We start from the raw sequence: 57,671 nt of genomic DNA, 5'->3' as shown, positions 1-57,671 counted from the left end.
CACAGGTAACACGTACACTTTTTCCAGGTCTTAAAAGCTTATCGCGAGCAGAAACTAATCCCTCGAGAACTTGGACGTAAGTATTTTCGATGGCACGCGCCCCAGCACATTGCTTATTTTTGCGCTTAGCATTTGCCTTCGCAGAACGAGTTGCATCAACACGAATATGGGTTCCAAGAATAGCTAGAGAGACAATAGGAGTTTTTAATGTTTCTTTAATTTTCCCATTATTTTGAATTTCTAATTTTCCATGAGCTAACTCTGCGTCAATTTGTACGCCCGATTGTTTTGGAGCATAAGCATGAATCTTATATGATGAGTTTGAACCAATATTCACTAAAGCACCATTTGAATACTGAAGATGTACTGCAGCGTCTGCCGCTGTAACAATTTCATCACCTGCCTCCAAAGCAGAACCACGTGAAAGCGCCCGCATACTACCACCATGAGAGGCCGTAACCTTATTCTGTGTAAACAAAACCTTAGCGGCAGACTCAGCGAAAACCTGGGTCGTGATGGATAAAAGTCCTATTAAAATTATTCTCTTCATATTTTTCCCTGTACAATAAACAAAACATTAATTATTTATGTAGATGAACATAAATACCACTCCAATCTTCAGCAGGTGGTTCCACCTGAAATCCTTTAATGCGCTCAAGATACATTTGATACAAATAAATTTCCGGTGATTTATTTTTGAGAATATCAAATTTCTTTTCCGCGGACGACCAGTTACGCGCATAATAATCATCTAAGGCTGCCTGGTATTCCTCCAATTCAACCACAACGGCATCATCAACCTCTGTACCCAAGCCAACTGGTTGATAAATTACCAATCCTGTTTTCCGTCCTTTAACCCTTATTTTATCTACAGGCCGCCAAACAAAGCGATCATCGGCTGCATGAGTCCCATCGCTCACTAAAATATTCACGTGATAAAATTTGGTTAAATCTTGCAATCGCGAAGCAAGATTTACCGTATCCCCAAGCACCGTATAGGCTCGGCGGAATTCAGATCCCATATCTCCTACGTTCATTAAGCCGGTTGCCAAACCCACCCCAATATTTACGGCAGGAAGTCCCATTGCTACCATTTTTTCATTAATTCCGGGCAAGCTATTTATCATAGTTAACGAAGCCATGACCGCGTGATAAGCATGGTCCTCATCGACCATAGGGGCCCCCCAAAATGCAACAATCATATCGCCAACATATTTGTCGATAGTGCCGCGGAAACTGAAAATTATTTCCGTAATCGGGGTAAAAAAGGTATTTAATAAGCGTTTAACATTCGAAGCCTCTAAGGACTCGCTGATTGAAGTAAAATTGCGAATATCACTAAACTGCACCGTCATATTCCGCTCTTCACCATCCATGCTGTATTGTTCTGGAGAATCAATTAATTCTTTAACATATTGCTCAGGAACATATTGACCAAATAGCTGATTGATTTTTCTCTTTTGTCGCCGCTCCATAATAAATAAATAACCATAGTTAGCCACTGTCTGTAGAGTAATCAGTACCAGAATGAAGGCTAAGGGAACATATAAATTTTTAGCGACAAAAAGATAAACGGAAATAGCTAAGGTTGCTAATATGCCGATAAAGGCCAGTATTAACATGCCTGTAACGCCAACAAAGGCAAAGACGCAAGAAAAAAAGAACCCTAATAATAATAGGTACAGTCGAGCACTGGTGGTATGCCAATTATACTGGGTAACAAGCTGTTGCCCCACAATGCCTTGCACCATATTGCCAACCATTTCCACCCCAGGAAATGATTGAGCTACGGGTGACTGATGTAAATCGGCAAGCAAAATCATGGTTGAGCCAATCACTGCAATGGCACCTTGTAGCTCCTCGGGATTAAAGTTGCCTTGCATAATATCGGTAGCTGAATAATAAGGTAATGTCCCTGGAAGCCCCCAGAAAGGAATAAGAATTTGGCCCCGAGAATTCGTTGGTATAAACACCGCCCCAATTTGGATGCCACTTAACTCACCATCGGTAGTAGTCAAAATGGGGTGCTCAACCATCAGATAATTCATTGCAATTGCTAAAGATAAGGTGGCATAGAGCTTGTTATCATAGCTCGCGATCATCAATCCATGACGCACCGAGCCATCTGAGTCTGGAAGATTCGCTACCGAACCCGCTTGCGTAGCAGCCTCCAGAAACAAAGGCAAACAACCGTTATAACCAGCAAACTGATAAAGAGGCATATCACCTCGATAGATAAGTGCATTGTTTGGCGTAGTTAGTGGTGAAGGCAAAGCACCTTTTTTAACTACTTGATCATTATGAAACAAAAAACCCAAAACAACATTATGCTCCAATAAAGAGTGAGCAAAAATACGATCATTATCTACGTGTGGTGCAATCGACTCTAATAAAGCTGGGAGCTGCTGTTGATTTGGGGGAAGTTTAGCCACCAATGGCAATAACTCATTCTTTAAGCCTATGGCATAATTTACTTCGGGTTCAGCCATAACCATATCCATACCAATAGTTACAACCCCTGCCCCCTTTAATTTGTTAATTAATTCGGCCAGCTTATTGCGTGGCCAAGGCCATCGCCCTTCCTTTTGTACCGAGCGATCATCGATATCAATGATAACCACTTTGGGGTTAGGTAAATGTGGTCGCCGATTTAATTGAACAATTTGGTCATAAACTCGATCATCTAGCTGATCGATAAGGAAACTGACTAGAGGAAGATGAATTACGTCCGCGAGAAAAATGAATGCCGTACAAAAAAGACCAAGAGAAAATTGAGCCAATTTGGATTTCAGTATTTTGGGCAAAAACTGAGGAGCATTCATTGCAAAAATTCGTCCTTTCTATTGAATCTAACCGTTTCACTCTGTTGAAAGTAAAGGCTACGTGCTGAGAAATCCTCTCATGTTTTACCCTAGCCCCAACGAACCAAGGACTAGCCGCAGCAGGTTGGAGATTTTCGTATTACTTCAGATAGCTAAAAATGCCTAAGAAAACTGGTATTCTATAGCGGCCAAGGTTTGGAAACTATGGAATGTACTGCTCGCATTGTAATATTTTTCCTCAACACGCATCGTAACATTCTTATGCGTGTAGGAAATTCCCCCACCTAAACGAAAACCGTCTTTATTCATGTTTAATTGAGGTAGAGTACCATTAACGGTAATAGCAGAATTCACAATAGGACGGCTATTTGAGAACTGAACTACTTGGAATAAACCGCCATTAATAAAAGGCATTAACTTAGGGTTAATAAAATAACCAAGCTCCGCGTGTTCCATTAACAAGGTTACTTTATTTCTTAATGCTTGAATCGGCACCATAGTTTCTAGCGCGGGGAATTTATAAGTATAAGGGCCTGTGTCAATTTGGCTATATAAAACACCCAAATTCGTTCTTAGCAAAAACTTTTGCCAGCTTTTCCTATAAATCCCATTAGCACTAACAAACCAGTTATTACTGCCATTACGAGCATAAGCATGCGACTCGTCAAGAGAGCCGGGTGCAACAGTCAAGTAACTATTGATTTGGTTATGTCCGTAACCTGCTGCTAAATCCAAATAGATTTGCGGCGTAAAAATCTTTAATACGTGACCAAAAATCGTATCATTTTTTACATTTTGTGAGGTCGTAGTTACTGGGCTTGGAGATAACAGAAAAGCAGAGTTTAACGAAGTATCTACGCGAAAATAGTAAACACCAGCCATTACGCCAGGGCCGAAAGAAAGGTGATCCGCTCCGGCTGAATAAAGATTTGAGTGCCCGTTGTAACGATTCAAATTCCCCGAAGAAGATGACTTAAAATGAAAATCAGTATATCCATAAAGGAATTCCGGAGTTATCTTTTTCAGAAAACCTGTTACATTACTAGTGGTTTTATTAGCCATTTCCGTTCGTGTTCTGGACAAAGCGTCAGCACAAACTATTTGCCCACTGCCTAATAAAAATAATGACAGAATTACCGCTTGCTTTTTCATCACATCCAAATTCCTTTTCTAGAAGATATTATCATCATCCTGCATCATAAACAAAAAATAGGGTACTAGACAAGATAAAGGTTGGAAAAAAGCTGGTAAATCAATACGTTCAAAAGATCCACCTGAAACATTCAGTGCTTGATTGGTGCATTGTTATGCAGGAAAATCCGCCTGTGTTTATCAATCTGTCGGTATGCCGCGATTTGTCCACGGCATCCGAAATTGAAATGTTCAGAGTCTAGCGCAATCAGCACCACAGTCCATTAACAACCATTTGGAGCTAAATAATGATTAGGTGCTGGCGAGGAATTTTTTTCCTCTATAAGAGCATTCACTACCTCGGTTATCGCACGGAGTGCCCAAACGACCACAGGCAGAAGCATTAGACATGCTAAAGTAGGTCCAATGGGGCTACCAACTAAGGCGGCCGAAGCCGCTACTGAAGCAAAACCATAAGCCAATTCTGAACTAGCCTTGATAATTGATTGCAGATGAGGATGCTCGTGTAAAAAGGCATTGTTTTCTATATATCTATCTGTTAATACTTCAGGCAGCCATTTTAAAAGTGCAGCTAACGCCCCTACTCCTGCAAAAGCAATAAAGCCACCAGCGCCGCTTACTAATCCAGGAGCAAAGAATGAGCCCGTAAATTTACCAAGAACGCCGACAACACCGCCACCTATTGCTCCATCGATAGCTTGCGAGCCAGCCGTTAAGAGAACATCCTTAGCACTGACAGGCCCGATTGCATTAGCGATTATATTATTCGGCATAAATAAGCTCCTATGAATTAATAAAGAAACCACATTGTACACAAAAAAAACACAATACTCAATAAAAATCTATCCTTCCCATAAAAACCCCGTTTATTGCACTCATTCATAGGATTCAAAAAACAGGTTTATTCCAGCAAATTTTGGTCGAATTGGAAGTAATGTAAGAAGTGACGCATACTGAAAGCACTTCATTTAAGCAAATAAGTACCCAGTTAATTGCGGGTACCAGCATCATACACGCTACTGTAGGTCCAACAGGGCTACCTATTAGAGCAGCCGAAGCAGCTACTGCAGCAAAACTATAGGCCAAATTCAAGCTGTTTTCTATAAACGACTTCAGATGAGGATGAGCAGCTAAATAATCGTTATCATTCAAGTAATCTTTGGTTAATAGTTGAGGGAGCCACTTTAAAAGTGCAGCGAGAGCACCGACACCAGCAAAAGAAAGAACATCGCCGGCATGACTTACCAGTTCAGGACTAAAAAATGAATACGCATACTGACTAACAACACCCGCCAAACCACCAAAGACAGCCCCTACTCCCGCTTCAGTAACGGTTCGAGCAAAAACCTCAGAAAACTCCTGGGATGCTAATTCCTCAAAACCATTATCGTCATCTAAACGAATACTTTTCCATGAAGACCCCGAGCGATTATTAGGCATAAAGAAAAATTCCAAACAAATTAAGTTGCAAAATTGTACTATTTGCTGTTGAAAATTTCAACATACTCCTAATTTAGAATCTAATGAAATTACATCAAGGCTATTTACGATTAAAACCTAATGCTCGCAACCGTTGTTCTATTGAAGGGTGGGTATCAAAGGCGCTACTTAAGGATTTAATAGGCGTTATATCTGATGGGTCAAAAAGGTAGGATGCCTGGCGAACTTGTTCATGAGCAGTATTCCCATATTCTTCTGAATAATAATCAGCATGTTGTTCATGATCAGAACTAATCTTCAATAAAGCTCGAGCCATAGGCTCATTATCTCGCATTAATTCAACACAGCCAGCATCAGCCATATATTCACGAGTACGGCTTAAAAACAAAGTTAATAAAACAGTAATTATGGGTAAGACATAGCGCAGAATCATAATCACCATAACCAATTGATTATTATCACGTCGATCGTTGCCGTTGCGTCTAAATAAAACAGAATAGAATAAAATATCGATCACGATAAGCAAAATATTACTCAAAACAGCCACGGTTAAGGTCAGTTTAATATCGCCATGGCGAATATGACTTAATTCATGTGCCATAACGGCTTGTAATTCCGCACGGTTCAATTTATCAATTAATCCGCGGGTAATCGCGACCATTGCCGACTTTTCACTATACCCGCTGGCAAAAGCATTCATATAATCGGCTTCAATAATAAAAACCTTGGGAACAGACTGTAAGCCTGCAGCAACTGTCATTTCCTCTACCACATTATATAATTGCTGTTCTTGCACATTTTGAGCGTTCTGCGGAGTAATCTCTCGATACTCGGTACCTAAAAGCATAATGCGATCGTAAAGCGAATAAGTAATTAATAAAGAAATCGCAGCAAAACCAACCATGAGCAATGTGGCGTAGGGAATCACTCGAAAATGAAGCAAGGCATTCATACTTTGTTGCACAGTAAGACTCGGATACATTGCTTGTAAAACCACTACATCCGCAATCAAACCGACAACAAAGTAAACACCAACAAATAATCCAATTACCATACGCGTCTTACGCTGGTTTTTTCTTATTTGTTCGCGCCAGTCACCTGCACTGCCATGATAGTCAGCAAGACTCATAGTCTATCTCAAAATTTTACAGTGTAGTCTTCTCTAACCTGAACTTGTTCTTCAGGAAGACCCCAGTAAACAAAATCTTTATTCAACGCAGCAGAGAAATAATTCACCACCATTGATTCAAAGAAAGACTTTTTCTTTGCATTATAACGCTCAATCGCATCGTTATATGCTTGTTTAGCATATGCTAATTTGTTTTCGGTATTCACAATTTCTTCCTGCAATTGCAGCACGTTTTGGTTTGCTTTCAAATCAGGATATTGTTCAAAAACCACATTAAGGCCCGATGCAATTTGAGAAATTCCATTCTCTGCCGCAATCCGCCCTTGCTCATCACCTGCAGCTTTAGCAGCTTGTGCTTGATTACGTAAGGCAACAACATCTTTCAAAGTGGTTTGCTCGTAATCCATGTATTTTTTAACGGTATCAATCAGGGATTCGAATACCTTAAATCGGCGATCTAATTGAATATCAATTTGCTTTTTGTCGTTATTAATTGTCTCTATTAACTGGATTAAGACGTTATAAATACCAATAGCCCATATCACTAGCAGAGCAATGATAACTAAAAGCGCAAGAAAGAAAGTACCCATGTTGTTATCCTATAAAAAATATCCTGTTTAAGTTATAGCTTGAAAATAGTAAAAATAACAGGGAAAGATGGCAGACATACCGCATTACGACTTCGTCTAATACGGGCTACACATTGCTCACGAACAAAGAAGGTAGCCATATTAGCGCAGCGTAATAGGGGTTTTGTACTATTTGGAGTACAGAAGAGGCTTCAAGAATTGCCCGGTATAAGATTGGGGACTTTCGGCAACTTGCTCCGGAGTTCCTGTGGCAACAATAAGGCCACCTTTGTTCCCCCCTTCAGGGCCTAGGTCAATAATCCAATCCGCTGTTTTGATTACATCCAGATTATGCTCAATAATTACAATCGTATTCCCCTGCTCCCGCAAACGGAATAATACAGAGAGCAATTGCCGAGTATCATGAAAATGAAGACCCGTAGTTGGTTCATCCAAAATATATAAGGTACTCCCAGTACCACGTTTTGATAATTCACGGGCCAGTTTAATTCGTTGAGCCTCCCCTCCAGATAAGGTTGTGGCGCTTTGACCTAATTTAATATAAGACAAGCCTACATCCACTAAAGTTTGGCATTTTCTGGCTAAGACAGGGATGGCGGCAAAAAAAGTACATGCATCTTCAACCGTCATTTCTAAAACTTCATGAATATTTTTGCCCTTATACTGAATATCCAAAGTTTCGCGATTATATCGCTTCCCCTGACAAACATCACAGGCAACATAAATATCCGGTAAAAAGTGCATCTCAACCTTAATGAGCCCATCTCCCTGACAAGCCTCACAACGTCCGCCGCGGACATTAAAGCTAAAACGACCAGGTTGGTAACCACGTGCTCTTGCCTCAGGAGTTCCGGCAAATAGATCACGAACATGGGTAAATAGGCCGGTATAAGTTGCAGGATTTGAGCGCGGGGTACGGCCAATTGGGCTTTGATCAATATCAATTACTTTATCACAGAGATTCAGTCCTGAAATTTCTTTTACCGCCCCCGGGGTAAATAAACTGGCTCGATTTAACAGGTTCGCAGCAATCGGATACAAGGTATCGTTAATTAAACTGGACTTCCCAGAGCCGGAAACACCCGTAATACAGGTCATCAAGCCTAAAGGAATACTGACACTGACCTGCTTGAGGTTATTGCAGCTAACTCCTTTTAAATGAATCATTTTCTCTCGATTAACAGGCAAACGTTCCTTAGGCACAACGATCGCCTGTTTGCCTGACAAATATTGGCCTGTCAGTGATGCCGGATTCTGCATAACCTCTTCCGGAGTACCGCGGGCAACAATTTCACCACCATGAACCCCGGCACCAGGACCAATGTCCAAGACAAAATCCGCACTACGAATGGCATCCTCATCATGCTCAACCACAATAACGGTATTGCCTTGATTACGTAGATGCATCAAGGTTTTTAACAAACGATCATTATCGCGCTGATGTAAGCCGATTGAAGGCTCGTCTAAAATATACATCACCCCAACCAAGCCAGAACCAATTTGACTCGCGAGACGAATACGTTGTGCTTCACCACCCGATAAGGTTTCCGCACTACGAGTTAAGGACAAATAATCCAAACCAACATTAACTAAAAAGCCTAAGCGCTCTACTATTTCTTTATTAATCTTGGCGGCAATTTCGCCTTTATAACCAGTTAGACGCAAGTTTTTAAAAAACTCATACGATTTTTCAATGGAATAAGCGGATATTTCGGGCAAGCTTTTATCATCAATGAACACGTTACGTGCTTCTTCACGTAAGCGGGTCCCACTACAGGTCTGACATGGGCGTGAAGATAAATACTTGGCGAGCTCTTCCCTGATCATCCCTGAGTCGGATTCCCGATAACGACGTTGCATATTAGGGATAACCCCTTCAAATGCATGTCGCTTCAGCATAAAACCACCATTAGGTCGATGGTAATTAAACTCAATTACATCACCACCGCTACCATATAAAATAATCTCCTGCATCTCGTTAGGAAGATCACAAAAAGCGGTGTCCGTATTAAAACCATAATGCTGTGCCAATGATTCCAGCATAGAGAAATAATAATTGGTCTTTTTATCCCAACCACGAATAGCGCCTTCAGCTAAACTGGCGGTAGCATCATGAATCACACGCTCCGGATCAAAAAACTGATCCACTCCCAAACCGTCACAGGAAGGACAAGCACCAACGGGATTGTTAAAGGAGAAAAGACGAGGCTCCAGCTCACTCAAACTATAACCACATTCAGGACAAGCAAACTTGGAAGAAAATACCAAATCAGTAAATTGATTATCCATGGAGGCAACTATTGCAAGCCCCTCTGCCAAGTTCAACGCATTTTCAAAAGATTCGCTTAAGCGTTGCTCAATTTCAGGCCTTACTTTAAATCGATCAATCACAACTTCGATAGTATGCTTAGTACGCAACCCCAGTTTTGGTGGCGAATCGAGCTCATACAATTCCCCATCAATACGCGCACGCACATAGCCCTTCGCCTGCAATTGTTGGAATAACTGCACTTGCTCGCCTTTGCGCTCACGTACTACCGGTGCCAAAATCATCACTTTGGAATCAGCAGGCAACATCATTACCTGATCCACCATTTGGCTGACCGTTTGCGCATGCAAACGCACATGATGTGTCGGGCAGCGCGGCTCACCGACCCGAGCGTAAAGCAAGCGTAAATAATCATAAACCTCAGTAATTGTCCCAACCGTAGAGCGTGGGTTATGTGAGGTTGCTTTTTGTTCTATCGAAATGGCAGGAGATAAACCGTCAATAGAATCAACATCTGGCTTTTCCATCATCGATAAAAATTGTCGGGCATAAGCAGACAATGATTCGACATAACGTCGCTGCCCTTCGGCATAAAGCGTATCAAAGGCTAATGAAGACTTGCCAGAGCCAGATAAACCAGTAATAACAATTAACTGATCTCGAGGTAAGTCTAAATCAAGATTTTTGAGATTATGGGTTCGTGCACCACGAATACTGATAGTTTGCATAAAATTCGTTCGGTTGGTTTAATAATTCTGAAAAGAAAAATGAATTATGAACTTAAATTAGCAGAGCGTATAGACATTTTTAATTCCATAATCAAGATACTTCAAAAGACCTATTTTTTTTGCCTCTGAAGTTGCTTGGGTATTCATAGATACTTCTGCTACACTTAACTTAATAACTCGTTAATATAAAAGGATTTTAGTGATGAGGGCTCTTGTACTCGGAATCATTCTCATTTTGGCTCCCAATCTTTACGCCAAAGAACCCATTCCAGTAACCGCCTGGACAAAAAAAACCTTACTTAACGCACTAAGTGTAGATTATAAGTCGATAGATGAGGAACCCGAGGAGTATAAAGCAGGATTTACCATAAATAGCTGGGATGCTCTTAAGGTCTTCCTTGGGGGATATACAGAAACAATCCGAGATAAAGAACTTTCCATTCATCCCCTTTTTCTTATAGAACCGCTGATAGTAGACTCCGGAGTTGTCTCGGGAATGAACTTTTCCCGCGTCAATACGGAAATCCTGTTGCCGGAAATTAATCTAAAGGTTGCCTTTTCTGTACTTGTCATTGCCACTAAGCCGCCATCAAGCAGCCCTTATATTATCCAAAATATTAGCATGGTTAAGGAGGAAAAATAATGAGTTCTTCGTTTCGTTTTAAATTATTTTTCTGGTATTTCTGCCATTTTAAAGTTGCGATGATCGGCTACTTAAAACCACGACTAATTAAAATTGATGAAGAAGAAATTGTTATTTGCCTGCCGCTTAGAAGACGCAGTCGTAACCATTTAAACTCAATGTACTTTGGCGCATTATCCGTTGGTGCCGACTTAGCGGGCGGAATCCATGGTTTTTATCATGCGGAACGTGCTCAATGTAAAGTCTCATTAGTTTTTAAGTCATTCCACGCGCAATTTTTACGCCGTCCGGAATCAGATGTTTATTTTGTGTGCACTGATGGCGCACAGGTGAAAGCCATGTTAGAAGAAACCCAAAGAACAAAAGAGCGAGTAAACAAACCAATCAAAATTGGTGCCTATACTGATTACCCGGGATTAACGAATAAGGTGGCTGATTTTACGTTAGAATTATCGGTAAAAGTAGTTTCATAAAAAAATAAGTTCAAAAAACCTACATTCTTAATAATAATTTAAGTATGATGCATTACACTAGCGCGGGGTTAATAATGCAGGATATCTGAATGTTTATTATAGAAGAAACACTACGAATTATTGAATCATTCAAGAGAAACCAACTTTCTAAAAAAGTAGACCATTATTACGAACAAATTTTTGACATGCTGAAAAGCAAGCATGTTAGCCCGAAAATACGTCGGTATTTTACTCCAGACAAGATCAATACCACGGGAATTCCATTTACTGGCTTTGAACTTGAACCGGATAACATTACCCAAATAAAAAAGCTAATCAATGCGCTTTATTATGCTCGTTTATCCTTTATTGATTTAGAGAATATTGATATTAGAGATTTACGCAAAGCCACATCCAATGGCAGCTTACTGATTAGCAATACAATTGAAACAACTTATGAAGCGGCTTACTTAGCCACTCATTTGGATGTGGATTTAAAAGAAATGTTCCGTGAGGAGCTTGAATTTATTCTGCCCCATTTAGCCCAGGTGCAACAACTTGCTGAAAAAAATGCTCAAGCAACAAAGGACGCGATTCACCCCTATCCCCTTGCCAAAACAGTCGGTGTGGCGATGGGTAAAACCGTAGATCAGCTACGTCCTTTAGGTGGAGATGTCGATTATAATTTCTTAACCGAATTCAGTAGGCTTTTACCCAGCTATATTAATCAGCTCACCGAAAAGATTGAGTCGTACTCGTCACAACTTCGCCAAAATGAGCCCAAGCTCAACCAAAAAAAATTAGATGAAATACAAAACGCCGCACTTCACTTATTAAATGACATAGAAAATTTAAAGGGGAATAAGATCCTTGTTTCGCTTAAATTTTTAAATTACATCCACATTCTTCGTAACCTAATTACCTTGGTAATGAGTACCATGGAACAGGTTGGGGAATTAAGTGAATTCTCCCAAGACGTGGTATGCGGTAAATTATCTCAAATAAAATACGACGTACTGCCTAAACTATTTGGTCTAGTAGACAAAATAGAAGTGAATTGCATGCTCAATCCGGGCATCTTATCGACTCCCCTGATGGATAATGCACAAAAATTATATGAGGCACTCGTTTACCTTCCTCAAAAAGCCATTGATTTTAAAACAAGAGGGGAAGAGTTACTGCAAATTGAAGACTCCCGTTTTATTGAATTAAGGCTGGAACTTGCTTATAAGCGTGTTGATACAGCGAATAAAACGCTTTATAAGACCCAGCAAGCCAGGAATGCAATTGATGCGTTTTTCGATGAGTTGAGCAAACCTGAGCACAAAAACCTGAGCCTTCATCAATTACCTGAGCCGGTAAGAGAACAACTTATTAGCCATTACAAAATATTTAAACTTTATGTAGAACGTCTGAATGTCGATCTCAATGATCAAATGACCGCCGGTCTCCTTGGTCCCAATGCCTGGTCATCATATACTACACGCTCCACATGGTCTTCCTATATCTCAAGGCCATGGAGTTTCATCACTAGAACACAAGATCCGGATCATGTCGACTCCATTCTTTCTAAAAGAGCAGCCCTATGCGCCTTAGTTGATAAAAATGAAGTAACCCAACTATTCCATATCAAACTCAATCGGACTCTGATTAAATCTGTATACAGAAACGCACAGTTAGCCTTATACCCTTATGACCGGGAAACTAATGTATACACCCTTGATGAAACGCTCCCTCTCGGGATTAAAAAAGATGCCGCACCGCTGACTATTGAAAAAACCCAACTTTTAACGCTGAGAAAAAATTTTGAGAGCTTCAATAAGCTAATTAAACGCTCCATTCATGATGCTCAAACTCATTTAACCATAAATCAGCTCGGCAATGAGAACAGAATTCGTCTCAAAAACCTTTATAATAAATTACGTCCTTATTTGCCTTATTTAGCCGCGAACAAAGCTGACTTACAAAAATTTGAACAATATCTTGCGGCAGTGCTGGCAAATCGAATAGTTGATACAAAAGACACCCCCACAGTCATCGACACAACCTCGTTGCTACAAAGTTGTGCCGCAGCACTGTCGATGATCCAAGCCACATGGCCTACAACAGATGACTCTTATTATGATTTACAACAAGCTGAATTCCTTGATGAAGAGGCGGCAGCTGCGTTTCTCGAACAAGAATCCCAAAAGCTGCAATTCGAAAAAAGCGACAGCACCCAGCATACTTTACTGAGAAATCCAGAACAGTTAACTGCCGATCAAACCCTTGAACTCTGTGAATGGTATCGCAATAAACACAATAAATTCCAAGTTGCACGACAAGCATATAATGAGTTTATGAAGCTGTTGCAAATACACAGTTCCCAGGAAAAACATCCCCATGCTCAAGTGCTCTTAGTTGCTTATGATCCTACTAGTGCCAGCATCTATAATATTGACGAGACTAACCTACAAAATACTCAGACTAATGCCTTAATTCCCAACCCCGAACAATTAACGGCCGATCAGGCAATTGAACTCTATGCTTTATATTGTGATAAATACAATAACTTCAAAGCGGCTCGACAAGCCTACATAGATTTTAACAAGATCCTGAAAAAACATCGCCTTCATGAAAACATTTATGACCTAAGTCAATTAGATGGCACGCTTAAAGAACAATGCCGTAATTTATATGCCGTAATTCAACCTTATTTTGTAGCGGCATCGACATTAACTCCCAATGAGATGCTCAATTTAGATCGGGTCCTGGTTGAGTTACTATCAAACAATCCAGTTGTACCAATAGACCTACCTGTCGCAGCCTTATTCAAAGACGCCGAAAATCATTTCATCGAAGTTGAAAAGACCTGGCGACAAAAAAAACAACAATTTATACGTTTGGCACAGGAAAAATCGACGACTGAAACGGCATTTCAGGGACTTCTCAATGCCCATAAAATCGAAGGTGCGGTGCAAAATATTGAAGCATTAAGCGACCAGGTAAAAACTCAGTGCCGCAATTTGTATAATGTCTTTCAAGCTTACTTTGTTTGCGCAGCTCCTGAATCCCGCAAAGAAGATGTTCAAAAATTTGATAAATTCTTAGCAGAAGCGTTATCAAAGAAAAAGATCGAGACAACAGCAATACCAACCGTTGACTTATTCGAAGTACTGGATGAGCATTTTGAAACTCATTATGCTAATGTGAGTATGGATTTGCATTATAAAAACCAGCAATACATCAGCCTTGCTCAAGAAAAACTTGCTGATGAAAATGAAGCAACCTCACTCAGTTTAAACCTGAAACAAGAAGAAAGAGCCTATCGTCTTCTCAAAGACACCAACATTTCTAAAGGCATCGCTGAATTTAGATCAGCACTATATGGCATTCAGGCTCTCTTTAATGAAGCCATGCGCAAACAATTAGTTCCCAAAGCACAAGGCGTTCCTTATCCTGAAATGGAAAATCCTTATCAACAACTAGCCGAGAGCATGCAGGTTCGCGCGATAAAAGATATTTATAATTGTCTGTTTCACATTGAAGGAATTGCTCATGCATTAGAAGATTTAAATGATCACAATCTTCATGGCCCATATACCACCATTGGTGAAGAGAAGATGGCCAAGGTATGGAAATGGAATTATGTGAGGATGCTGTTACAAGCTTATGGTCATATCAACGAAATCATCCAGCTCAGTGAGCGATTGGCTACCGATCCTCATTATAGTTTTATTACCCGTGAATTAGTAAGCAAGGCTCAAAATCTTTACGCTGTAATCCAGGGGCATTCTTTTGCCTATCAAACAGCACCAGAGCAAATTCCCGCAGATGGAACAGTACAACAAAATTCAGTGTGGTTTGCACTTAATGCTTTTTATATTGGCCCAAATCACATTAGATCGCTAAAAAATAAGAATTATCAATCTACCGAAGAACTGAATACGCTTTATAGGAATGCAAAACAAGCAACATTGGCTATAGAAGCAATGATTAAAAATTCGCATTCTTATTTTAAACTCTTTCTACAGTCACCACAGATGTTATTGCTTTATCGAGAGTTGATGCAAAAGCTCAATGAATTTACCACCACAGCACATGATGCGGCACTTAATAATATAGATAAGATTAGGCCTGGAATATTTACGCCAATGCTGCTTGAGGCAGATCATTGGGAAACAAAACTTGGATTAGCTCCTGGTAGTCTTTCAGAACCATTAAGACGCGTCATGAATGAATTTTATAAAGGCTTCTTAGAGGCTCTTGATTTACCCTCCGAAGTGCACGTTGCCTTAATCTGTGATAAGAAACCATTAGAAGAACGCACGAATATTCTCGAGAAAAAGATCACCAAGGCTAAAAAGAATATTGAGCGAGTAAAAAAAGAGTATGCCGACCTTGAAAACCTATACAGGTATGTTCAAGAATACAAGCGTTATGCACACCCTGATATCATATCTGCGTTACAACCGATTAGAGTACATCTCTACACCTTTGAAGAATGTGTAAAGGGACTGCAAGAACAATATAAGAAAAACTTACCTCTCTTAGCCCAGTTTCGGGATACAAAGAAAGTCCGCGTTGAAGTAAGCACTTATGAGGACCAGCATCACTTAGATAAAATATGTAGTGAAACACTTAATGCGTACGACCCTGAATTTACCGAAATTGAGGGCTGGATTACCGCCAGTTATCATTACGTTCTTGGCCTGGTATCAACCTATGAGATGAGGCTACAGACAGCTCAAGAACAACTGACACAGCTTCAAGAAATAGATAACATCCAGGACAAAGAAAACCAGGATTTTATTCACGAATATACGACAAAAACCTTTAATCGACACTTGAAGAAACTGTGTAACCGTCATATTGGTTTACAATATACCGATCAGGAATATCGCAAAGAATTACGTAGCGAATTACTCACATTTAAAACCCAAATCATTACCCAGGCAGAAACGGTACAGGACATTAGTTTCAGTATAGAAAAACAGTTGCAAGAAAAAATCGGAGAGTTTGAACGCAAGCATTATGAGGAATACGCGCAACTGGATCGCGTTCTGGTTGTTTTAGCACAAATAAAAGGATATTTGAGCGATGCAACGAAAAAGAAAAATGAACAGCAAGTTAGTTCAGTGCAAAAAACTCAATCGAATCTTAAAGATCCGTTAACTGAAAAGTCTGAATTAATTAATGACTTATATGAAATAGCTACAAATGCTCAGGACGATGTAAATGAAATAGAGTCAATTGGTTCGGATTATGAGCCTGTAGCAACTATTCAAGAAAATGTAGGACATGAGCCAGGCACTAAAGCTCATCCTGAAAAGATAAAAAAGCCAGCGCAAAAGACTGAAGATGAGCCAACCATCTTATCAATCAAAGAACGTTTTGAAGAGATAAAAAAACGAGTGAAGCAACCACGCTTTGAAAGTGTTCTCCTTGCCCCAAATAGGCATATGGATACATTGAGTTATGCTTATTTCAAAGCCTGTTTTCTATCCTTGTTAGAGGCATTAAATCTTTATACTTCTACACGGAAGCGCTTCTTAGACAATATGAATGAGGCGGTAGATAAACCACAAAAACTGGATTCCGCGCTCATCGTAAGATTCGGATTATTCATTCAACCGACTCAGCCACCTGTAAGTGAGGACTTGGTTGAGGCTACGGAAACAACGATTATATCACTGCACTAGCGCTGGCAGTCGTAAGAGCATAAAAGATCCTCGTAACCACCAATGACGTGGATCCGGACCTCATATTTCGCTATAACCTCAAATCAGATGCGTTTTCATTCTCTCGCAAAGAGTATTTTTATTATTGATAGCGTATCTATAGATATTTATCCCAATGACTCTTCATTCTCCAAATGTTCTTCTCTCGCCTTTTCTACATGTTCTTCAGCTAAAAACAGATACATTGAAGGGACCACAAAAAGGGTAAATAAAGTACCAATCGATATTCCTGTCGCAATCACCAAACCGATATTATAGCGGCTTTGAGCTCCCGCTCCGGTAGCAATAATTAAAGGTATAACCCCCAATACCATTGCAGCGGTAGTCATCAAAATGGGACGTAAGCGAATGGCGGAGGCAGCGAGAATTGCATCGAGTTTCTTTTGCCCTTTTTCCTGTAACTCATTAGCAAATTGCACAATTAAAATACCATGCTTACTGATTAAGCCAATCAGGGTTACCAAGCCTACTTCACTATAAATATTCAAGGAAGCACCTCCAATACCAAGGCTTACGAAAATCATCGCGCCACAAATAGACATAGGCACACTAATTAATACGATCAACGGATCACGGAAACTCTCAAACAAGGCCGATAAAGATAAGAAAATAATAATTAACGCGAAGAAGAAGGTAACCATTAATGAGGAGCCTTCTTTAATATATTGTCGTGACTGGGATGCGTAATCAATGGAATAACCTTGAGGCAAAGTCTGATTCGCATAGCTCGCTAAAGTACCTAAAGCTTTATCAGTTGAAACACCAGGAAATGCAACCGCAGAAATCGTTGCGGAATTAAGCTGCTGAAAATGATTTAATGATTCTGGAACAACTTGTCGTTGCAAACTTGCTACAGTTGAGAGGGGTATCGCTTCCCCTGTTGAAGTCTTAATATAGTAATTTAATATTTGCTCAGGATTTAAACGAGACTCTCGTGTCACTTGAGGAATAACCTGATAAGAACGGCCCGAAAAATCAAAATAATTAATGTATCCCTCACTGAGTGCAGAGCCAAATAAATTACCAAGATCCTGCATTGTTAAGCCAAACTGAGAGATTCTGTTGCGATCTAAATTAATTCGCGTTTGCAACTGGTCGATCTTGAGATCGACATCAATATAAGCAAACAAGCCAGAGTTACGTGCCTGGTCCAAGATCGGTTGCATTACTTCATTTAAATTTTCAAAGGGTTCAGTTGTGGTAACCACAAATTGAATTGGCAATCCGCTCCCACCTCCAGGCAATGATGGCAATTGGAACGCCGCAATTTTTGCCCCCGCAATATTCTTCAACTCGCGTTGAATTAAAGGTTGCAGTTGATTCGAGGTACGACTACGCTCATCCCATGGTTTTAAAACCATACCAATAACGGACATGTTTAACCCAGTCTGACCATCGACCTGAAAGATATGATCCGTTTCTGGATATTTTTTATAGATTTCATTGACCGCATTAGCATAAAGCTGTGTTTGAGCTAATGAGGCATTTGCTGAAGCGGTTACTTGCGAAATAATAACTCCCTGATCCTCTTGCGGTGCTAATTCTGATGCTGATGTCGTAAACAAAAAGTAATTACTCGCTAAAATAATCGCGGCAAAAACGAGGACTACCGGCAAATTACGCAAGGTTCTTACTAAAACATGGGAATAGCCTTTTTCTAACTTAGTAAAAAAATTATCAACCCGTGTCATAAAACGCCCTTTCGTTGCCCCCTCTCCTACCTGCAAGAATTTAGAACACATCATAGGCGATAAAGTTAAGGCAACCACCGCAGAAATAGTTACAGCACCCGCTAAAGTAAAGGCAAACTCCGTAAATAAGGCTCCGGTTAATCCTCCCATAAAACCAATAGGAGCATAAACAGCAATCAGAACGACCGTAATAGCAATAATCGGATTGGCTAATTCACTTGCTCCAAGTAATGCCGCTTTAATTCGAGTTCGCCCCTCTTCAATATGACGCTGCACGTTTTCTACAACAATAATTGCATCGTCCACCACAAGACCAATCCCTAAAACTAAAGCTAATAAGGTCAATAAATTAATAGAATAACCTAAAGCCAGCATGACCCAAAAAGTGCCAATAATGGATAAGGGAATTGCAACTAAAGGAATCATTACGGAACGAATAGAACCAAGGAAAATAAAAATAACTGCAGTCACAATCAGGAACGCTTCCATCAAAGAAAGAATAACTTCATGAATTGACGAATCAACGAACAAACTCGCATCATAAACAATACTGGCATTTAATCCTTGCGGTAATTGTGCCTGGATGGTTGGAAAAACTTTTCTAATTTCATTAATTACGGTTAGCAAGTTAGCCGATGGAGCAACAATAATCCCAACATAAACAGCCGTTCGTCCATCAAAACTCACCGAAGAATTATAATTCTGGGCACCAAGATCGACATCTGCGACATCCTCCAAGCGAATAATAGCCCCGCTTTTTGCCTTAATAACCATTTTCTTAAATTGCTCAACATCGTTAAGATTGGTAGAGGCAGTCAGGTTTTGAATAAACATCTGCCCATCTGTACGACCCACAGCAGAAATAAAATCATTATTAGCTAATGCCAGCCCAATGTCTGCTGCCGAAAGCCCAAAACCTGCTAATTTCACGGGGTCAAGCCACGCACGTAGCGCAAAGGTTTGACTTCCCAGAATTTGCGCATTCTGTACACCGCTAACCGCCTGCAACTTAGGCTGAACCACACGAATGATGTAATCGGTAACTTTATTAATCGGCAATTCATCACTATAAAAACCAATATACATCGAATCAATGGTTTGTCCGACGGACACCGTAATTACTGGCTGTTGTGAGTTTTTCGGTAACTGATTAAGTACGGCATTTACTTTGGTAGTAATATCCGATAATGCTTTTAAGGGATCGTAATTAAGTAATAAGTTAACGGTAATCATACTGGTTCCCGGGGTGCTGGTAGAGGTCATATAATCAATACCATTGGCCTGGGCAATCGAATTTTCTAATGGTGTGGTAATAAAACCCGCGATCACATCCGGGTTGGCCCCTGTATAAGTCGTTGTGACGGTAACAATGGCATTTTCTGTAAAAGGGTATTGCATTACAGGTAACGACCCCATGGAGCGCAATCCCATTGCCAAAATCATTAAGCTAATCACTGTAGCCAGTACAGGCCGCTTAATAAAAATATCGGTAAATGCCATAAATACAATCCTTAGCGTCTATTTGTAACCTGAGGGTTAGCTTCATTACTGGGTTGGATGGTGTTATTAACCGCAATTCGGCTGCCATTTTTAAGCTTTAATTGCCCACTGGTTACGACGGTTTCTCCTTCGTTAATTCCTTTCAAAACCGCAACCTGATCCCCTCGCGTATCGCCTAAAGTAACAAAAACCTGCTGCACCGTAACCATGGGACGATTTTTATCATCTTTTTTGCCACTGTCTTTAACGACATAAACGATATCCCCGTAAGGATTAAAACTAATTGCCGATTGAGGTAAGGTGATGTAACTGCGCGTGGACTGAACTTCTACCGCCGTATGCACAAACATACCTGGCTTTAATAAGAAACGAGGGTTCAACAAGGTTGCTTCGATTTCCACATTACGGGTATTAACATCAACTTGAGGCTGAATAGTCGTAATTTTTCCTTTAAAGAGTTGCTCAGGAAAGGTATCAACACTAACAGAAACCACTTGCCCTAGTTCCAGATCCGCCAAAGCTTGCTGAGGCAAAAAAAAGTCTGCGTAAATTATATTTAAGTCCTGTAAGGCAGTGACCGTATCACCAACATTAAGATATTGACCAGGGTTGACATTATTGATCCCTAAGCGCCCTGAAAATGGTGCCCGCACCGTCTTTTTTTCGACGATGGCCGCTTGCTGCTCTACCAGTGCTTGCAGATTTTTAAGATTCCACCAATCGCTATCTACTACTTGTTTGCTCACTGCGTTAACTTTAAACTGAGCTTTATCTCGCTCATAAGTAATTTTAGCTAACTCAACTTGTGCCTGTAATGAATGCAACTGCCCTAATTCAGCATCAGCATTTAATTGCACTAAAAGAGCGCCTTTTTCCACTTGAGCACCGGGAGTAAACGAAATTGTTTTTACCATGCCCGCTAATTCAGTAGTAACATTTACCCCGACGCGAGCTCGTAAACTTCCAACCGCTTTCATCATTGGCTGCCATAAAGACTTTTCTGCTTTCATGGTGGAGACCGTAATTATCGGATTTTGCATACTCGCAAAATATCGTTTCATCATAAAACCTGTAAATGCTTTCCAGCCAAAGATCAAGCCAAAAAGTATCCCCACGGATACCAACATAATTGTCATTTGCTTTTTCAAGAAATTCTCTCTTAATTTGTATCTAAATCTTAAACGCCATCCACCGGAACATTAAGTTAAGGACACTGCCTCATTTCAGGATGATGTCTCCTACACACATTCTTTTACACACCATGGCTTATGCCACCAGCCACCACCTAAGGCTTGGAATAAACCGGCGGTATCGTTATAACGTAAGGCCTGCGCCTGAATACGGCTCAGCATTGTTTGTTGATACTGCTGTTGCGCATTTAATAAATTAATATAACTAACTCCACCAAGGCGAAATTGCTGTACCGTCAACGTTAAGGCATCGCGTGCTGCATATTCAGCGCGAATATCTGCTTGTAATGTTCGTGCATCAGTTTCTATGGCGCTTAATGCGTCCGCCACATTTTGAAATGCCTGCAAAACAGTTTGTTGATATTGAGCCTTTGCCTGCTCATAAGCCGCAACAGCAGCTCGACGTTGAGCAAATAAAGCACCCCCACGAAATAATGGCTGTGCCACAGCTGCGCCAATCAGCCAGACATTGTTTGGCCCTGTAAATAACTTGGACCAAGAAATATTCAGCCAGCCCTCATTCCCGGTTAACGAGACTTGGGGGAAAAGATTAGCAGTAGCAACACCGACTTTTGCGCAAGCTGAATGCAGGAGCGCCTCCGAAGCACGCACGTCGGGACGCTGACGTACCAGCATCGAGGGTATACTTAACGGTAATTCGGTAGGTAGTTTTAATCGATTCAAATCAAGCTTGGGCAAAGCCCCTTCTGGAAATTCACCGACCAGTACTGAGAGAGAATGCTTGGCTAGGGCCAGGTTTTTTTGTAATGGTGGTAAGGTCGCTTTAGACTGTTCCAATAAGGTTTGCTGCGTCAATACATTTGCACGAGAAACCGCCCCCACATTAAATTGCTGGTTTAAGATATTTAATAAATCTTGTTCGATTTTAATTAAACGGCGAGTTGCATCAATTTGCGCTTGATAAGATGCGATATTTACTGCGGTGGTAACAATATTGGCGGCCAAGCTAAGATGTGCCGCAATTTCTTCAAATTGTTGATAGTCTACTTGGGCACGCAAGGATTCAAGTTCTCGTCGTGATCCACCGAAGACATCAAGCACATAAGAAACATTAAAGGCTGTACTATATATGGAGAATGTAGAACTTTGACCAGGTGTACCAATTTGCGCGGTTGCGTAACGTTGGCGCTGTACCCCAAAGGCGCCATTAATTGCTGGAAGTAACAAATTACCAACTTGCACTCGCCAATTTTCTCTCGCTTGATGCAGCGCAGCTGAAGCCGAAGCCAAAGTAGGGCTATTATCTAAACCCGCTTTAACTAATTGGTTAATTTCAGGAGATTGATAGAGTTCCCACCATAACAGCGGAATATCTTTGTTCTTAATAAAAGCTTGTGCGTCCCCCCCTGTCCCGTGCGTTTTCACCGTCTTAGCCGGTAATGGCGATTCAGTATATTGCTTGACTGGTGGTAATGGAGGCGAGCGAAAGTTAGGCCCGACCATACAGCCTGCCTGCAGAACAGAAAATGTAAATACCCCAATAAACACACCTGGGCGAGATCTAAAACCAAGCACTAGCAACAATCCTTTGCAACTTATAAATTTATGACAGCTAATCTATCATGAATTTATAAAAAAATGCATTGAAAAATCAGAGAATAAAAATAAAAGTATCAAAAAATAGATTCCGTCTCCTTTTGCCGCCTCGAATAATAATTGCATTGCCAATAAAATCCTTATATCATGAAAGACCAATTAATGACCACATTGACTCCCCATCTGCTTTGTTTTAGCATCATCAGCAACCAGACAACTGGAAAGCAACGAATGCTCATCCATAAAAAAATAGATGCACAAGGTAATTACCTGGAATTTCCAGGGATTACAGTCATTGCCGATGTAGATAATAAGGATAAAAAATTCTGGCTGAACATCTACGAATTCCTTAATGGAAGCAACAAGTTACGCCGCTATTACGCCCCCCTTCCCAGTTCCAGTTATCATATGACCACCAATAACTTATATACTCAAAGTGACGATGCGAATAACTGGCCGATATTGCTCAATGACGAGCGATTCCAACGCCTACATACCAAGTTAATGGCAACCCCCTTTACTCCTACCGCAAAGGTCGTAGCAATTAAAGTCTCTTATGCCTTACAATTAAATGTAGCCATTCCTCAATTCCAGTATGATTTAATTAAAGCAATTGCCGATGAATTCGGCATAGAAAACAAAATCCCTAAAACACTCCATGTTACTTTAGCTTATGCGTACAAAGCCGCCAGTGATGCACAGATTATTGCCACTGAAATTGAACAACTCGCGTCTTTGTGCCTTGAAAAGGAACTTAGATTGCGGCCACCTAGACTGTGTTTTTTCTATGACATGCAGCAATTTTTTTCCTGGGATGGGAAAGATAATCCGTTTAAATCGAATCATTAACTGAACTCAAACTGCCGATGCCCGCGCACAAATCATCGGGACATCGAAAAATAAGAAAGAAATCACTCAGTACTTCGCCTCCAACAAGACGATAGAAAAACACGCGAATGTTATTAAAGATGAGAGGCTCGCTGAATACCATGGCCCACATTGGTCACGTCTTTGCCAAAACCTCTAACTGTACCGCATGCTGTTAGCATCCCTACCGTGGCCAAAAAAAGACAAACCATTATTATTTTTTTCGCTCTGTTCATGATTTTCCTCTCTTCTCTGAGTTTGAAAATAGGGCATTTCTTTAGTTATTCTAGTCCATATTCTGATGACCTGCCAAAAAAGAATCACTATGAGCCTTATTAATTCTTCAAAAATAACGGTTCTTATAAACGGAGAAAAGGGCAGCACCAAAAAGGTATATTTTCCATAAAAATATTGATAAATTAAGGAGCTTATTAAGAAAAGAACAGGGATTTAAATTTGCGCTCGCTCTTATTAACCGGTCTTTGCTGTGTATCGGTGTTAACAGGTTGTAAACTTCATAGCGTAACTTCAAGCCATACGCCGCAAATTAATGCACACAATTTAGCAATAACTCATGTTTATAAGATCCCCAGTACCAATCAACCCAAGAGCTGCCTTACTCGATTTAATGATCCCCAGCTACATCAGCTGATTGCAGTGGCACTAACGGATGGGCCTGATATGCGTAGTGCATGGACTCGGATTGATCGCGCCCGACAAATTGCCAAAGGAACATTCTCAGCACTGTGGCCTTCGGCAGATCTCAAAGGCTCAATTGCCAAAGACCATTTTTCCTTTCACGGTGTAGTTCCCCCACCATTCACTGAAATAATAGCGAACCAGGCTCGTATCGAAAATCTGGCGTTAAATTTTAACTATGAACTGGATTTGTGGGGCAAAAATCGAGAAACCTTCGCCAGCAGTGTCAATGAAAGTTTTGCGACACATATGGATCTAGAGGAAACACAGTTAATTTTAAGTTCGACCATTGCCTCGGTTTATTTTGACCTCCAAAATAATCTGCTTCAGCAACAATTAGCCAAAGAAAATGTACGGCTTTTAGAAGAACTCGAAGGGATTGTTACCGATCGCGCCAAACAAGGGGTTGAATCAGACATTCCGGTCAAAACAGCCATCTCAAGCACCCAAGCAGCACGACTGTCGGTTGATGACTATCACCGCGCAGAAATGCAGGCACGTCACCAATTAGCGACCTTAATGGGTAAAAATCCATTTAATACAGAGATAGAAACCAGCAAATTTACTTATAATAAACATGAACTTGCCTTGCCGAAAATAATCCCTGCTAATTTACTGGGGCATAGGCCAGATATTATCGCCACACGCGCTCGTGCACAAGCTGCAGCACATTTGATTAAAGTAGCCAAGGCCGCTTTTTTCCCCAATATTAATTTAAGTGGCGTGCTTAGTTTACAGTCATTTTACTTTAGCAAACTGTTTCATATAGCCCTGCAAACTGAAGGGGTTAAAGCGGCCCTCGAATTACCTATTTTTGATGCAGGAGCCCGTAAAGCGAATCTAGGCGTCAAGCGTGCGGAGTATGAGCTGGCAGTGAATCAATATAATCAAACGATTTTAAATGCCTTACGTGAAGTTAGCGATCAAATGACCACGCTACAAACCTTAAATAAACAGGTTAACTCTCAAGAAAAAGCAGTGCATGCTACCGAAACCAATTACCGTTTATTTCGCTCCCGTTATGCCAGCGGCGTCATTGATTACGTGCAGCTTCTTGAAATAAAACAATTAGTAGTGCAACAAAAATCACTACTTATTAGTTTACAAACCCGTCAAAAACAAGCTTTCGTAGCCTTATTAGCAGCCCTTGGTGGCGAGGTATCATTATGACCAAAAAAGAAGAAAATGGTGGTGCAACCCCAGAAACCTTACATAAACGTAAGGTAGCCATGTTGGCTCTAGGTGGTCTATTTTTATTTATTGCCATTGTCTGGTTTATGTATTGGCTGATTTGGGGACAATTTGAAGAATATACTGATGATGCTTACGTGAGCGGTAATTTGGTCCAACTCATGGCACAAATACCGGGAACCGTTGTTGAAGTTGATACCGAAAACACTCAACTGGTAAAAGAAGGACAGTCCCTCATTAAAATGGATCAGGCAGACTACGCCATAGCATTGCAAAAAGCTAAGGCCGATCTAGGCCAAACAGTACGCCAAGTACGCCAATATTTTGAAAATGCCGCCCAAGTACGAGAACATGTAATCTTAGATAAAGCAAATCTCGTCAAAGCCCAACTGGACGTAAAACGCCGCAAAGGATTAGTAGGCAATCGAGCGGTATCTCGAGAAGAAATGCAACACTACCAAACAGCCTTAGATGCAGCCCAAGCGAGCTATAATGCGTCCCTGCGCCAATTAGATGCAGCGAATGCCTTAGTTGAAAACACCAATCTATACAACCATCCACTGGTGGAAACCGCAAAAGCAAATCTAAAGAACGCGTATTTAAACTTCCAAAGAACAACGGTTGTCGCTCCAGTCACCGGGTTCATTGCGAAACGGACTATTCATCCAGGGCAGCAGATAGCACGGGACACCGCGATGCTTGCGATTGTCCCCTTGCATGATACCTGGGTTGATGCAAACTATAAGGAGTCTTCGCTGGAACATATTCGCGTGGGCCAGCCGGTTATTCTCTATGCAGATGCCTATCCCGGCATAACCTATCATGGCAAAGTACTTGGGCTCAATGCTGGAACTGGTTCCGCATTTTCCTTGCTTCCACCACAAAATGCTACGGGAAACTGGATCAAAATTGTACAGAGATTGCCCGTACGTATTCAGCTTGATGAAAAGGAAGTAGCAAAGAATCCCTTACAAATAGGACTCTCTATGCGAGTTACGGTCAATACCAGCAACCGCAATGGCAGTAGAATGCCAACGACCAATAAAGCACTTTTTAACTATAAAACAACGGTCTTTTCGGATCAATTAGCCAAAATAGACGCGCTCATTGACTCCATATTAACAGCAAACGCTCCTGACATGTCTTTACCCAAGGCAGATAAGCATGACTGAATTTCCCCCGCTAACTGGCAGTCGACTGGCATTAATGACCTTTTCCTTGTCATTAGCTATTTTTATGAATGTTCTTGATATCTCTATTGCGAATGTAGCGATTCCAACCATTGCCGGAGATCTCGGTGTAAGCCCTGATAATGGCACTTGGGTCATCACCTCTTTTGCGGTAAGCCAAGCCATTATGTTACCACTTACCGGATGGCTGGCGCGCCGTTTTGGTGAAGTTCGTCTATTTCTATTTTCTACTGCCTTATTTACCATTGCCTCCGTACTCTGCGGTTTATCATTTAATCTGCCCATGCTGATTTTTTTCCGGGTAGTGCAAGGAGCGGTTTCTGGCCCAATGATTCCTCTATCGCAAAGTATCTTGCTCGCAAACTATCCCCCAGAGAAAAGAGGCTTGGCAACAGGAATCTGGGCGATGACTGCGGTAGTAGGCCCCATCGTTGGGCCTATTCTTGGCGGCTATATTACCGATAATTATACCTGGCCCTGGATTTTCTATATTAATGTTCCTGTTGGTATTTTTTCGGTGATTTTTACGATGATTACGCTCACCGGAAGAGAAACCCCTATTGTCAAACGCCCAATCGATTATGTCGGTTTAATCTTATTAATTATTGGTATTGGCTGTTTACAAGTTTTATTAGATAAAGGTCATGACTTAGATTGGTTTCACTCGGATATCATTATTACCTTAAGTATTATTTCCTTAATCACACTAAGCTTTTTAGTGATTTGGTTACTGACCCAGAGCGATCCAATTATTGACCTGTACTTATTTAAAAACAGGAGTTTTACCATCGGCGTCATTTGTCTGACTCTGGGCTTTTTAGTCTATTTTTCTAACGTTGTTATTTTTCCATTGTGGTTACAAACACAAATGGGTTATACCCCGACTTGGGCAGGCCTTGCCGTAGCGCCTGTGGGGATTATCCCATTTATTCTTACTCCCATTGTAGGAAATTACATGGGTAGATTTGACTTGCGCGTGGTAACCAGCATAGGCTTTCTAGTGTTTGCCATTACCTCCTACTGGCAATCCTTATTCTATACGGACATTGGATTCATTCAACTTATTGAACCACGTATTGTACAAGGATTCGGTCTTGCCTTTTTCTTTACGCCGCTGGTTGCCATGCTTTTAGCAGGCCTGCCTCCTGAAAAAATGGCCAGTGCCCTAGGGCTGGGTAATTTCTTCAGAATCCTCGGGGGAAGTTTTGGCACCTCAATTAGTGTTACCCTATGGAATGATCGAGAAGCCTTACATCAAAGCCATCTCGTAGAATATGTCAATGCCTTTAGCCCCATCACCCAACAAGCCCTCGACCAATTACACTCATTGGGCATCCATGGTATAAAACGTTTCGGTGTGCTCTATGAGGCCATCATTAATCAAGCTTTCATGCTGGCTACGAATGATATATTCAGAGCCTCTGCTTGGGTATTCACTTTTTTACTGGCACTGGTTTGGCTGGCCAAACCAACTTATGTGAAATCGGGTGGTCCCATTGCTGCAGAATGATTGTTTTTAAAACAATTTTTCTCTATAATCCGTTTCGATTTTAAACAATAAGGTGCTTTAAAATGAAGAAATGGATGGTACTGGCAGCATCAAGCTTTATGGCAATGAATGCTCATGCAAAAGAGTTTTACTGTGGCTATAAGGATTATTTTCGTTTAAGCGATGACACACACCCAGAGATTCATATTGTCAATGGATTTAGCGATCAAGATATTATTCTGCAAATGATAGGCCCTCGCAGCTTCCTTATTAGAGATTCTTATCAATGCAAAAGCGGATATGCACACGTTACTGTTGCCTATGATGCTGAAAACTGGTGTGTACTCGACATCAAAGATGGTCCTTACATGAATCACCCTAAAGTTAACGCATCCTGCAATGGTATTCGTTATCTTGAAACTGAATATGATGGCTGGGGTAGCTATTCATATACAATTAAACTCGATTAAAGATCGCCCCGTCAATGTGTATGCAAATTTTCGTCATTGCGAACGCAGTGAAGCAACCCAGAATGAACTTCGTTAATACTTTTGTGCTGGATTGAGTTACTCGTTCGTAATGGTATTTGTACTGCTGATGCACTCTCCCCCATCTCCTAGCATGTACTTGACAAGCATTGCCCAATTAAATAACATATCAATCCAATTTTAATCATGAGAAGCAAAAAAATGACTAACTTTTTCCGTAGACGTCACACCAAACAATTAGTAGGTGATGTTGGTGTTGGTGCACTTAATGCTGCAAAAAATGGTGTTTTTGGCGGTCTTTTAATTGGTGCTACTGCACCCACTGTTGGCGCTCTTGTTATGACAGCAAGTGCTGCGGCTCTGGGTGGAGCACTTTTAGTTATTCCCGCAATGATGGCCTATAAGACATTCATTAATGCTGAGTATTTCGATAGCTCTTTTCTTACATACATGGAAAATACCGGATTCAAAGCAGCCTTTGCTTTTACTGCAGGTTGTCTGGGAGCGGCTATTTTAGGAACCGCAATCCTCCAAGCCGGAGTAGCTTGCCTTGCAGCGTCACTAACGTTCAGCCTTCTTGGCAAAATGACGCAAATGATTATTGGGGCAACAACTGATGGTTTGTCTAGCGAGGTGCAGCTAGCGACAAAAGTAACGGCATAATCTGTCACCTTACTATGCGCAATATAGCCTGGTTGCATGCAACTGAATCTTATACACATCTTGCTCCAATACAAAAAAATGATCCAATTGCTTTTTTGTATTGGAGCAAGATGTGGAATTGGATATTGAAAATGCGCAGTCATGGTCGGAGTTTGTATTTTCACAGTGTGACTTTAAAGACAGTCGCTTAACCAAGCGACTGTCTTTAAATAGGTAATCAACTCTCATTACATACAGGACGCTCGTTGTTAGCCAGTTGCGAAGGAGATGCAAGTAAAATAGAAGGGAGTTATCGCTATGGCACTGTTAACAAAGTAATCCTAGCACTTTAAGACATAAAGTACCGCACAAAAAAATTGGTAATGACTTAATCCTGCTGGACGTCCAGGCCGTTTGTAATGGCTCCAAATATACGGCGCAATATGCTGTAAAAAATCTTCTTCTTTAATAGGATAATGCCTCAAATCCATTTAGCTCTTTCCAAAAAAGTCTTTTTATATCATATCAATTACTTTGTTAACAGTGCCATAACATCAGCGCTAAAACAATAAAGGTGTAAGGTCGCGACAGAGCAATCCATACAATCCACATAACTAACGGTCCCTGTCACGTCAAGCAAATAGCTTAGCAGTATAACAATAAAATACGGATAAAATAAATTCCAGAATTTTAACTGGCAAAATCAATGCATTACTAACTTAGGTCAATAATTTGTCCGCAACGAACAAAGCCACGGAATCCATGTGTACTTATATCAGGTAAGGTTCCATCATTATAATGATAAAGCCACATTTTAGCCCTGATTTCGGGAGCTAAAGTAGTTAACTGATCAAAATGAGCATGCACGCCACTGGGTACCCGCAAGGTTTCACAATCATGAAACACAATGGCGGCTTCTTCATAGTATTGTTTAAATTGGTCGGGGGTAAATTGCGTGTCCGCGGTGATAAAAAACTTCGTTCCTTGATAGACGATGTCCAAACCATAACATGGCATTAAACAACCATTGGAATGCACGTGCACAGTTTTAATTAAGTTTATTCGTAAACCCTCCCATTCAAAGCATTGTCCATTCGCAACCGTTTGCACCGAAAAGAAATCACTCAGTGTTGCATCAACTTCATCCAGCGTTTTTAAACCTCCACTGAGTGAATGTTCCCAAAGCATCTCTACCAATTTTTCATGAACAATCAGCGTAGGCTTTCCTTTGTGCGAAACAAACTTCCGTTGTAGTGCAAACCACTCCATACCGCCAACGTGATCTGCATGCAAGTGACTAATATAAACCGCATCAATTTCTTCGGCCGTATAATTAGCTTTAGTTAATGAAAAACGAATATCGGTACCGCAATCAATTAATAGCTTTTTGCCATTATCAGTAAGAAGCAGCATATTGGATTGATAATTTAAGGGGTCGCTACCCAATCCACTTCCGGTGCCTAAAAATAATAATTTCATTAAATAATCCTAATTAATACTGCCTGTCCTAAATGACAAAAATACAAATACTTACTCTTTAAAGAATAGCATTTAAAATTAGTTATTAAAAATAACCCGAGTAGAACAAAATAGTCTATCTTTTTAATAAGAATTAGGTGTTTACACATAGGTACGGTGGATGAAATTAAATTTGAAAAATACCCGGCTTATCAACTGCTTTTTTTCTTTTTGGCAATTACACTAATATGCCTAATTTACTGTTTATTTCAGTTAAAGTACTACTCAGCCAAAGAAAGGTTCACCGAGCTGGACCGCCACAAAGCCTATGCAATCGCTGATGAGCTACGCCAAAGCTCGGATGATTTAACCACCATGCCCCGTCTTTATATGGCTACCAGCAATAAAAAATATCGCAATTATTATATAATGATCAAGTATTAGCCATACGCAATGGTGTGGCCCCCACCCGGTGAACTATGACGAACCCTATTGGGATTTAATTATCACCAACAAAAGCCCAAAAGATTATCAAACGCCGAAATCCTTGGGAGGAATGATGCTAGAGCATCATTTCTCCTTAAAAGAGTTTGCCCTTCTGGTTAAGGCTGAAAATAAAAGTAATACATTAACCTAAATAGAAATAAAGGCGATAAATGCGGTTGATGGAAAAGTTCAAGACGGCTCAGAACATTACAACATCCAAGGAAAACCAGATCCAGAACTAGCGCAAACACTGTTATTTAATGATGAATACATGAATACCAAAACCGAGGTAATGCAACCTATCCGGGAATTTTTTGCAGAAGTAAACGCGCGAGTGCAACGTACCATTCTCGGCATTGAGGCACAAATACAACATACCTTTTCTATTGCCTTGGGGCTTGCATTTCTATCAACAATCATGATGATATTCTCTATAGTGCAAACATTAAGATCCTTATCCAAAGCCAATGAAGAAAATGATTTGTTGCTACTCAATATCTTACCCGAGTCCATTCCATCGCTTCTCGCCTTAAATTAGGTGAGCAAAACATTGCGGATGAGTATCCTCAAGCAAATGTGATGTTTGCGTATATTATTAATTTCAGTGAATTAACAGACCAATTAGGCCCTAAAAAAACGGTCACCATTTTGAATAAATTGTTTGCTGAACTAGATAGTATTACCGAGAAATACCATGTAGAAAAAGTAAAAACGATAGGTGACAACTATATGGCCGTTTCCGGTGTTCCCGTGCGGACAACACGACACGCCATAAATATGGCAAATTATTCTCTTGCTATTTTTAGAACGCTTGCACGCATTTAACCAATCCCAGCAAATGAATCTGCAATTTCGCATTGGTATGACTTATGGGACAGTAATTGCTGGCGTAATTGGAGATAAGAAATTTTTATATGATGTCTGGGGCAATGTGGCCAATTTAGCCAGCCGTTTAGAAAAAAGCGCCCAGCCTAATAAAATTCATATCTCGGAAAAAATAGCTTTTATGTTAGAAGAAGAGTTCATTATTCAACCTTATGATACAATTACAGTGAAAGATTTTGGACCGATAAAGACATATTTTTTGTTGGGTAAAAAAGAAGACGTTGTAGGCTAAAATAAGCCCTTGAAAACGCTCTATTCTCAATGACTTGTAGAGGTGGGCCTATGGGCCCAACATAGCGTTCGGGTGTGGCTCGAGAATCACTCAGTTAATGGCAACGCCGACAAATCCCATAAATATTTAATTCATGATCTGTCATCTTAAAACTAGCACGTTCAGCAATCTCTTTTTGTCGTTGTTCGATCACCTCATCAACAAATTCCTCAACAAAACCACATTTCACACAAACCAAATGATCATGGTGAGCACCCTGGCTTAATTCAAAGACGGAATGGCCCCCTTCAAAATTATGACGCGTGACGAGACCGGCATGCTCAAATTGGGTTAGCACGCGATATACCGTCGCCAGGCCGACGTCTTCACCGGTTTCTAATAATGCCTTATAAACCCCTTCAGCGCTTAAATGATGATTGCTAGACTGTTCTAAAATCTGTAATACTTTTAAACGTGGTAAGGTTATTTTCAATCCGGCATTCTTTAATTGCTTACTTTCATCCATCGATGCTCCTGGTTCGACTATTTTCTCTAAGATCACGAAGTTCTACATACCTTGCAGGTGTCTTTCAGTAAATGACGTGCTATTATGGCGAAATTTTTCACGGTAGGCAAAAAAATGAGAATAATAGCTTTACTCCTTGGTATTTTATGTACCTTAACTCTAACTCAATGCACCTCCTTTGACTTTGCGCGTCGAGTAGCGCAGCAAGGAAATTTATTACCCGAATCCAAGCTAAAACGCTTAAAAGTTGGCATGAGCAAGAATGATGTTGCCATTTTGATGGGAACCAGTTTATTAAGTCCTACGTTTAATAATGACCGTTGGGATTATGCCTACACTTGGCGCCGTGGCCATGGAAATATTAAGATCATTACCGTGAGTTTGTATTTCTCGAATGGAACCTTAAAACGGATTGAGCGAATCTAACTCTATTAAACCACGTAGGTCAGGGCCATGGATCCGACCTACGCCTCACACAATTTTGGGTTTACTTCTTTCCTCGAGCTCTTTGACGCCTGTTCTCTTTAGGATCTAAAGATAAAAGACGATAAATCTCAACCCGATCACCCTCTTTAAGTACGACATCCAATGCGACCTGTTTCGCATAAATGCCTGTAGGCATGTCTTTGGTTTCGGGATGAGAATGATGTATTCCTGATGCATGTAAAGCTTCTGCAACGGTTGCGCCCTGCGGCAACTCCAGTCGCTGATGCACTGTCCGCTGTTCCCTATCAATATAAACAAGCTCAACCTTCACCATAAATTGCCCTTGCTCGTTCACAAAATGAATCAACCATTTTATCCGTTACTTGTTCAAAAACAGGGCCTAGCAACATAGAAAACATACGGCCAGCAAATTCAAACTCCAAGTCAAAAGAAACCTTACAGCCCTCGTCAACTTCATCAAAACGCCAAAATCCTTCCAGGTGACTGAATGGGCCATCAACCAAGCGAATTTCAATCATTTTATTAATCTGCAAACGATTACGAGTCGTGAATGATTTACTCATCCCTGCCGCACCAATCACCAGTGTTGCCTGTACTTCATCTTCATCACGATGATGCACCACACTTTCCGTACAATACGGTAGAAACTGAGCATAATGTTCCACTTCATTTACTAAACGAAACATTTGCTCGCAAGAATAACCTACTGTTCTTGATTTTTTTACTATTGTCATAAAATACTCCCAGGGGCGTGCTGGCATAACCAAAGGCTTATATCTCTAATTTCATCCATACACACAGAATGCTCCATAGGATACTTGTGATCCGAAAGATAGGTGTAACCATTGTTTAATAACCAATCTTTACTCATCTCAACCCACTTCGGTACTACTAAAGGATCAAATTGTCCTGAACCCAGAAAAATCGGCGTATGCTTATCAAGCTTTGGTCTATTATGATCCGCTAAAGGCAAGTATGCGGATAAAGCAATAACCCCACCCAAACGCCCCGGGGTGTGCAGTGCCGTATGCAAAGCCATTGCTCCGCCTTGGGAAAATCCCGCTAAAAACAACTGCTCCAAAACAAAACCGTCACGCACTTGTGCATCCATCACTTCGCGAATTAAGAATTCTGACTGCTCAATCCCTTCCTTGTCTTGTCGATCAACTAATTCCATTCCCAGGATGTCATACCAAGCTGGCATAACCATGCCATTGTTGAGCGTCACAGGGCGCACTGGCGCATTAATAAACACATGACGTAACGCCACATCCCCAGCCACCAATTGATCAGCTAAACCGACCATATCAGAAGCATCAGCACCCAAGCCATGCATCCAAATGACACATGCTTGTGCTGGAGCCTGGGACTCTTTCATATAAACATTCAAAATGTTCCCCTTAATGCAAAAGGCAAATTATCGCGAATGCCTCAACACAGTGCAAGTTATCCCAAAGCAATATTTACAAGAAAATCCTTTTTTCGATAAAATTTAATTCGTGAGCAAAGCGTCTTCAAATAGGAACAAACCAAGCTCATAATTGTTTATTTTATCGACAACACTGTGTTACAATAGTCTATTGTGTTTTAAGAGGTACCAAAATGCACCCAAACGACAAAAAAAAACCATTTCTTCTTACTATGTTGGGTACAGATACCACGCTATATCCCATCACTAAAAAAACAAAAAAAGACCATGTCTTAAAAAAGGGAGAGGTCGTTAGTGATTATCCAAAAGGAGAATCATTAAGTTTGGTGAGCATGCAAGTTCAAGTTGCAAATAAAGCGGAGATAAATCAAAGCCCAATCCCCTATAAGACAAACGAAGTTACGGTTGTTAATGGTCCCTCAACCAGAGGCACGAACGTTGGGGAAAAGATTGGGTTTGGTGTTGCTGAAATATTATTCGCGGTTGCTCGTGGCCAACAACCAATCAATATCATTGCCCACAGTAGAGGTGCGGTTGAATCCGTGCTGATTACCCATGAAGTACAAACCGTACAAAATATCATTGCTGACTGTAACTCAATTGATGAAGTCATTGAAGAGCTACTCCGTCAACAGACTGAACGACTTAACGCAAAAAAACCGATTAATAACACTCCAGATATTATCGAACATTTAAAAGATCAATTAAAGATCATTCCTCAAGAAGAGCGAGTAAGCTGGTTTGAATCGCTGAAACAGAATATGCCCAATACCTCTATTAATTTTTTTGGTATTGATCCCGTCCCCGGAGATTGCTTTCCCATCACCTGGTATGACGATCGTTATTTTACCATGCCAGCGATTGCCCAAAACGTGCAAATTCTGTATTACGAAAATGAACATTCCTCCTTAGGATTTACACCTGCATGGATTCAACCAGAAGCACCAGAACAGAAATTTGCGTGCCATACGATTCCGGGCCATCATGGAACCGGCTCTGCTGGAAATAATGGCTCCCAGCAAAAAGTGGTTATGACCGACTCCTCGGTAAAGGCAACGCATATTCAGAAGTTATTAATTTATAAACTGCTGGATTTCTTAAACCAACACGGGGTCATCTTTAACGATCTAAGCCAAGAGCTTTTTAAGAAGCATACGGCTGTAGGACGAAAGTATGCCATGATGTTAAACGATGAAGAGAAACATGTTGACGTTTCCGATATTCTTGTCGATCTAAGAGATGACCAACTTGAGCTATCCGATGATGAGTCGAGTGAAATCGAAGTGCTTGATGAGCATGCAGGACAAATTGAACAGGCAATGGCATCATCGCCTGAAGATAAAAAAACTGATGTGGCTAAACTTAATTTTTCAGCTATCTATCGCGAGCTTTATAACAAAATCGCGCAAAACAAAAAAGCATATGAGGCATTTAATGGTACCTGCTATACCCTGACGGGGGTTACTCCTCAGCGGCGCATTCTGCGCAAAGGTGACCCAGAGAAAGCAGGCCACACCTACGGACTCCTTACTGATGTTCTTCCCATTAACTCAGGTTTTGTTAATGATGAACAAGCCCGGCTAATGCAAGAATACTTTTTCAGCATGTTCCAATTAGAGCATCCTCCCGAAAATCTCGCAGACATCGTTAATGAGGTCAGTGTGGTTTTAGAAAAAAATATCAGGCCCCTTGCTGAGCAAGATACGGTACAAGATAAGATCGAGGATCTAAATAGCAGTTATATTCTCGTAGATGACAAACGCGCAAACCTGCACGACAAAGCGACACGTGACGTAGTTAGCAAAACCTTTGGTAACGTCATTCAATTAGTTAGCACCCACTACTTAACTGTTGATTGGAGCTCCGTTGATAAAAAAGTGGAAAAACAACACCTTTTTAATGCCATCATTCACCTACTTCAAAAATTTGACGAATTAGCTAAACTACAAGATAAAACAGCCCAGACCTTTGTTTCTGAACTAAAAAACCTAGCCATATCTGGAATTGCGGAGACATTAGAAGATCAGTATCAAATATTGACTAAAAACTATGCTCGCATTAATCAGTCTACAGATGCACGGTTACAACGTTTTTTCTCCGATCTTAGTGCTCAATTTTCTACCAAAAAACCTAACGTGCAAATCAACAACATGGTTGCAGAAATCATGGAATCATCTGCATACCAACAATTAGCAGATCATCCGCCCGCGCTTAAAATTGTCCACATCTTTGAACAGCTAAGTACAAATGGTTGCACCGAACTAATTGACCAAATTGAAACAAATTTAAAACAACATCGTTCGGGATTAGGTTCCAATGAGTTGAATGAAAAAGAAACCAATATCATTGAAGAACTCGCAGACAATTTTGTGGAGCAATACGCGGATAGCCTGGAAGCTTTTGCAAAGCTCCACGAGCAACTGCACGTCTTTATGAATGATTTAAGCGCGTTAAGTAATCTGGTTCCTGAAAAAACAAAAGACTTTGGTGCCTATGTACTCAAACTTCGTGAAAATTCGCATACTTTGGTTGAGCGAGCAGCACAAAAATTCTTCTACGGCCATCACAGCGATGAGCTTCCCCCAATTGCCGCTCCGGGAACTTTTGCAGAATTGGTAGAGCGTTATGCTATTGAAAATTACGATGTGGTCGATCGAGCGAAAGAAAATCAAGTGGCATTGGAAAATGATAACAGCCAACTACGTGCCGCGAAGGAACAGCTAGAGAAAGAGAAGCACAATGTAGAAGATCAGTTAAATATACAGAACCTGGTAAATACCGCCTTAGGAAAGCAACTACAAGAAAAAACCGAAAAAAATCAAGATGTTCAAGATGCCTTAAATAGAGAGGAGGAGGCAAATAGTCTTTTACTCATCAGCCACAAGTTAAGGCCATTAACTGTAGATTACTTGCGAAAACTGGAAAACTCAACCAGCGATGAAAACGGAACCAGAGGCAAGAAAATAGAGCATCTTGAAGCGTTACTGGAGAGCCTAAATAATACAGTCGCGCAGCCCAAACCCTCTGAGCGAGTCAATGAATTTTATAACAAATTAACACTCGCTGCTGATGAGTTCGACAAACACCGTGATAAAGACTGGGTACGCTATGTGAGAAATACAGTCATTGCTGGTGCTATTTTGGCGACAGCAGTTTTTCCAGGGTTATTGTTCCTCATGGCTTATGTAAAATATACGGGTAATTCGCCTTACTTCTGGACCACTCAAGGTCGTGCTTTTGTTAATGAAGCGTATAAGGCACGTCAATTACCATCAACAACAGATAAAGCAGTGCAACCTGAAACGGTTGAACAAGTAGAAAACCCAGAGGAACTAGAGCCGGTCGTAGATAACTCGATAAAAGCCTCTATATAACTCGCATTTTTAAGGCTTTCCTGATGTAAGTGGCTCTATATCAGAAAAGCCGCCCTCTTTTAAAACAAGGCTTTCATTTACCATTCATGTCAAGGCCGACAATTCTAAATATAAATAAAAAAAATTACTGCAGAATCAAAAATGTAGTGCTAGACTTTAGGTCGAGTGGGCTGCAGTGTGTTCCACGGATAGTTATTTTAGATCGATTATTTGTATTAATAATAGAAAAGTTTAAAGAAGGATGGTATTAAATTATGGAAGCAACTAAACGTACACTTTTACGCACTACTCTTGCTGTTGCATTAACTTCTGGCGTTGTATTTGCTGCAGCTGCTGCGCCAAGTTCTGGACAATTAGTGATTGTTAACAGCTTAGGTAACGTAAGCACTACAAATACTGGGGCATCTGCTTCTGGCTTTTCTGTGGTAGTCTCCGATAGTTCGGGTCCTTGCTCAACCACTGCAAGTGTTGCTTACAACGGTACTGTAACTGTTAAATGGAATGCATCTGCTACTCACAGTACTACCTCTTGTACTGGCATCACTAACGTTGCAGTTACTCCACTTAAAGCTACCGTGGGCACTGTTTCAACCATTATATATGACAGTGTAACAACTACAACCGTTCCAGCCGCTACTGCAACTGGAGCAATTACCTTCACCGCACCAACAACAGCATATCCAAATATGGTGCTGATTGTTAATGGTAATGGAGTCCCTGCATCTGCTGTGACTGCATCTGCTACTGTATGGGGCGTTGGTGCTGCCGCAGCTCCAGTATTTGATGCAGGTAACGGTTCATTAACAACTGTAGGTATTCCTGGTGCTATGGGTGCTTATGGATTGAAAGCGGAAAACATCATGAGACGTTATGCTATTCTTCCAATGCAAGCAGCACAATAATAATATTAATTAGCTGCACCACCTCAGCTCAGAATAAGGCTTCATTTCATTCTGAGCTGAGGCTCAAACCAAATAAGTTTTACGGGCGATTGAATGAAATATATTAGTTTACTCTTAATTGCCTTCTTGGCAATATTGACTCTTTCTGGCTGTGGTCAAAAAGGTCCTCTCTATTTACCACAACCTGAAACACAAAACACAGAAACCACTAATTCAAAATAAACGATATGAGTATAAAATTTACTAAAATGCATGGATTAGGCAATGACTTTATGGTCATTGATGGCGTTAATCAAACAATTGATCTTAGCCCCGAGCACATAAACATGCTCGCACAGCGTAATACAGGCATTGGTTTTGATCAGCTATTACTTATTGAACCCAGCAATCATGCAGATATTGATTTTAAATACCGTATTTTTAATGCAGACGGTCAAGAGGTTGGCCAATGTGGTAACGGAGCACGTTGTCTCGCCGCCTTTGCGAAACATTATGGCTTAACGCAAAAAAATAACCTAACAGTTGCTACCTCCACCACTCAAATGCAATTACATATCAATCCCGATAATAGCATTCGTGTTGAAATGGGTGTCCCACGCCTAGCCCCCAAAGACATTCCCCTGATTGCCGAGCACCAAGCAGAGACATATACCATAAACCTGGAGGAAGGTGGGACCGCCATTATTCATGCGCTGAGCATCGGTAACCCACATGCCGTGTTATTAGTACATGATACAGAAATGGCACCAGTTCATGCTCTAGGCCAACAAATAAGCCATCACCCACGGTTTCCTGAGCAAGTGAATGTTGGTTTTATGCAAATTATTAATCGAAGACAAATCAAATTAAGAGTTTATGAGCGCGGCTGTGGCGAGACATTGGCTTGTGGCAGTGGTGCGGTTGCTGCAGCAGCTATTGCTCACTTATATCATCAACTCGAACAGCAGATAACGGTTTCCTTACCTGGTGGTGATTTGATTATTGACTGGCCCGCCATTGATAAACCAATATCCCTAACAGGCCCTGCAGTTTTTGTTTATGAGGGAACGATTTTATCTATCTAATTAGGCCATGGGCTATGGAGCCATTACACCACCAGCGCTTCCGGGCTTTACATCCCAGCCTACATGTTTAATGATTAGCTGTCGTGGTTGGCTGGGAGGACAGTTCATTTTTTTCCTCTTTTTTCGCATCTTCTTTTGCAAAAAAACTATCGCTAACATTTTCTCGCACCCAACTCCAAGTAAATTTTGCGGTTTTAACTACCTGTTCAGAATAGCCAAAAAGAGTTTGTTTAGTCGCAGCTATCACCTGGTTCACATCCGTAGCCGCATTGGTTACGACCACCAGCTGCTCGTTTAGCTGAGGTATAGGTGTGTTAAACTCAGCCGCAGCCCGTATTAATTTATCAGGACCATCGTTTATTTGCTTTATTAGTAATTCGGTTTCAATAGAAGAATACCGTTGGCATGATAAAGCTAACAATCGGAAATGATTCTCCATAAATGGGCCTTGGTTGCATTTTAACCAAGCATATAATCTAAGCTGGTTCTCGTTGTGATGTACTACATAATTGAATAAAGCATGTACCTTCGTTCGAGTTGCAAATTCATCACTAGGGGCGTCAGTAAATGCATAACACGTTAAGGCTCTTGCTAAGGCTTCAAATTGCCCCTGCGTTAAGGTTGCAGGCGGTTCCATTTCATTTAAGAGCGAGTGTATATCTTTCTCTATTGGTAGTGTGGGTTCATCGAGTATAGGCTTCTCTATTATGGTGACTACCGGGGTCATTGATTCTGGAATAACGTAAATAGGTGGCTTTGGTGTGAAAAACCCGGTCCATCCATAAAACCAACATCGCTTAATGTAGTTGAATAGGCCAGAAAAAAGCCCCTCGTTATTGCAAAGCTTATACTCAAATTCTGCTTCCGCCTGAGCCTGCGCCACAATTTGCATAATCTCTTGATCTATTGCGGTTAATTCATTTAATGCCCATGAACATAGATTAGCAATCACTTGATAATTGTTTTTGCCGCCCATGAAGCCGAAATGCCATATGGTTGCCCTTGCATCATATAAAAACAATGCCTGGATAATTTGTTCATTATCAGGCACTTGCTGTTGTAGTAGGGCAGAAAAGATTGTGTCTTTAATGCCTGCGTCTAATTGAATACTATCCAATAAAAAAATTAACCGCTGAGTTGCTTGGCGGTTCTTAGCCAGCCCCTGCGTTGTCGCGAAATGGCCAAGGTAATCATTAAGCAGGCGTTCAATTAGTTTTGTATCGCCACGGTAATGGATTAAAAAATACTCGAAAAAGTTAATGGTTTGGTATTGGCCGAGAAACTCGATTATAGTAGCGCCCATTTCATCATTCTGTAATTGAGATGGATTCGGACTATTATCAAGAACTATAGATTGTACTATTTTTTTACTATTTAGACGTCCGTTATGATATAAAGGATACGCGCTACCGGCTAATGCATTTGTTTTTAAATAACGGCAAAAATAATTACTTGTAATTTCACGAGTCTTAGCTTGAATGTCTTTAAACTCAGAAACATTTTCTAAAGCCAATAATAACTCGATTGCTTCTGCAGAAAAGACATGCTTGGCGTGAAGCAAGCTATTGGTTAATTGTTTTATGAATGAAATGTACGCCTCATAATAATGTCCATTAAGATACAGTTTCATTGCCAAAATTAAATGCGACTCTTGATTTACCAACAAGAGCAATTTTTTAGGGAGCGGATGAAACAAATGCAAATGCTCGATAATCGTTGACGTTAGTAATACTTGTTTGCTGGTCTCTTGGTCTTTAATGGCATCAATAATTTCGGAATAGATTAGTTTCATTAAATGAGCGAAGACATAATGTGCATTGGGTAAAAAAGCGTAGTGTCGCACCCAATAGAAAATTAATTCGCGGTGTAAGTACTTATACAATAAGGATTGTACTTGTGTAGTGCTTAATTGATGGAAATGAGGAATGGAGCAAAGTAAACTTACGGCCGCTTCTGGATCCAATTTGTTAATGAGCTCAGTAGTAAGTATTGTTACATCAAACTGGTGGACCCAGGCATTCAGGCGAGATGGCTCCGTACGGGATTCTTTAAAGGCTATTCGGTTTAGTACTGATTCACCTTTTAAATTTATTAAATACTCACTTCGCCCTAAGAGGCGCACGATTAACAAGGTTCGCACTTTGGGCTCATGTATTATATTGATTAGTTCAATTAGTTCTTGCGGCGTAAATTGATTTTCTTCAAGCGTGTTTATGAATTTGAGTTGCGAGCTTGCGTTACTGTTAATTTCAGCTAAATAAGCATCATTCCCTAAAGCTGCTTTAAACAAGTCTAATTCTCCAGGCATGCAACTCTCCCGTTGGCCTATATCGCGATGTGGCCTTATCCCAGGCTCACATAAATACTCCTTTTTCAGGATAGCTGTTTGGAAAAAAAACGCAATAGTTAAGCTTGATTAGCATGAAATGGGATTAGTAGCGGTTCTGAATGCTCTGTTAAGCAGGCTGGTTATTGGCTGCTGCTAGTTGATTTTTTTTTAGCTTCCAACGCTTATGCATCCAATTCCATTGCTCAGGGTGGGCTAGAATAATACGCTCTAAAGCCTGATTATATGCAAGGGTATTTTGATAAAGTGATTCTGCTGTAGAACCATAATCCTTCCAAGGAATCGGTTCATAAAACTCTAAAACATGCTTCCCATTAGACAAGCGATATCCTGCGGCAGGAATTACCGGAACCCCCGTATAACGCGACAAGGTAGCTAAACTACGATAGGTTCCAGCCTTTTCACCAAAAAACTCTACTGCAATTCCATCGCGATTAGCTAAGGATGCATGCTGATCTAAAACAAAAATTACTGCATGATTTTGCTCTAGAGCCGCGCATACCTTATCAAGGGAGTTTTTCTTAGGAATTACATTTAAGCCAGCTTGGTAATACTGCTTAAATAAACTGCGCTCAATAAGTTTAATTGATAAGGTGCGGCGGATAAAATGAAACTGGCCTTGAAACTCTTTAAAATTGAGTACCCCGCCTATTGGCGCAACTTCCCAGTTACCAAAATGCCCAGTGAGCGTGAGTACCCCTTTTTTCTGAGCGACCACAGACAACATGTGCTCATGACCACGAACTTCAACAAGCTGACGTAGCGTGTCTTCGCTCATAAAACGTAAGTGTAAGGCTTCTTTAAATGATTTAAGCAAATGCGAATAATACGATTTCACCAAATGATTTTTCAAGTCCAAACTCAAGCGTTCACCATAAACACGATCAATATTCGCCATGATGACCTGACGCTTATAAGGAGCAAATTTAAAAATGGCTCGCCCCCAAAAACTGGTAGGTAATGCGCTAATTTGTTGTTCTAAATCATTCACAGGCTTTAATCACCAAACACGTATTCATACTGGCAAATCCGCGATTAACTACTAAGGCATAATTCGCGTTTCCTAAGGGGCGATGTTCCGCACTAACGGACAATCCCTCACAGCTATTTGCTGTTTGCTGTAAATTAGCAATACCAGGAATACATTGATTTTCCAAAGCATACGTTGCCATGACCACATCAATTAACCCTGAAGCACAAATAGTATGCCCCATAGACCATTTAAATGAGGTGACTGGCGTTTGATGTTCGACAAAAACGCCTTTTATTGCCTGGGCTTCGCTGTCATCTGATTTCACATTACCATTACCATGCGCCACAATCATGCCAACATCATGGGGCTGAATTGCGGTCGAATCTAAAGTACGTTGCATCAGTGCCGCTAATTGCTGACCATCATTCTCAATGGAAAATAATCCACTTGCCTCAGTAGCTGATAAACCACCCATCACTTCGCCATAACAGCGAGCAGAACGTGCACGTACACTAGCCTCGCCTTCCAAGACTATTGCAGCCGCCCCTTCAGCCATAATAGTTCCATCATGTTCGGCATCAAAAGGTTTCAAATGGCGATGACTTAAGACCCCTAATTGATTGTAATAGTATAAGGATTGCGGTTCCGTTGCTACATCATAAGCAACAACCACAGCACGCTCAACCTGTCCACTAACGATTGCGTGATAGGCCTCAATTAACGCTTGAGTTCCCCCTACCGCATGATTGGTGACATTATGATTAGGGCCTTTAAACCCATAAGTAATACCGGTATATGCTAAAACGTTATTAGGGAGAATGCGTAATAACCACATGGGATGCACTTCATCAAATAACTGTTGTGCAAAGGGTTGCATCTCACCTTGTGATTTAGCAAGCAAGGGTAAAAAATCATATTGTTGGAAATACTTATTGCCTGGCGAGCCAACAAAAATCGCGGTTTGCTCATTGAAGTCATCTGCACGTTCTAATCCATCACGATAGGCAATCATCTGACTGTGCTCAACCGCCTGAACCGCGGCATGAATACCAATAACATCTTGACGGGAAATGACTTTAATGAGTTTCCTATCCGGCAACATTTTTGCCGGTTGAAAATCTTTAAGTTCACCGCCAAGGCGTGCCGACCACTGTGATAAATCCCAGTCACGAATTTCTTCAATTCCGCTTTTACCTGTAGAAATAGATTCCCAGGTTGCATCAGCAGTGTTTCCTGAGGCAGTTAATGCACTGCGGCCAGTAATAAATACTCTATTGCTTTGACTCATCGCCCTGCTCCTTCAAATTCAGGATGCTTAAATAACAAGCAGCTATTCGAGCCACCAAAACCAAAAGAATCAGATAAAACCACACCTAAAGATTTTTCACGCGGACCATCAACAACATAATCCAAATCACAGTCAGGATCTGGAGTAGTTAAATTTGCAGTTTTGGGAATTTGGCCTTGTTCAATGGATTTAACCGATAATACGGCTTCAAGTGCTCCGGCAGCAGCAATCAAATGTCCGGTTTGTCCTTTGGTTGAACTCACGGGTAAATGCGCCACACGCTCACCAAATACCGCTTTAATCGCATTCGTTTCACTCAAGTCATTCATCTTGGTTGAAGTACCGTGGGCATTAATGTAATCCACATCAGACGCCTGTACACCCGCATCACTTAATGCACGCTGCATCGCTTGAATCGCTCCATCCCCATTAGGATGTGAGTCGGTAATACGATACGAACTAAGTGAGTTACCTTCACCAGCCAACTCAGCATAAATACGTGCGCCACGCGCCTTCGCTTTATCCCAGTCTTCAAGAATCAAAAAGGCAGCACCTTCACCCAAAACAAAACCATTTCGAGTGCCATCAAAAGGACGGCTAGCCGTTTCCGGAGTTTCATTATAAGTAGATAAGGCACCTAATAAGCAAAAGCTGGAAAGACCAATGGGGTTTATCATGGAATCAAAACCACCAGCCAGCATAAAATCAGCTTCTCCGCGACGAATCACTTGCATGGCAAGCCCTAAAGCCTGACCACCTGAAGCACAAGCAGTATGCACAGAAGACGCATAACCACGAATGCCAAATTGTTGAATTAATAAAGATAAACCAGAGTTTGTTGTGGTTTTACCAAAGTCTGCCAGCTGATAAAACTCCCGTGACTTTTCTTGTAATTGGTTCCAATTAACCTCGCCATCTTGAGCACAGGTTTTCTGGAAGCGATGCAAGTAATCAAACTCCGAGGTCATCATTCCGCTACCGGTAACCACACCCCATTGCGATGCGGTTTGCTCGGTAGGTAAAATGCCAGCATCCTCAAATGCCTGCCTTGCAGCTTCTAAAGCATATTGGGTAAATGACATCGCAAAACGAGAATGCTTATTGGCTAATGCCGGATTAGCCTGAAAATTTTTTACTTCCGCCGCAATATGTGTAGTAAATGCGCTGGCATCAAATTGTTTAATCTCAGCGATTCCAGATTTCCCAGCCAATAAATTCGACCAAGTGGATTCAACATCAAGACCTATAGGAGAAACAGCTCCTAAGCCTGTAATGGCAACTCGTCTTTTTTTCACGTTATTTACCTCGAGGAATAAGCACCACATCCACAACACAAACTCGCTTTCCAGCAACTTCGCTGCGAAAAGCCAGGATCAACTCATTTTCCGTGTGTCGTTTAACGGTTACATAACACTCAATCACATCTCCAGGATGGACAAATTCATTCATTTTTATCTTGCGCAACTCACTGACGCAATAAGCTTCCGAAAATGCCGCGCGAGCAACAAATTCACGAGCCAAGTTTAACTTGCACTCCAATAAAACCGTCATCGGTAAAACGGGGTTCTTGGGGAAATGGTCCGGCAGATAAGGCGCGGCACGGGTGATTCGTTTTATTGCAGTCAAACTGACGCCAGGTTCACTGGAGCTTATACGGTCAAACGTCATTGAGACCGTGCGTATGGTGTTATTCTGAGCAATTTGTTGCTCATCCAATAAGGGAACACTTTCTGCGCTAAGTGCAGCCCAATCGCCAGGATTATCAATTTCAGCATATTGCTGCTTCACTTCGTCCAGACTAATAAAATCAGTCATGGGTAATAAGGGGCCTAAGGCGCCTTCGACGCTAAAAATTAGCTCAGATCCTACTCGGGCAATACTATGATATTGCACAGCGCGATCATCGACTTGGTCAATAAACGACTCAAGCAATAAAGTCTCACCAACATAAGCAGGCCTATGCAACTGAGCACTGGCAACAATACCGGCAACTGGGCGTTGGGAAAAACCATTATGGTGCATCACATTCCAAGCAGCCAATTGTCCTAGGGTTTCACCGATTAAAGAAGGGATAAAACAAAGACGCCCCTGCTCATCAGCAATCAGGAAGGTATCATCACTCGTTATGTGCTTAATCCCCCGGATGAACTCTCCGGGAGATGAATGCACAATGCGATCAACAAACAAAAATCTCATCGGCGATCACGCAGTAACTTGTTGTTCATTCATTGCAGAAACAATTAATTTACAAAAAGTTTCAACCGTAAATAAAGTTGGGATTTCGTTAACTTTCATGCTTGATTTGAATTGATCCGCAGGGACTTCACTCAAATAATTTTGCAATGCAATTAGGCCTCGTTCAGTTAACACGCCACCTTTTTCAAACTCATCTTCAGCTAAATCGCCACGCGCATTCTTTTCTAATTGACCACGTGGAATTTTAATTTTGAATTCTTTTTCCAGTTGGAAAACCAAATCAAGAAAATCAATGGATTCAGCGCCTAAGTCAGCAATTAAGCGACTGTTTTGAGACACTTCGTCTTCATCAATTACAAGTACATCGGCAACGATTTCTCTAACCTTAGGATAAACGTCAGCTACATTCATATTTTTTCCTCAGAGATTCAGGCTGGTTCACAAAGCCGCAAAGTATATCATAAATTTTTTTAAAGACATAAAATTAACATAAATTGGTTAAAAAAAGACAATAGTTAATGTCCCTTAACATGAGGTATTTAAATTAGGAGGTCAGCGTGAACCCAAGGACAGCCCAACATACATGCCTTAGCCTACCTGGCTATAACCGGCGTCAACAAACAACGTATGTCCATTAATCATGTCTGCTTCAGGTAAGCACAACAAATAAACCGCATTGGCGACATCTTGAGGAATTAAAGGTCTATCACTCAGAGCATGTGCTTGATATTCATCTAATAATTGCTCTCTGTTTGGGAAATGCTTTAAGGCATCAGTATCAACTACCCCAGCAGAAACCGTATTCACAGTAACACCATCAACGGCTAACTCCAGGCTTAATGAACGAACTAAAGCTTCCAGAGCAGCTTTAGATGCACCGATAAATGCATAATTAGGGATAGCTCGATGTGCACCCAAACTAGATAAAGCAATAACCCGACCACCACGTGGCATCAACGCACGACCTTCAGAAGCAAGATGATTTAATGCCAAGGCATTAGTTTCTAAGCACCAGCGCCAGTGTTTAGTTGACATTTTCAACGCAGGCTTTAAAACACCACTTGCCGCGTTACTGACTAAGAAATTAAGATGATCAAAATGCTCACGAAATTGTGCAAACATTTCTTTAACTGATTGATGGTCTGCCACATTCGCCTGTAATGCAACCGCTTTCCGCCCCATTGCCTGAATCTCTTGGACTAAAGCTTGAGCCTCATCTGAGCTATTGTAGTAAACGATAGCAATATCGCATCCAGCTTGAGCCAACTTTAATGCAGTAGCCTTACCGATACCTCGTGCGCCACCAGTAATTAACCCAACTTTTCCTGCAAAATTTAAACTCATGAAACAACCCTCTGACTAAAATAGCGCATTGTCATTTTTATTCTCCCGGAATGCAATCTTTACTGTATTAAATTTTCAAAGATCTTGTTTCTGGATGTCTAACTTTGTACTATCCCCACACCACATGCCAACCCTAATAAATTTTAATGACATACCCCTGGTCTAAAACTGTATTTCCTATCGCCGCCATTTTTTCATTCCGTATGCTCGGTTTATTTTTGCTGATCCCCGTATTTAGCATTTATGCTGAAAACTTGCAGGGAGCAACCCCTGCGCTCATTGGCCTTGCGCTGGGAATCTATGGTCTGGGGCAAGGGATCCTGCAAATGCCTTTTGGCTTTTTTTCCGACAAAATTGGCCGCAAACCAATTATTACTATCGGTCTAATTTTATTTGCCTTCGGTAGCATACTGGGTGCCTTAACCGACTCCATCTATGGCATGATCATTGCTAGGGCCATACAAGGAACCGGCGCAATTGGTAGTGTCTTGATTGCCTTACTTGCCGATTTAACGCCTGATGGACAACGCACCAAAGCGATGGCCGTAATTGGTATGACCATTGGTACCTCCTTTAGTTTAGCTATGGTAATCAGCCCTGCCTTATCGCATCGTTATGGCTTAGCGGGTATTTTTTATCTAACAGCAGGATTGGCTCTATTAGGTTTGCTCTTACTGCATGGGGTCATCCCCCAACCCCAAAAAGAACGCTTTCATGGTGACAGTGAAGCAAATCCTGCCTTATTCAAACAAGTAGTCCGCAATAAACATCTACTACGTCTTGATATAGGTATTTTCTGCCAGCATTTTATTCTTACTTCTACGTTTTTCGCCATTCCGTTTATCTTAAGAAAACAAGTAGAACAAGGACACTTAGCACAACAATGGCATTTTTATTTGCCGCTAATGTTAGGCGCATTCTTATTAATGATTCCCTTTGTCATTATTGCGGAAAAGAAAAAGCTCATGAAACGTATTTTCCTGAGTTCTGTCGTAGTCATCACACTTGCGCAACTGCTCTTAGCCTATACCTATCAGAATTGGTTAAGTCTTTGTCTGCTCATGCTAGCCTTTTTTATTGCCTTTAATATCCTCGAGGCGGCCCTTCCTTCATTAGTATCGAAACAAGCCCAACCCAATAGTAAAGGAACGGCCATGGGGATTTATTCAACCAGCCAATTTCTAGGTATTTTCATCGGCGGTGCTCTTGCAGGCCTTTTATATCAATGGAATGGCAGTCAGGGCATCTTCATGGTGAATGCACTATTAGCCGCTCTTTGGTTCGTCATTGCCTATTCAATGCAACCTAACGTTTATGTAACAACCTTAATTCTAGCGTGTGACTGGTTCGATAAAAAAGAAGAGGTGATAAAGCAACTGCTAAGTGCTCCAGGCATTATTGAAGTTGTATTTGCCAAGGAAGAACAAGTCCTTTATTTACGCATAGATAAAGAACATTATGTTGAAGGTAGTGCTGAACAAACGCTTAGAGCAGCCTCTCGTTAGGAGAGGCATTAGCAATGCGAACAACTTAAGCCGCAGCCGCCGAGAACAAGGGCCATTTCCGGAGCCCGCTCATATAACCTTTTGAGAACAAACGCACTGGCAATATAACTTAAAACGCTGACAACAGAGGGCAGAATAAGCGTCGAAATTAATCCTATCCTCTTTGCCAAAAGAGGCAATGCGCGATATCTATTAGAGGATAGCGACGCTAAATCCATACTCATATCTTTAATTATTCATTGCAGCCAATGCCCTAGTATCGTGGTCATAGCATCATAGGTGCTACAGACAATAAAACAAAGCCATTTAATCGGAGAAATAAGTTTACGAACCGCAAGAATAGCGCTTAAGTTTCCAAGAGCAATTGCTTCACGATAAACAATATCGTTCAGGTTTTCTTCGGAAAAAAATTGAATAATTAATTTATTCCAATTTTGATTAATTGTATTTAATAAGGATGGGACATGGACTGTTCGATAAAATGCATCATCTCGCTTATTATCACTACGGCGACAAATTTGCCGCGGCGATAAATCCATCATGCCCTGCAATTTGCTTGGCAATTACCGCTTTTCGTGTTCTAGACTCTGTCTTTTCGGGCATTGAGGCATTGCCCAAAAAAAATCCGGAAACACCCGAACGAGATATTTTTATCTCTGATGCTAATGGAGCTAACGGTTTTGCAAGGGCGACTCTATCTTGTTGCGTAGTAGTTAGCTTATTTCCATTGCATTTTTTACGCGAATAAGCGTCAAGATCGTTAATTGTATTCACGTCTCTTCGTACCGATTTTCTAACATCATTCGTCTTGCTCTTCAAGAAAACATCAAGCTCAGAACATAGTACGGCCCGTTCTTTTTGCATTTGTTTCGTAACAATAGCCAAGTTATCTCTTGCATCTACAGCAGTTTGTTCTGCGGCACTATGTAACGCAAATACTGGCTCTGGTACTTGTGTTTTAAACCATTCAAGCAATGAAAGAAGAGCCTGGCTGTAAGCTCATCATTGCCTTGTGTATTTGATAAGTCACATCCAAAATCAATCCATCGATCACATTAGATGCGCCGATATTAAGCTCACTAATTATGGAGGCCTTATCCATTTCATTTGCTAATTCAGAACTTTGTCTTACTTTATTTTTTATACTTTCTAATCCAGCAGCCGTTTGTTCATCAAGATGGTGGCCTTTTTGCTCAATAAATTCGTCTAAGTCATTAGCAAAATCATGGCAAGCACATGATGATACTTTACCTTGTAATACAACATGTTGATTTAAATCAGTTTTCCCCATTAAATGATGGGAAAGATAAATTAATTTGAATTGTTCTGGATAAGAGTCATATTTATCTGCTAAAAATTGCTTTACACTGTGTAAACCAAAAAATCGAGCAAGACGAAATAGCCAATTAGGGTAATGGACGTCATCATAATCAACTAAAGCCTGGGCATATGCATCTTTAATGCGTCTCATTGCTCTCAGCGCATCTTTTTCTTCAGGTGGGAAAAAACCAAAGAAACCCATGATTTTTTGCCACCAAATTTTGCCATTGGAAATATCAGCGTTGTAAATTCTTAGAGAGGTCAAAAGCTCATCTAAATATTCAAGGCGTGCCTGTACGCTATCTTCACGTACTCCAGACTCATGATAGACATTAAATAAAGTTAAAGCCTCGTTAGTCAGCTATTGAATCTCACTAGCTTTTTGAATTGGGTTGAGGTTGTGACTATCACGATGCTTGTTGAGCCTAATTGCTTTTTTCGAGTCAGCTTTCCATTCGCCCACTTTATGAGCCCAGCACAATCCAATGGCTAATACAGCAGTTAATTTTTCTATCCTATCCAGCGTTGTCATATGAGTCTCTTCGAAACGAAAACCCCGCCCTTTTAATGCAGAGAAAAGACATTCAATTTCCGATAAATGGGAATAGCATTTTGGGGATGTTGATTCGTTGCAATAATCATTAATTCGCCCTTTTCGGAGCGTGAACCAGCTAGAAAAACGGATTGACCGAATACTTCGACAGCCATGTTAAATACTTTGTGCTGCTTAGGTTGTAACGAGTTGAAAATTTTTTTGGCAGTGAATAATTTTTTCTTATTGATGTGAGTTAATGAACCTTCTTTAATCCTAATATAGAACGGAATTTTTTTTCTATTCAGCCAATTAAATAAACCGCCACTACCAAATTCCCGATCGGCCAATAAGCCTAATATCTGGGAAGAACCAAAGCTTTTTAAGTAGCGATTTATGAGCGCTTTTTGTTCCATTATATTGGAGCTGCCTGCTTTAGGAAGACAGGTCCAATATAATGGGATTGCAATACCTTCATAAGCAACGCCTAACATAAAAATATTAATTTTTTGTTTTCCCCAATACCAGTTCGTCCTATCTATAGTAAGGTATACTTTTTGAGTATCCGAAAAAAATAACCGAAAGCCTCAAAATAATGGTCTTTTCAAAAGTGCAATGTAGGAGCAAGAATCTGATTATTTACGGCAATCGCATTCCTTGCTTTGCCCGCAAAATACACGTTTTTATAAATAATGCTCAAATCAACTGAGACTTGTGCGGTAAAAGCCGTTTCTATAGACATTGATATCATGCAAAGACATAAGGCAATTTTTTTCACAGAGGTCCCTCTCCTCAGCCGATCCCACCTATATTACTGACGAATTAAACGCACATTCTTATCCATATACGATGTTTTTTCAGTAGAGCGATATGGATTAATATCAAGCCCACCACGACGAGTATATCGACCATAAACAGTGAGTGACTCCGGTTTACAATGGTTCAGAATGTCTACAAAAATACGTTCAATGCATTGCTCATGAAACTCATTATGATTTCGGAACGAAACTAAATACTTTAATAAGCCCTCACGGTTTATTTTCTTCCCTTTATAGGCAATTTGTACGCTTCCCCAATCCGGTTGATGCGTGACTAAGCAATTCGATTTCAGAAGATCAGAGCACAGTATTTCTTCAACCAACTCATCACCTACCAAAAGAAAAGCGGGTTCAACCAGGTAGATGGAGCATTCAACATCCAATTCATCAATAGAGTCGCCAATAAACCCTTGTTGCATGTGGAGTGCTTTAGACTGCTCTAAAGGGCGGATGGCAACAAAAACCTCTGCCTCAATACGCTCCTGCAAATCCTTTTTAATGATTTTCTCTAACGCATCAATACTGTCAAATTTACTATTGTTAAAGGAGTTAAAATAGAGTTTTAAAGATTTAGATTCGATAAGTTTGGGTGAATTGCAATCATAAATGATTTCTGCAAGCGCAACCACAGGCTTACCTTTCGGATTCAACCAAGACACCTCATAGTGATTCCAGCAATCGAAACCATAAAATGGAAGCTGATGCGGATCAACACCGATCTCTTGGCGCTTTCCAGCGCGCGGAATGGGAAATAAGCGGTCGGGATTATAGCTTGGATCATAATCCGATTTTCTGCCTAGTTCAGATGCATCGGCCACAGATTGATACTTTTTTAATACTTGATCATTCATCGTATTTCACTCCAAAATTTCTATAATTTTTGCCGTAGTTTTGCAATTGATCGGTTGGCTTATTTCCATTTGACTGGAAATATATCTTAATAAGGAGGCAGCCTCATTATAGGTGTTGCGTTAGTTTCCAATTCGCGAGCCTGAATTTACATAGAGAGTACCACATCAAAATTTGCACTTTCTATAATTAGCTGGATCTTTAATAAAGCCTCCCCCCAAATTTCAGTGTCGTAATCTGCTGCAATCGTACTAAATCCTGTTCAGAATACAACCTTATATCCTGAACTTAAACGCCTCTCCGGTTTTAATAAACCAATCTCCTCGTTGTACGGCAATGACCTTATCATTAATGAGTACATTTGACTGATTTGTTTAATTTGGTAATATTTCATACATTCACTTCTTGGTGATGACTCTATTGCATCTCGTAACGTGAGAGTCAACACTTATCTGCTTCGTGCTTTACTTAAATATAAAGAGAATTTAATATATGTCCAACAATCAAACTAATTGGCTGAAATTGATCAGTGAAGTTCAAGCGATTGCCCAAAATGGGCTTGCCTACTGTCATAATGAATTTGATAAAGAACGATATTCCAGATTGCGTGAAATTGCTGCCGAACTCGTTGTAGAATTCACAGAACATGAACATGAGGACATTAAGTTACGATTCTCTTTAGAACATGGATATGCTACACCAAAACTAGAGATTCGCGCGTTTGTCCTTAAAGAGAATAAAATATTACTCGTTAAAGAGCGCTCTGATGGCTTATGGACTTTACCCGGAGGCTGGACAGATATTAATGAGTCCCCTTCCGAAGCAGTAATCAGAGAAACAAAGGAAGAAACAGGTTTTAATGTCGAAACTGTACGTTTATTGGCGCTTTGGGATGAACAAAAACATGATCATCCTCATCACTGGCCACATACCTATAAATGTTTTTTCCATTGTGATTTGCTTTCTGGTGTGGCAACAGAAAATATAGAAATTTCAGCAATTGATTTTTTTGATTTGCATGACTTGCCACCGCTTTCAACTCCACGAGTGACCCAAAGGCAGTTGCTACGCTTATATCAACAAGTCACGCATTCAGAACAGACGCTATTTGATTAGCAATTCACTATGCACTAGTGATATAAATTAAGGTATACTTACTGCCTAACTTTCGCATACAGGAGATAACAAATGGCTCGCGGAATAAATAAGGTCATCTTGATTGGCAACGTTGGTGTTGACCCGGATGTTCGTTACCTACCAAATGGTAATGCAGTAACTACTCTTTCAATTGCAACCAGTGAATCATGGAAAGATAAAAATACCGGTGAAAAGCAAGATCGTACCGAATGGCACCGCGTCGTTTGCTTTAATCGCCTAGGCGAAATCGCTGGCGAATATGTACGAAAAGGCTCAAAGCTTTATATTGAAGGCAGTTTAAGAACGAGAAAATGGCAAGATCAACAAGGCCAAGATCGTTATACTACAGAAATCATTGCCAATGACATTCAAATGCTGGATAGCAAAGGCGGCAGTGCAGGTGGTTACGAGGATATGCCTCAGACACAACAATATGCGCCATCACCACAACCAAGTGCTAATCGACAGGCAGCACCACAATCTAATCAAGTGCCACACGATGCATTTGATCAGTTTGATGACGATGTACCATTCTAAATAATAACGTAGCCTGGTTGCAGGCAACTGAATATTATACACATCTTGCGGCGATACAAAAAAATGATCCAATTGATTTTTTGTATTCAAGCTTGATGTGGAATTGGATATTGTTGCGTAGAAAAGAGAGCCAAGCCATCATTAAACTTAAAGTACTGCAGAGGGTTTAGCAGTTCCCCGATTATATTGACTGCATTACTTTCTGAGGAAACCCTTGCAAAGAGGGGTTCTTCGCAGGAAGGTACGAAATTTCCCACAACACCCTTATAACCCTTTACCAATCTAGGATGTAGTCAATAAATTGATTTTTTTATTGTCTATTAATTTTTGTATAACCTCATGTAAGTTAATGCATTTTTTGCCCCATAAAATTCATATTTTCCATGTACGCGGGGGCTTAACTACCAGAGTAAGCTATCGGTACGAACATGCTGTTATAGGATAAGAGCAGCAGTCAACCAGCACCAGATAAAATTAAATCTTTAAATGCCATCTTGTAACCTACGTTCCGCAGCATGTATAAAGTTGAGTTAAATTAACTTAAATAATATCCGGTTGATTCGTATTGAAACACAAATTTTGCTATTAAATTAATCAGTTAGATGCATTCTGATTTAATTAACAAAAGTTTAATACCATGGTGCGAAATGTGGGTTGCAACATTAATTCCCTCTAAACTATCCCAAGGGTTTGGGGAAAGAACCCCTATATGTTGTGCAGCTTATAAGCTAAACTGCATCAGATTAAAAACTTTCTTAATTTTTTACAGTTAATTACAAATGATATTACTCTTTGCTCGACGAGGTAGGAGTTTTCGTTCTTTCAGCCAAGCTACGGGTACTATTTGTTGAATAACAAGTCCCTTTTCAGCATTAGCTTCTGCAATGTAAACTCTTTTGCCAAAGAAATCATCCTTCATCCTATACAACGCTACATGTACACCAGGGTTAATATACACATCTCCTGGTTTCACCTCATTCCAGTCTATTCCTTCTGTAATTTTGTTACTAGCTATATCCCAAGTTCCTAGCTTTGAAGTCAGTCCCCAAGCCCGTGAAACATATCCGGAACAATCAACTCCTGCAGCGCATGATAAAAGAGGGCTGATTTTATCGTTAACATTACCCGCCTTCATCTTATTTGTTACTATTTTATTATTAAATTCAGCAACACTATCGAACCCTCCCCAATTATAACTGACAGATTCATAAGTCATCGCTGTGCCCCCTGATAGATAGGGCGGAATAACTCTATTGGGACAGGTTGCGTCATTTATTATCGAAGAAGCAGATAAATAAACTTTATTCTTCATGTATTCATAGGCATCATCTATAGCTTTTTGCCCGGACTTGCATCCAACTGTATGAAATTCACCCGAATGTAATTTGCTTGCTTCTTGATTTTTTTTTGATTTAACTTCTTTTTTTGTAAATAAGACTGAATCTAATTCTTTCGCGCGGCGCTTCATTTCTTCAACTGATAATGGCTTAAGAAGGGTAAATTTAAAATGCTCTTTATCTGAGATAAGGCCATAGACTTTCCCTTCATTACTCACAATAAATTGACGCTGCATTAGCCATTGAGTTGAACTTGATTCCGTATCGCTGGCAAAACGATATATACTTAATACTTTCCCTAACTTATTTACTTTCCAAACATAGGTAAGTGGAGGACCATTAAGCATAATGGAATTGTCAATCCATGCGGTGCCATCCTGATCTACTTGAATAATTTCATACGAATTCATTCCAAATTTTTTATATAATTTTAAAGGTATTTCTTTTTTTCCAATAAAAAAAGATGGATTTTTCCCAGATGAAATATGGTATAAAAGTCCACCAACCTGTACCCCTTCAACAGATTTCGGTTCACAGGAAATACAGTCACGATCAATTCTATCTTGAATTGCCACTGGTAAATTACCAATTTTAAGGCTCGAAGGAGCTTCAGATCCCATCATAATAAGACCATAATCATCTGGAATAATGTAATTAATAAAATGTCTGGCTGTTTTATAAACGGCTTGTTCAGTTATGACTTCATTTTGAATATGTACCACCCTTGTATGCTCAGAGTCAGTACCGAATACATATAATGAATTATCTCTATCTCGGACTATATTTTGGAATTGAATGCCATGAGGCAAAGAAACTTTTTTTAACAATGCTCCATGAGAATCAAAAAAAGAAACCCCTGAACCATAGGTATCAAGTACTACAAATCTGTTATCAATAACTGTTGCATCCATTGGGCCTACTGGCATCCCTGCATCCGGAACAGGAGAAGGAAATTTTATGGTAAGACCCTGTGTTTTATTCGAAAGCACTAGCTGCGGAGTATAGAGATCCGAAGCCATCAATAAATTTGAAAATAAAAGACAAGATAGACCCAAAGATTTTTTATACATAAAAAAACATCCTTATAAATTAATTTTACAGATTCACCAAAATTATCAGTTATAAATAGTGCTTATCTTGCAACTTAATTATATCAAAAACTTCAACCTCCATCAGTAACTGTAGACAGGGCTAATAACCCGCTAGTAAATGGCGCAGGTTAATAATATCCATCAAAATTCCGATTTCCCTGGTCAA

General features: G+C 40.5%; 53 protein-coding genes (1 of these 53 running past the window's edge). 21 read left to right on the top strand and 32 right to left on the bottom strand.

Annotated features, from left to right (window positions below; all coding sequences use genetic code 11):
• From ACQY7T_RS06355 to uvrA, 8 genes are all read right to left on the bottom strand, one after another.
• Positions 1 to 550, bottom strand: the 5' portion of a protein-coding gene (locus ACQY7T_RS06355) for a FecR family protein (RefSeq protein ID WP_428412104.1). The gene continues 251 nt to the left of window position 1, outside the view; the window shows 550 of its 801 coding nt (coding positions 1-550); its start codon is at positions 548 to 550; its stop codon lies off the left edge, out of view.
• A gap of 31 nt (positions 551 to 581) precedes the next feature.
• On the bottom strand, positions 582 to 2,822 hold the full coding sequence (locus ACQY7T_RS06350) for a CHASE2 domain-containing protein (protein WP_428412103.1): 2,241 nt from the start codon (positions 2,820 to 2,822) through the stop codon (positions 582 to 584).
• 162 nt (positions 2,823 to 2,984) lie between these two features.
• Positions 2,985 to 3,974 (bottom strand): autotransporter outer membrane beta-barrel domain-containing protein, encoded by a 990-nt coding sequence (locus ACQY7T_RS06345; RefSeq protein WP_428412132.1) that lies wholly within the window; start codon positions 3,972 to 3,974, stop codon positions 2,985 to 2,987.
• Between the two features lie 263 nt (positions 3,975 to 4,237).
• The gene (locus ACQY7T_RS06340; RefSeq protein WP_428412102.1) at positions 4,238 to 4,747 is read right to left on the bottom strand and encodes a hypothetical protein; all 510 of its coding nucleotides are present in this window, start codon (positions 4,745 to 4,747) and stop codon (positions 4,238 to 4,240) included.
• A 115-nt stretch (positions 4,748 to 4,862) separates the two neighbouring features.
• Entirely contained in the window at positions 4,863 to 5,414 is a 552-nt protein-coding gene (locus ACQY7T_RS06335; protein ID WP_428412101.1) for a hypothetical protein, read from the bottom strand.
• 100 nt (positions 5,415 to 5,514) lie between these two features.
• Positions 5,515 to 6,543, bottom strand: a complete 1,029-nt coding sequence (gene htpX / locus ACQY7T_RS06330; RefSeq protein WP_428412100.1) for a zinc metalloprotease HtpX — start codon at positions 6,541 to 6,543, stop codon at positions 5,515 to 5,517.
• 8 nt (positions 6,544 to 6,551) lie between these two features.
• Positions 6,552 to 7,133 (bottom strand): LemA family protein, encoded by a 582-nt coding sequence (locus tag ACQY7T_RS06325; RefSeq protein WP_428412099.1) that lies wholly within the window; start codon positions 7,131 to 7,133, stop codon positions 6,552 to 6,554.
• 168 nt (positions 7,134 to 7,301) lie between these two features.
• Positions 7,302 to 10,130, bottom strand: a complete 2,829-nt coding sequence (gene uvrA, locus ACQY7T_RS06320) for an excinuclease ABC subunit UvrA (RefSeq protein WP_428412098.1) — start codon at positions 10,128 to 10,130, stop codon at positions 7,302 to 7,304.
• Between the two features lie 202 nt (positions 10,131 to 10,332).
• On the opposite strand from uvrA, the gene ACQY7T_RS06315 reads away from it, so the two are divergent.
• The 3 genes from ACQY7T_RS06315 (at position 10,333) to ACQY7T_RS06305 (ending at position 16,906) form a co-directional block, all read left to right on the top strand.
• Entirely contained in the window at positions 10,333 to 10,773 is a 441-nt protein-coding gene (locus ACQY7T_RS06315; protein ID WP_428412097.1) for a hypothetical protein, read from the top strand.
• On the top strand, positions 10,773 to 11,246 hold the full coding sequence (locus ACQY7T_RS06310; RefSeq protein WP_428412096.1) for a PaaI family thioesterase: 474 nt from the start codon (positions 10,773 to 10,775) through the stop codon (positions 11,244 to 11,246). The genes ACQY7T_RS06315 and ACQY7T_RS06310 overlap by 1 nt, the downstream gene beginning before the upstream one ends.
• Positions 11,247 to 11,335: 89 nt before the next feature.
• Entirely contained in the window at positions 11,336 to 16,906 is a 5,571-nt protein-coding gene (locus ACQY7T_RS06305) for an SdhA (protein WP_428412095.1), read from the top strand.
• Between the two features lie 146 nt (positions 16,907 to 17,052).
• Here the strand turns inward: ACQY7T_RS06305 and ACQY7T_RS06300 are convergent, their stop codons facing one another.
• The 3 genes from ACQY7T_RS06300 to ACQY7T_RS06290 form a co-directional block, all read right to left on the bottom strand.
• A complete protein-coding gene (locus ACQY7T_RS06300) occupies positions 17,053 to 20,136 on the bottom strand; it encodes an efflux RND transporter permease subunit (protein ID WP_428412094.1) in 3,084 nt (1,027 codons plus the stop codon).
• 11 nt (positions 20,137 to 20,147) lie between these two features.
• Positions 20,148 to 21,284 (bottom strand): efflux RND transporter periplasmic adaptor subunit, encoded by a 1,137-nt coding sequence (locus ACQY7T_RS06295; protein WP_428412093.1) that lies wholly within the window; start codon positions 21,282 to 21,284, stop codon positions 20,148 to 20,150.
• A gap of 90 nt (positions 21,285 to 21,374) precedes the next feature.
• Positions 21,375 to 22,862, bottom strand: a complete 1,488-nt coding sequence (locus ACQY7T_RS06290) for an efflux transporter outer membrane subunit (RefSeq protein WP_428412092.1) — start codon at positions 22,860 to 22,862, stop codon at positions 21,375 to 21,377.
• Between the two features lie 183 nt (positions 22,863 to 23,045).
• Between ACQY7T_RS06290 and ACQY7T_RS06285 the strand changes: the two genes are divergently transcribed.
• The gene (locus tag ACQY7T_RS06285) at positions 23,046 to 23,732 is read left to right on the top strand and encodes a DUF1868 domain-containing protein (RefSeq protein WP_428412090.1); all 687 of its coding nucleotides are present in this window, start codon (positions 23,046 to 23,048) and stop codon (positions 23,730 to 23,732) included.
• Positions 23,733 to 23,845: 113 nt separating this feature from the next.
• Here ACQY7T_RS06285 and ACQY7T_RS06280 read toward each other — a convergent pair whose 3' ends face one another.
• Positions 23,846 to 23,932, bottom strand: a complete 87-nt coding sequence (locus ACQY7T_RS06280; RefSeq protein ID WP_428412131.1) for an entericidin A/B family lipoprotein — start codon at positions 23,930 to 23,932, stop codon at positions 23,846 to 23,848.
• A gap of 274 nt (positions 23,933 to 24,206) precedes the next feature.
• On the opposite strand from ACQY7T_RS06280, the gene ACQY7T_RS06275 reads away from it, so the two are divergent.
• From ACQY7T_RS06275 to ACQY7T_RS06255, 5 genes are all read left to right on the top strand, one after another.
• Positions 24,207 to 25,619, top strand: coding sequence for an efflux transporter outer membrane subunit (locus tag ACQY7T_RS06275; protein ID WP_428412089.1), 1,413 nt, complete (start codon positions 24,207 to 24,209; stop codon positions 25,617 to 25,619).
• Positions 25,616 to 26,812, top strand: coding sequence for an efflux RND transporter periplasmic adaptor subunit (locus ACQY7T_RS06270; protein WP_428412088.1), 1,197 nt, complete (start codon positions 25,616 to 25,618; stop codon positions 26,810 to 26,812). The genes ACQY7T_RS06275 and ACQY7T_RS06270 overlap by 4 nt, the downstream gene beginning before the upstream one ends.
• On the top strand, positions 26,805 to 28,340 hold the full coding sequence (locus tag ACQY7T_RS06265; RefSeq protein ID WP_428412087.1) for a DHA2 family efflux MFS transporter permease subunit: 1,536 nt from the start codon (positions 26,805 to 26,807) through the stop codon (positions 28,338 to 28,340). Before ACQY7T_RS06270 ends, ACQY7T_RS06265 begins: the two co-directional genes overlap by 8 nt.
• Positions 28,341 to 28,402: 62 nt before the next feature.
• Positions 28,403 to 28,789: a hypothetical protein gene (locus ACQY7T_RS06260; protein WP_428412086.1), complete on the top strand. Its 387-nt coding sequence runs from the start codon at positions 28,403 to 28,405 to the stop codon at positions 28,787 to 28,789.
• A 219-nt stretch (positions 28,790 to 29,008) separates the two neighbouring features.
• Positions 29,009 to 29,470, top strand: coding sequence for a hypothetical protein (locus ACQY7T_RS06255; RefSeq protein ID WP_428412085.1), 462 nt, complete (start codon positions 29,009 to 29,011; stop codon positions 29,468 to 29,470).
• Positions 29,471 to 30,163: 693 nt separating this feature from the next.
• Here ACQY7T_RS06255 and ACQY7T_RS06250 read toward each other — a convergent pair.
• Positions 30,164 to 30,928, bottom strand: coding sequence for an MBL fold metallo-hydrolase (locus tag ACQY7T_RS06250; protein ID WP_428412084.1), 765 nt, complete (start codon positions 30,926 to 30,928; stop codon positions 30,164 to 30,166).
• A 451-nt stretch (positions 30,929 to 31,379) separates the two neighbouring features.
• On the opposite strand from ACQY7T_RS06250, the gene ACQY7T_RS06245 reads away from it, so the two are divergent.
• From ACQY7T_RS06245 to ACQY7T_RS06230, 4 genes are all read left to right on the top strand, one after another.
• The gene (locus ACQY7T_RS06245; RefSeq protein WP_428412083.1) at positions 31,380 to 31,544 is read left to right on the top strand and encodes a hypothetical protein; all 165 of its coding nucleotides are present in this window, start codon (positions 31,380 to 31,382) and stop codon (positions 31,542 to 31,544) included.
• A gap of 120 nt (positions 31,545 to 31,664) precedes the next feature.
• A complete protein-coding gene (locus ACQY7T_RS06240) occupies positions 31,665 to 31,931 on the top strand; it encodes a hypothetical protein (protein ID WP_428412081.1) in 267 nt (88 codons plus the stop codon).
• A gap of 41 nt (positions 31,932 to 31,972) precedes the next feature.
• Positions 31,973 to 32,218, top strand: coding sequence for an adenylate/guanylate cyclase domain-containing protein (locus tag ACQY7T_RS06235; RefSeq protein WP_428412080.1), 246 nt, complete (start codon positions 31,973 to 31,975; stop codon positions 32,216 to 32,218).
• A 13-nt stretch (positions 32,219 to 32,231) separates the two neighbouring features.
• Positions 32,232 to 32,510 (top strand): adenylate/guanylate cyclase domain-containing protein, encoded by a 279-nt coding sequence (locus tag ACQY7T_RS06230; protein WP_428412079.1) that lies wholly within the window; start codon positions 32,232 to 32,234, stop codon positions 32,508 to 32,510.
• 94 nt (positions 32,511 to 32,604) lie between these two features.
• Here the strand turns inward: ACQY7T_RS06230 and fur are convergent, their stop codons facing one another.
• Positions 32,605 to 33,015, bottom strand: a complete 411-nt coding sequence (fur, locus tag ACQY7T_RS06225) for a ferric iron uptake transcriptional regulator (protein ID WP_428412078.1) — start codon at positions 33,013 to 33,015, stop codon at positions 32,605 to 32,607.
• An 84-nt stretch (positions 33,016 to 33,099) separates the two neighbouring features.
• On the opposite strand from fur, the gene ACQY7T_RS06220 reads away from it, so the two are divergent.
• Positions 33,100 to 33,441: an outer membrane protein assembly factor BamE gene (locus ACQY7T_RS06220; protein WP_428412077.1), complete on the top strand. Its 342-nt coding sequence runs from the start codon at positions 33,100 to 33,102 to the stop codon at positions 33,439 to 33,441.
• A gap of 61 nt (positions 33,442 to 33,502) precedes the next feature.
• Here the strand turns inward: ACQY7T_RS06220 and ACQY7T_RS06215 are convergent, their stop codons facing one another.
• Genes ACQY7T_RS06215 through ACQY7T_RS06205 form a run of 3 tightly spaced genes read right to left on the bottom strand, consistent with a single transcriptional unit; the run spans position 33,503 to position 34,840 of the window.
• Positions 33,503 to 33,775, bottom strand: a complete 273-nt coding sequence (locus ACQY7T_RS06215) for an RnfH family protein (protein WP_428412076.1) — start codon at positions 33,773 to 33,775, stop codon at positions 33,503 to 33,505.
• Positions 33,762 to 34,196, bottom strand: coding sequence for a type II toxin-antitoxin system RatA family toxin (locus ACQY7T_RS06210; protein ID WP_428412075.1), 435 nt, complete (start codon positions 34,194 to 34,196; stop codon positions 33,762 to 33,764). Before ACQY7T_RS06210 ends, ACQY7T_RS06215 begins: the two co-directional genes overlap by 14 nt.
• Positions 34,193 to 34,840 (bottom strand): alpha/beta hydrolase, encoded by a 648-nt coding sequence (locus ACQY7T_RS06205; protein ID WP_428412130.1) that lies wholly within the window; start codon positions 34,838 to 34,840, stop codon positions 34,193 to 34,195. Before ACQY7T_RS06205 ends, ACQY7T_RS06210 begins: the two co-directional genes overlap by 4 nt.
• A 224-nt stretch (positions 34,841 to 35,064) precedes the next feature.
• Between ACQY7T_RS06205 and ACQY7T_RS06200 the strand changes: the two genes are divergently transcribed.
• The 4 genes from ACQY7T_RS06200 (at position 35,065) to dapF (ending at position 40,231) form a co-directional block, all read left to right on the top strand.
• Positions 35,065 to 38,265: a hypothetical protein gene (locus ACQY7T_RS06200; protein ID WP_428412074.1), complete on the top strand. Its 3,201-nt coding sequence runs from the start codon at positions 35,065 to 35,067 to the stop codon at positions 38,263 to 38,265.
• Between the two features lie 254 nt (positions 38,266 to 38,519).
• Positions 38,520 to 39,167 carry a hypothetical protein gene (locus ACQY7T_RS06195; RefSeq protein ID WP_428412073.1) on the top strand — a complete coding sequence of 216 codons (648 nt, stop codon included), beginning with the start codon at positions 38,520 to 38,522 and terminating at the stop codon, positions 39,165 to 39,167.
• Between the two features lie 93 nt (positions 39,168 to 39,260).
• Positions 39,261 to 39,389: an LPS translocon maturation chaperone LptM gene (lptM, locus tag ACQY7T_RS06190; protein ID WP_428412072.1), complete on the top strand. Its 129-nt coding sequence runs from the start codon at positions 39,261 to 39,263 to the stop codon at positions 39,387 to 39,389.
• Between the two features lie 5 nt (positions 39,390 to 39,394).
• A complete protein-coding gene (gene dapF, locus ACQY7T_RS06185; protein WP_428412070.1) occupies positions 39,395 to 40,231 on the top strand; it encodes a diaminopimelate epimerase in 837 nt (278 codons plus the stop codon).
• A 67-nt stretch (positions 40,232 to 40,298) separates the two neighbouring features.
• Here the strand turns inward: dapF and ACQY7T_RS06180 are convergent, their stop codons facing one another.
• The 7 genes from ACQY7T_RS06180 to fabL form a co-directional block, all read right to left on the bottom strand.
• Entirely contained in the window at positions 40,299 to 42,539 is a 2,241-nt protein-coding gene (locus ACQY7T_RS06180) for a hypothetical protein (protein ID WP_428412069.1), read from the bottom strand.
• 148 nt (positions 42,540 to 42,687) lie between these two features.
• Positions 42,688 to 43,569, bottom strand: coding sequence for a lysophospholipid acyltransferase family protein (locus tag ACQY7T_RS06175; protein ID WP_428412068.1), 882 nt, complete (start codon positions 43,567 to 43,569; stop codon positions 42,688 to 42,690).
• Entirely contained in the window at positions 43,562 to 44,839 is a 1,278-nt protein-coding gene (locus ACQY7T_RS06170) for a beta-ketoacyl-[acyl-carrier-protein] synthase family protein (RefSeq protein ID WP_428412067.1), read from the bottom strand. Before ACQY7T_RS06170 ends, ACQY7T_RS06175 begins: the two co-directional genes overlap by 8 nt.
• Entirely contained in the window at positions 44,836 to 46,164 is a 1,329-nt protein-coding gene (locus ACQY7T_RS06165; RefSeq protein WP_428412128.1) for a beta-ketoacyl-[acyl-carrier-protein] synthase family protein, read from the bottom strand. Before ACQY7T_RS06165 ends, ACQY7T_RS06170 begins: the two co-directional genes overlap by 4 nt.
• Positions 46,136 to 47,035, bottom strand: a complete 900-nt coding sequence (locus ACQY7T_RS06160) for a 3-hydroxyacyl-ACP dehydratase FabZ family protein (RefSeq protein ID WP_428412066.1) — start codon at positions 47,033 to 47,035, stop codon at positions 46,136 to 46,138. Before ACQY7T_RS06160 ends, ACQY7T_RS06165 begins: the two co-directional genes overlap by 29 nt.
• A gap of 6 nt (positions 47,036 to 47,041) precedes the next feature.
• Positions 47,042 to 47,446, bottom strand: coding sequence for an acyl carrier protein (locus tag ACQY7T_RS06155; RefSeq protein ID WP_428412065.1), 405 nt, complete (start codon positions 47,444 to 47,446; stop codon positions 47,042 to 47,044).
• A 177-nt stretch (positions 47,447 to 47,623) separates the two neighbouring features.
• On the bottom strand, positions 47,624 to 48,379 hold the full coding sequence (fabL, locus tag ACQY7T_RS06150; protein WP_428412064.1) for an enoyl-[acyl-carrier-protein] reductase FabL: 756 nt from the start codon (positions 48,377 to 48,379) through the stop codon (positions 47,624 to 47,626).
• 146 nt (positions 48,380 to 48,525) lie between these two features.
• On the opposite strand from fabL, the gene ACQY7T_RS06145 reads away from it, so the two are divergent.
• Positions 48,526 to 49,884: an MFS transporter gene (locus tag ACQY7T_RS06145; RefSeq protein ID WP_428412063.1), complete on the top strand. Its 1,359-nt coding sequence runs from the start codon at positions 48,526 to 48,528 to the stop codon at positions 49,882 to 49,884.
• 236 nt (positions 49,885 to 50,120) lie between these two features.
• Here ACQY7T_RS06145 and ACQY7T_RS06140 read toward each other — a convergent pair whose 3' ends face one another.
• From ACQY7T_RS06140 to queF, 7 genes are all read right to left on the bottom strand, one after another.
• Positions 50,121 to 50,426, bottom strand: a complete 306-nt coding sequence (locus tag ACQY7T_RS06140) for a hypothetical protein (protein WP_428412061.1) — start codon at positions 50,424 to 50,426, stop codon at positions 50,121 to 50,123.
• Positions 50,389 to 50,859, bottom strand: a complete 471-nt coding sequence (locus tag ACQY7T_RS06135; RefSeq protein WP_428412060.1) for a hypothetical protein — start codon at positions 50,857 to 50,859, stop codon at positions 50,389 to 50,391. Before ACQY7T_RS06135 ends, ACQY7T_RS06140 begins: the two co-directional genes overlap by 38 nt.
• Complete coding sequence (locus ACQY7T_RS06130) at positions 50,852 to 51,406, bottom strand: hypothetical protein (RefSeq protein WP_428412059.1); 555 nt, start codon at positions 51,404 to 51,406, stop codon at positions 50,852 to 50,854. The genes ACQY7T_RS06135 and ACQY7T_RS06130 overlap by 8 nt, the downstream gene beginning before the upstream one ends.
• A gap of 159 nt (positions 51,407 to 51,565) precedes the next feature.
• On the bottom strand, positions 51,566 to 51,736 hold the full coding sequence (locus ACQY7T_RS06125) for a hypothetical protein (RefSeq protein WP_428412058.1): 171 nt from the start codon (positions 51,734 to 51,736) through the stop codon (positions 51,566 to 51,568).
• Positions 51,737 to 51,768: 32 nt separating this feature from the next.
• Positions 51,769 to 52,230 carry a hypothetical protein gene (locus ACQY7T_RS06120; protein ID WP_428412057.1) on the bottom strand — a complete coding sequence of 154 codons (462 nt, stop codon included), beginning with the start codon at positions 52,228 to 52,230 and terminating at the stop codon, positions 51,769 to 51,771.
• Between the two features lie 110 nt (positions 52,231 to 52,340).
• Positions 52,341 to 52,514, bottom strand: coding sequence for a hypothetical protein (locus ACQY7T_RS06115; RefSeq protein ID WP_428412056.1), 174 nt, complete (start codon positions 52,512 to 52,514; stop codon positions 52,341 to 52,343).
• A gap of 33 nt (positions 52,515 to 52,547) precedes the next feature.
• Positions 52,548 to 53,405: an NADPH-dependent 7-cyano-7-deazaguanine reductase QueF gene (gene queF / locus ACQY7T_RS06110; RefSeq protein ID WP_428412055.1), complete on the bottom strand. Its 858-nt coding sequence runs from the start codon at positions 53,403 to 53,405 to the stop codon at positions 52,548 to 52,550.
• Positions 53,406 to 53,895: 490 nt separating this feature from the next.
• Here queF and ACQY7T_RS06105 point away from each other — a divergent pair, with 490 nt between their 5' ends.
• Together ACQY7T_RS06105 and ssb are read left to right on the top strand one after the other, a co-directional pair.
• Positions 53,896 to 54,519, top strand: coding sequence for an NUDIX hydrolase (locus tag ACQY7T_RS06105; protein ID WP_428412054.1), 624 nt, complete (start codon positions 53,896 to 53,898; stop codon positions 54,517 to 54,519).
• A 72-nt stretch (positions 54,520 to 54,591) separates the two neighbouring features.
• On the top strand, positions 54,592 to 55,077 hold the full coding sequence (gene ssb / locus ACQY7T_RS06100; RefSeq protein WP_428412053.1) for a single-stranded DNA-binding protein: 486 nt from the start codon (positions 54,592 to 54,594) through the stop codon (positions 55,075 to 55,077).
• A gap of 769 nt (positions 55,078 to 55,846) precedes the next feature.
• On the opposite strand, the gene ACQY7T_RS06095 is transcribed toward ssb, so the two are convergent.
• Positions 55,847 to 57,484 carry a hypothetical protein gene (locus tag ACQY7T_RS06095; protein ID WP_428412052.1) on the bottom strand — a complete coding sequence of 546 codons (1,638 nt, stop codon included), beginning with the start codon at positions 57,482 to 57,484 and terminating at the stop codon, positions 55,847 to 55,849.
• Positions 57,485 to 57,671 lie beyond the last annotated feature (187 nt).

This window comes from Legionella sp., from assembly GCF_965140895.1.
GTDB lineage: Bacteria > Pseudomonadota > Gammaproteobacteria > Legionellales > Legionellaceae > Legionella.
The sequence above is the reverse complement of the archived record's forward strand: the minus strand, read 5'-3'. Positions and strand labels throughout refer to the sequence as shown.

Excerpts from the sequence above, each read along its gene's own strand:
- ACQY7T_RS06340 (WP_428412102.1), bottom strand. The coding sequence starts at position 4,747 with ATGCCGAATAATATAATCGCTAATGCAATCGGGCCTGTCAGTGCTAAG.
- ACQY7T_RS06305 (WP_428412095.1), top strand. The coding sequence starts at position 11,336 with ATGTTTATTATAGAAGAAACACTACGAATTATTGAATCATTCAAGAGA.
- ACQY7T_RS06130 (WP_428412059.1), bottom strand. The coding sequence starts at position 51,406 with ATGGGTTTCTTTGGTTTTTTCCCACCTGAAGAAAAAGATGCGCTGAGA.
- ACQY7T_RS06270 (WP_428412088.1), top strand. The coding sequence starts at position 25,616 with ATGACCAAAAAAGAAGAAAATGGTGGTGCAACCCCAGAAACCTTACAT.
- ACQY7T_RS06235 (WP_428412080.1), top strand. The coding sequence starts at position 31,973 with ATGTTTGCGTATATTATTAATTTCAGTGAATTAACAGACCAATTAGGC.
- ACQY7T_RS06120 (WP_428412057.1), bottom strand. The coding sequence starts at position 52,230 with ATGTTAGGCGTTGCTTATGAAGGTATTGCAATCCCATTATATTGGACC.
- ACQY7T_RS06145 (WP_428412063.1), top strand. The coding sequence starts at position 48,526 with ATGACATACCCCTGGTCTAAAACTGTATTTCCTATCGCCGCCATTTTT.
- ACQY7T_RS06165 (WP_428412128.1), bottom strand. The coding sequence starts at position 46,164 with ATGTGGTGCTTATTCCTCGAGGTAAATAACGTGAAAAAAAGACGAGTT.
- ACQY7T_RS06240 (WP_428412081.1), top strand. The coding sequence starts at position 31,665 with ATGAATACCAAAACCGAGGTAATGCAACCTATCCGGGAATTTTTTGCA.
- ACQY7T_RS06215 (WP_428412076.1), bottom strand. The coding sequence starts at position 33,775 with ATGGTGAAGGTTGAGCTTGTTTATATTGATAGGGAACAGCGGACAGTG.
- ACQY7T_RS06260 (WP_428412086.1), top strand. The coding sequence starts at position 28,403 with ATGAAGAAATGGATGGTACTGGCAGCATCAAGCTTTATGGCAATGAAT.
- ACQY7T_RS06195 (WP_428412073.1), top strand. The coding sequence starts at position 38,520 with ATGGAAGCAACTAAACGTACACTTTTACGCACTACTCTTGCTGTTGCA.
- ACQY7T_RS06250 (WP_428412084.1), bottom strand. The coding sequence starts at position 30,928 with ATGAAATTATTATTTTTAGGCACCGGAAGTGGATTGGGTAGCGACCCC.
- ACQY7T_RS06310 (WP_428412096.1), top strand. The coding sequence starts at position 10,773 with ATGAGTTCTTCGTTTCGTTTTAAATTATTTTTCTGGTATTTCTGCCAT.
- ACQY7T_RS06285 (WP_428412090.1), top strand. The coding sequence starts at position 23,046 with ATGACCACATTGACTCCCCATCTGCTTTGTTTTAGCATCATCAGCAAC.
- ACQY7T_RS06325 (WP_428412099.1), bottom strand. The coding sequence starts at position 7,133 with ATGGGTACTTTCTTTCTTGCGCTTTTAGTTATCATTGCTCTGCTAGTG.
- ACQY7T_RS06300 (WP_428412094.1), bottom strand. The coding sequence starts at position 20,136 with ATGGCATTTACCGATATTTTTATTAAGCGGCCTGTACTGGCTACAGTG.
- ACQY7T_RS06230 (WP_428412079.1), top strand. The coding sequence starts at position 32,232 with ATGAATCTGCAATTTCGCATTGGTATGACTTATGGGACAGTAATTGCT.
- ACQY7T_RS06155 (WP_428412065.1), bottom strand. The coding sequence starts at position 47,446 with ATGAATGTAGCTGACGTTTATCCTAAGGTTAGAGAAATCGTTGCCGAT.
- fabL (WP_428412064.1), bottom strand. The coding sequence starts at position 48,379 with ATGAGTTTAAATTTTGCAGGAAAAGTTGGGTTAATTACTGGTGGCGCA.
- ACQY7T_RS06140 (WP_428412061.1), bottom strand. The coding sequence starts at position 50,426 with ATGATGGATTTATCGCCGCGGCAAATTTGTCGCCGTAGTGATAATAAG.
- ACQY7T_RS06220 (WP_428412077.1), top strand. The coding sequence starts at position 33,100 with ATGGCGAAATTTTTCACGGTAGGCAAAAAAATGAGAATAATAGCTTTA.
- dapF (WP_428412070.1), top strand. The coding sequence starts at position 39,395 with ATGAGTATAAAATTTACTAAAATGCATGGATTAGGCAATGACTTTATG.
- ACQY7T_RS06095 (WP_428412052.1), bottom strand. The coding sequence starts at position 57,484 with ATGTATAAAAAATCTTTGGGTCTATCTTGTCTTTTATTTTCAAATTTA.
- ACQY7T_RS06160 (WP_428412066.1), bottom strand. The coding sequence starts at position 47,035 with ATGAGATTTTTGTTTGTTGATCGCATTGTGCATTCATCTCCCGGAGAG.
- ACQY7T_RS06315 (WP_428412097.1), top strand. The coding sequence starts at position 10,333 with ATGAGGGCTCTTGTACTCGGAATCATTCTCATTTTGGCTCCCAATCTT.
- ACQY7T_RS06200 (WP_428412074.1), top strand. The coding sequence starts at position 35,065 with ATGCACCCAAACGACAAAAAAAAACCATTTCTTCTTACTATGTTGGGT.
- ACQY7T_RS06180 (WP_428412069.1), bottom strand. The coding sequence starts at position 42,539 with ATGCCTGGAGAATTAGACTTGTTTAAAGCAGCTTTAGGGAATGATGCT.
- ACQY7T_RS06335 (WP_428412101.1), bottom strand. The coding sequence starts at position 5,414 with ATGCCTAATAATCGCTCGGGGTCTTCATGGAAAAGTATTCGTTTAGAT.
- uvrA (WP_428412098.1), bottom strand. The coding sequence starts at position 10,130 with ATGCAAACTATCAGTATTCGTGGTGCACGAACCCATAATCTCAAAAAT.
- queF (WP_428412055.1), bottom strand. The coding sequence starts at position 53,405 with ATGAATGATCAAGTATTAAAAAAGTATCAATCTGTGGCCGATGCATCT.
- ACQY7T_RS06265 (WP_428412087.1), top strand. The coding sequence starts at position 26,805 with ATGACTGAATTTCCCCCGCTAACTGGCAGTCGACTGGCATTAATGACC.
- ACQY7T_RS06255 (WP_428412085.1), top strand. The coding sequence starts at position 29,009 with ATGACTAACTTTTTCCGTAGACGTCACACCAAACAATTAGTAGGTGAT.
- htpX (WP_428412100.1), bottom strand. The coding sequence starts at position 6,543 with ATGAGTCTTGCTGACTATCATGGCAGTGCAGGTGACTGGCGCGAACAA.
- ACQY7T_RS06205 (WP_428412130.1), bottom strand. The coding sequence starts at position 34,840 with ATGAAAGAGTCCCAGGCTCCAGCACAAGCATGTGTCATTTGGATGCAT.
- ACQY7T_RS06125 (WP_428412058.1), bottom strand. The coding sequence starts at position 51,736 with ATGACAACGCTGGATAGGATAGAAAAATTAACTGCTGTATTAGCCATT.
- ACQY7T_RS06210 (WP_428412075.1), bottom strand. The coding sequence starts at position 34,196 with ATGACAATAGTAAAAAAATCAAGAACAGTAGGTTATTCTTGCGAGCAA.
- ACQY7T_RS06280 (WP_428412131.1), bottom strand. The coding sequence starts at position 23,932 with ATGCTAACAGCATGCGGTACAGTTAGAGGTTTTGGCAAAGACGTGACC.
- lptM (WP_428412072.1), top strand. The coding sequence starts at position 39,261 with ATGAAATATATTAGTTTACTCTTAATTGCCTTCTTGGCAATATTGACT.
- ACQY7T_RS06345 (WP_428412132.1), bottom strand. The coding sequence starts at position 3,974 with ATGAAAAAGCAAGCGGTAATTCTGTCATTATTTTTATTAGGCAGTGGG.
- ACQY7T_RS06105 (WP_428412054.1), top strand. The coding sequence starts at position 53,896 with ATGTCCAACAATCAAACTAATTGGCTGAAATTGATCAGTGAAGTTCAA.
- ACQY7T_RS06350 (WP_428412103.1), bottom strand. The coding sequence starts at position 2,822 with ATGAATGCTCCTCAGTTTTTGCCCAAAATACTGAAATCCAAATTGGCT.
- fur (WP_428412078.1), bottom strand. The coding sequence starts at position 33,015 with ATGGATGAAAGTAAGCAATTAAAGAATGCCGGATTGAAAATAACCTTA.
- ssb (WP_428412053.1), top strand. The coding sequence starts at position 54,592 with ATGGCTCGCGGAATAAATAAGGTCATCTTGATTGGCAACGTTGGTGTT.
- ACQY7T_RS06170 (WP_428412067.1), bottom strand. The coding sequence starts at position 44,839 with ATGAGTCAAAGCAATAGAGTATTTATTACTGGCCGCAGTGCATTAACT.